We start from the raw sequence: 57,671 nt of genomic DNA, 5'->3' as shown, positions 1-57,671 counted from the left end.
TGGCCGATTTAATATCGGAAACAATCGATAAACCAAATGTTATATTTTTAGATTTAAAAATGCCTATGATGGACGGATTTGAATGTCTTTCTGATATTAGAGACCTTGCCAAATATACCAATACACCAGTAATCATATATTCTACTTCATATCACCCTAAAGAAATTCATAGATTAAAAGAAATGGGTGCTTCATTATACTTACAGAAACCATCCTCGTACAATCAACTTAAGACACTACTGCATAAATGTCTTCGTTATGTCAACAGTTCTGAAGGAATAAAAGTAGAACCTGAATTTGTTATCTCTATCTAAATAACTAAAACTAATTACTAACCATCTATTACTATTAGCTATAGAAAACCACCAATTCGTTTTTCTTATATTTTTTTAATTGAAGCTTCCTTGATTAAAGATACCATCAATTCCTTTTTGCAACTAAATTAACTGTTTGATCAAAGCATATAAAACCACGGTCCTTATCAGAAAGGATAGGCAATTATGTGTATTTTGAAAGAACGACACCCCTTTTAAGTTATTATACTAAACTTTTATAAATAAGAAAAGCCAGCTATCGCTGGCTTTTTCTCTATCTTATATGTGCTATTATGCAGAAAGTGATACTTTTCTAATATTCATTAAATATGTTTTTGGAGTACACTTATATCTATTTCTAAAAATCTTTGAGAAATAACTTCTACTCGTAAAACCGATAGAATAAACTATCTCAGAAATATTCATGTCTGACGTTTGAATTAATTCTTCTGCTAAAATAAGACGCTCATTTCTAATAAAATTGGTTACTGTAGTACCTTCCATAACTTTAAACCCTTCTTGAAGTTTTGTTGGCGAAAGACCATATTCTTTACTTAAATCTGTAACCGTGTAAGAGTCTTCAGGCTTTCTTTTAATTGCATTTACAGCCTCTTCTATTCTTAATAGCTCTTTCTTGGTTAACAATGTGCTTACTTGCCCATCGCTTTCAATATCTTGCTTACAGTGAAGAATTTCAAGAGCTAAAGTGAAATTTACTATACCTTCAATTAACAATTTTCTAACCAATCCTTTTTGAGTTATGGCACGAATTTGTAATAACTGCTCCTTAATTTTTAGGTTGAAAGTTCCAATATGAGCACTATCATCTTCATTTAAGAACGATGCAAACAGTTGATTATACAATTCAGAACCATCATTATTTTTCATTGAATGCTCACCGTCTTGTGTTACCCTAATTACGGACAAGTTAGATTTTGTTCCCTGTCTTAATTTAATGTTGATAATCTCATTAGAACCACCAACTACCACTGTTTGTAAAGCCTCTACTTTAGAAGTTTCTGTACCCTTGGTAAAATTGAAATTACCTTCTAAACAATAAATAAAGTACAAACTACGGTTTTCATCTAATTTCAAATCGAAATTTAAATCTTCAACCAGGTCCAAATCATATTCAGAATAAGATATCCCAGAATTTAAAGAAACTGTTTGAATTCTACCTGTTCCATTTTCATTATCATATTGTAATATACGGTCACCTTCAAAACTTGATATACTACCGCCTAAAATAGTATTAAAATAGCTTAATTGATTATGAACTACTTGCATGATATATTGTTTAGTGTGTTATCGAATAATTTATTTGCCGAGCTTTTGAAGCTGTCAACAAAACCAATTGCACCTTGATGATTATTTGTAGAATTACTGTTATAAGCTTTCGCTCTTACAGCACCAACTCTAGCGTATTGAAGATTTTTCATAAAGATTGATTTATTGTTGATACAAATATCTACCCTATGACCTATTAATATGTTACATCATTTTTAAAACGTGTTACACAATTTTAAGAACTACCAGCAATTATAACTCTAAACGATAAGTCGGTTATTGTAATACTGGCAAGTATATCGTAAACTCGGCGCCTTTATCTAATTCGCCTTTTGCCTGTATTATTCCATTATGTGACTGTACAATCTTTTTACAAATTGATAATCCTAAGCCTGTACCTGAGAATTCATTTTTTCCATGTAGCCTTTGAAAGATTTCAAATATTTTCTCCTCATACTTTTTCTCGAACCCTATACCATTATCTATAAATTGTAATTTAACGAAATTACCTCCAAAAGATAAAAGTTCAGTTGGTATTTCATTACGAGAAATAATTTTGCTTTTGATTTGAATTTTAGCCCTCGTTTCCTTCTTTACATATTTTAAGGAATTACCTATAAGATTGGCAAATAATTGTTCGAGCTGAAATTGTACGCCATTTACAACCGGCAAAGCATCTGAAGCAACCTCAGCACCGATATCGTCTATACGTTCACCTAAATCATCTAATGCACTAATTAAAACGTCATTTAAATCTATTCTTTTTGGTTGCTCTTCAACCTCATCTACTTTTGAATAGGATAATAGGTTATTAATAAGATTACGCATTCTATTTGAAGACGATTTTACTTTCTCTAAATACCCTTGAGACCTTAAACTCATAGAGTCTTTTTCTTCTTCAAACAAGCGACTGACAAACATTTGAATTTTACGCAAAGGTTCTTGCAAGTCATGACTAGCAACCCGATTGAAGGCTTCTAGATCTGAATTTGTTCTTTTTAATTCGGCATTTTTCGCTTGTAGTTTCGACTCTGCTTCTATTTGCTTTGTAACATCGCGTATTACACCTACCATATACCTATTTCCTTCTTTTTGGTAACACTCCCCTATAGTATTCATATACTTCAAATCGTTAGATTTTGTGTATATGCGAAAAACCAAGTCTGTTTTAGTTTTGCTAATTCGAGCCTGATGAAAACTATCCTTTACTTTGTCAATATCATTGGGATGTACAAAAGCCAATAAACGGTCATATTTGCTATCGAGTTCCTTAGGCTCAAAGCCGAACATGCGATACACGTTTTCAGAATATTTGATTTCTTCTTTACCTAAATTCCAGCGAAAACTTCCAATATTCGCCACATGCTCAGCCTCTAAAAGCAATCTATTCTGTATAAATAATTGTTCTTCGTTTTTCTTTTCTCGGGTTATATCTTTTGAAAAAAGGATAATACCATCATTCATCTTTACGGCTCTATTACTCAACCAATATGACTGCTCGTTAAAGAAAAACTCCTTAATGTAATCTTGATTCTGTCCACTATAGAAACATTCTTTTAATTTTTCAAATACTCCATTTTCAAAGTTTTGAGGATAATACTCGCAGAAGGTTTTACCGATAATAAATTCTGATTCTTCCTGGGTAATATCGTCCATTCGATTATTGATATAATCTATTCGAAAATCGGATATAACATAATGATCATCAAAAATTGGCCTTAGATAAGAAACCATACTATCATAACTATCTAAAACTCCATAACTAAATAAATTGGAAATTTCAAGTTCATTTATTCTAGCTTTTAAATCGTCTTCCTGCAAGTTCGATTCTTTATGGACTACGTAAGATACCTTAGCCTCTGTGATACCTATCAAAAGCCCCGAATCGTGACTTTCAATTTTAAAATGCATGTTCAAATTCTTGTGACCGACCTTTTGAACAAAATTGAAAGCCTCATGTTTTTTTGACTTTATTACTGAATTTAAATGATTTAGCAACTCACCAAATTCGAGAAATTTCGGCAACTCTTTAATTTCCCTATTCTGAATACTTTCTTGTGTATTTGCAAAAAGTGATTCAGCCTTTTTATTTGCATAAACAATTACATATTGATTAATTTCATTTGAAATTTCAGCATTAGGACTCACAAAAACTAAAGCCTCATTAGAGCCGTCGACAATATTCTTAAAAAAATTATTTGTGGAAATATTTGTCATCGGTGTGCTTGAAATTTAAACCTCTAAAATAGATTACTGCTAAATACGTGGTATTATTTGGGTTTGACTAGTGCTAAAACTTAAAAAGTTGCTCCTAACGGAACAACTTTTTAAAATTCAATTTGAAATGAAGAATTATATTTTCAATAAAAAATTCTCTTTTTTGAAATCATTTAAATGATAGGCCCAATTTATTTTAACCACTTGTTTCAATGATTTTTTCAATTCACTAAAACTTGAAGGCTTTTTAATATAAATATTTGCGCCTTTTTCAAAAGTTTCTTCAATATCTCTTTCTGCAGATGATGTTGAATAAATAGCCACTAATATATCTTTTAAATGTGGTGTACGTCGAATTGCTTCTAAGCACTCGAAACCATTCATTATAGGCATGTTCAAATCTAGAAAAACCAAATCTGGCGGATTCTCAGTTTCTTGAATCAAATACTCCATACAGCTTTTACCATTCTCTAATTGGCGTAATTCTGTATTTAGCTCAATACCCTCCAATGCATCTGCAAAAAATTGCCTGTCATCTTCATCATCGTCTACAAGAAGTATTCTTAATTTATCCATTTTTCAAATTTCGTATTTATTGAAGAATTGTTCTTCTTATTTTTTTCTAAACTTCAAGTATTGAGTTATCGTTAACCCGGTTACTTTTTTAAATTGATTAGATAAATGGGGAACGCTGCTAAAACTTAGATCATGTGCTATTTCACTTAAGCTAGCATTGTCTAAGAGTACTAATTCCTTCACCTTTTCTATTCGCACTAATATATAAAAATTCTCTATTGACGTATATGTCTTACTAGAAAATAGATTTGAAAGATATGGATAACTGAAACCTAATTGATTCGACAGTAGCTCTGAAATTTTCAGATTTCGTATATCACCATCATGCACCATTTTCTTAACACAAATCTTGATTTCCTCAACAACATCACGATTCTCTTTCGTTTGAATTTTAATGCCAAAACTATCAAGTTCATTAGAAATTGATTTAAGCTGCTCCTCACTTAAATCATCTATAACCGTAATAGTTCCGCCTTGCAAAATTTCAAAATCAACCCCAGCCGCGACCATTGTTCTATGAATTAATTCATTAACCATCTTTTCAGAATCATATATGAAACTATACTCCATTCACTACATTACAATTAATACGCTGCTAAAAAGTTTGTAAAATTATTATTATCAAAAAACAATCTATAACAAAATACGGTAAATTATCACCACTTTTGAACCCAGACTTAAAATACCACTGCTTTATTTCCTAAGCTTTCGTGAATATTAAGGTCGCATTTGAAGGCATGTTTATTTTATCTATCCACTCTTTATTATCCGTTTATTTTTCAACCACCTCAATACTATCTACCGATACATCTGAAAAGGCAGCATCATACTCTTTACTGGCCTCATTTATTCTTAAGTAATACCGTTGATTATCGTCGAACCCTATACCATAATTTTAATATTCTTGATTACTGAAATTTAAGACCACCAAGACTGTTTCGTCAGTATTATTTACTCTAAAAAGAGAAAAAAACAAATTTCATTTTATTGTTATGTATGAGAAATACTCTTTAAACTAAACCATATAGTACTCCTCACAAAAAGTTAAAAACAGTTTCTCTAAGATGTGCCTAACTGACTACTTGGAATAATGATTTGAAATACAGCACCTTTACCCGATTCGCCATTTGCACTAATAAAACCATTGTGGTTCTGAACTATCTTCTTAACAATAGCCAATCCAATACCAGTACCTACATATTCTTGCTTTGAATGCAACCTTTGAAAAACTTCAAAAATTTTCTCAGAGAATTGTTTATCAAAACCTATACCATTATCAGTAATCGTAATTTTAGTATAGCTTTTACCCGCTATTAAAAGTTTGTCATTACTTTCTAAACCATCTATAACCTCACCCATAATTTTAATGACTGGGGGTACATCTAACTTAGAATATTTTATCGAATTTGATAATAGATTATAAATTAATTGACGAAATTGAAATGGTACTACCTCAATTTTACAACTACTTAATACTTCGACTTTGCCTTGTTTTTTTGCCAACTCTTCACCTAAATCATTCTCAACCTCATCAATAACATTTTTTAAATCGATAACTTCGAAAACTCTTTTCTCGGTATCAGCTCTTGAATAGGCCAATAGGTCATTAATCAACGATTGCATTCTATTTGCCGCAGATTGTATTTTCTCAAACTTTACTTTACCTGTTTTAGATAAGTTATCATACTCACGCTCCATTAAAACTTCTGCAAACATTTGAATCTTTCTTAGCGGTTCTTGAAGGTCATGACTAGAAATGTAGGCGAATGCCTGAAGTTCTTTGTTCATTGATTCTAGTTTTATGTTGCTATCTGCAAGCTCCCTAGTTCTAATTTCAACTTCACTCTTTAAATGCTCTGCAAATGATTTTTGCTGTTCAATGTTCATTCCTGTTCCTATGAAACCAACCAGCCTACCTTCTTCAAACTTGGGGGCTGCCATAACCTTAAACCATTCATAGTTACTAGTTGACGCATTCTTTATTCGAAATTCTAAAGCGATTTCTGATAGATTTTGTACTGCATCAGCGAAACCAGAAAATACTAACTCAATGTCGTTTGGATGTACCACATCCTTCCAAACTTGTCCTGTAAAATCAGATGAATTCTCTATTCCAATATAGTTTAGAAGTTCTTTATTTGCGTATTGAACATTCACCTCAGCATCGGTTATCCATATCCATATCGGTGATTGGTCGGCCATTTCACGAAAACGGCGCTCACTTTCGCGCAAACTATTCACAGCCTTAACGGCTTCTGTATTATCAGTACACACCGTTAAAACACCAGCAATATTACCAGATTCATCCTTAACCGGACTATAACTAAAGGTCCAGTAGACATCTTCAATTTGTCCATTTCGAAAAATAGGAATCAGCTGATTTTCTCTCCAAATAGATTCCCCTTTTTCAATAACAACTCCTAATAAAGGTGAGATATCATCCCATATTTCTGGCCATGCCTCTTTACCGCTCATTCCTAAAATGAATGGATGTTTTCCATTCATTCCAAGACTTGGCCTGTAAGCATCATTGTAAAAACATTTTAGTTTCTCACCCCAAAAAAGAAACATTGGAAAAGGGGAATTCAACATTATACTCATTGTCGTTCTAAGCGATTGCGGCCAAGTTTCGGGTAATCCAATTAGTGTTTTTGACCAATCCTTTTTACGCATCAATTCGCCCATTTCACCACCGTCTTCAAGAAAATAAAACTTCTCACTTTTATTGCTCATGGGATGAAAATATCTATTATAAGGCTTTTTGTTTAAAACGAAATTAACTACAAACAGTAATAAATATGCTATTCCATTGATAGATTTTTGAGAAAAAATTAGGATTCAATTTACAAATAAAGCAATTCACAATTAAAAAATTAGCTCAATAAAAATTGAGAGTAATCTTTTATGCTACAGCCTAATTCTTCGATTTGTAAATTGATTCTTTTCAAACAAGACCAAAACATAAATTCCTTTTCCTACTTTTTTATAATCAATACAAAAATTACGACGTTTTATTATCTCATTATTTTTATATAACATTTAAAAAATATATGGTTCATTGGGTCACTATTCTTATTTTGCATTGATATACCAATTCCATCATTAAAATGACCAATTCTACCTATTCAAAACCAATACTATATTTATTAATCATTCTTTTAGCTCATCTCCCAAATCGTGTCAATTCTCAAGAAATGAATACGCATGAAGATTTGGTTAAAATTTTTAAGGAGTGGAGGTCTTTTGAAAAGCCACCTTTGCAAAATGGTGCACCTGATTATACTGAAACAACTTTTTTACAAAGAGACCCTCAATTTAAAACGCTTCAACAAAAACTTCAAGCTATTGACACCGCAGGTTGGTCAATAGCCAACAAAGTAGATTATCACATTGTCAATGCAGAAATGAATGGTTACGATTTTAACCAAAGAGTTCTTAAGCCTTGGCTTAGAGATCCAGCATTTTATACTACTATATGGACAGACCGTAGTGATGTACCTGCACATGAAGGCCCTACTCACCATGCAATCATAGATGTATGGAAATACACCTTTCCGCTCGATAAAGAAAATGAATCAAAATTACTTGCAGCTTTAAAGGTAATTCCGGTTTTAAACGAACAGGCTAAAATAAACTTAACGGGTAATGCTAAAGACCTATGGGTGGCCGGTATACGTGATATTGAAACTCAAAGTAAAAACTTGGAAGACATGAAAAGTCTTTCAGGAATATCAAAAAATAAAAAAATAGTATCCGCTATTGATGATGTTATAAAATCTACAAACAGTTTGGTCGATTGGCTTAAGGCAGAGGCTCCTTCTAAAAATGGACCTTCTGGTATTGGCAAAGAAAACTACACTTGGTATTTACAAAATGTGCATTTGGTTCCTTTAACATGGGAAGATGAAGTAATGCTCTTGAAAAGAGAACTTACTAGAGCATGGTCTGCCTTAAAATTAGAAGAACATAGAAATCGAAAGTTACCACCATTGGAAGATGCCAGTACTCCAGAAGAATATGACACTAGAGCTAAAGCTTCCGCTAAAAGTCTTCTTAATTTTCTCGACAAAAATGACATGGTTACGGTGAAAGATTATTTTGAACCTGCCCTTAATGAACATTTAGGCGCCTTTGTTCCTAAAGAGAAAAGAAATTTTTTTTGGATAACCGCTCATTACGACCAACGCCCTTTATACTCTCATTTTTACCATTGGTTCGAATTAGCTAGAATGGATAATGAACCAAATTCTAGAGAAATTAGAAAAGAAGCTTTGCTATATAATATATTCGATTCTAGAAATGAAGGTACCGCAACAGCCGTTGAAGAAATGTTTATGGATGCCGGACTTTATGATGACCAACCCCGTTCAAGAGAAATCGTCTATATTATGATTGCACAACGTGCGGCAAGAGGTTTGGGTTCTTTATATGCACAAGCCAACGAAATGACATCTGAAGAAGCCGGCATTATACATTCGAACTACACACCGAGGGGTTGGATGAAAACAGAGAAAGATTTATTGCTTTTTGAGCAACACCTATATCTTAGACAACCTGGCTACGGCACCAGTTATATTACGGGAAAATATCTTTTAGAAAATACACTAGCAGAGTATGCCCGAATGAAAGAGTCTAAAAACGAGCCATTCGAGATGCGTGCATTTTTTGACCAACTAAATGCTGTGGGTAGCATTCCTATTTCCTTAGGCCGTTGGGAAATGACAGGGGTACAATCTTATCTTGGTCAAGAATAGCAACTAAATTGCAATTCAAATCATCATGGTCAATATAGTATCTTAAAAACTAGTCTGTAGTCTCAATGCTAATTCTATGTTTGGTTTTAGTAGTTTCTAAGTTTTTTAACCATTAGCACTCATAACAACAAAAAACAACTTCTTAAATAAGCCACATTCCTTTTTAAAATTGCATAAATCTTAAAACACTATTAAATTAATAGACAAAATTCGCAAAACCAATTAACCCTACTGGATATTCCTGATTTTTAGAAAAAACAAAAAATATAAAAAACACTCGTTTTTATCCAAAAATGAAGTAAAAACCTTTTAAAATAGTCAAATAAATCATAAAAAAGTCGATAAACTTGCGTTTTAACTAAATTTTGCTATGTTATATATATACTAATTCAAAAACTATATATGCGACAACTAAAGATCACCAAACAAATTACTAACCGGGACGCCAAATCATTAGAAAAGTATTTTCAAGAAATCAGTAAAATAAATTTGATTACTGCTAACGAGGAAGTAGAACTGGCTAGAAAAATTCGTGAGGGAGATCAAAAGGCGCTAGATACATTAGTAAATGCTAATTTAAGATTCGTGGTCTCTGCCGCTAAACAATATCAAAATAGAGGCTTACGACTTACCGATTTAATTAATGAAGGCAACTTAGGTTTAGTAAAAGCTGCCAAACGTTTTGATGAAACTAGAGGGTTTAAATTTATTTCCTATGCAGTTTGGTGGATTAGACAATCTATTCTTCAAGCACTTTCAAACAAATCGCGTGTAATTCGTTTACCTCAGAATAAAATCGCTACCAATACTAAAATTTATCAGGTATATTCAACTTTAGAACAAACCTACCAAAGAGCACCGAGCCCGTCAGAAATTGCGTCGGAACTTGATATTAGCGTTTCAAAGGTAAAAAGTTCTATTAAGTCTTCTGTTAAGCATATATCCTTAGATGCTCCTTTTAAAGAAGGTGAATCATCAAATCTTTACAATGTTATAGAATCTAAAAAACTCGACAGTCCAGATAAAGAAATGATTAATGAATCTTTAGAAACGGATATCGACCACGCATTGAACAAAATTCCGGCAAGAGAGGGAGATGTTCTACGTCTTTACTTTGGTCTTGGCAACCAACCCGCAATGAGTCTTATAGAAATCGGTGAAGTTTTCGATGTTACTAGAGAACGAGTCAGACAAATAAAAGACAAAGGTCTTAGAGCACTACGTCGCAAAACCAATACAGAAGTTTTACGCGCTTATTTATAGATTGAATCCTATTTAAATGGTGGATATCTCCCGTAAATCACCATAAACACCCTTTATTAACCATTATAACATAAGCTTAACACGTCATATTAGGACTTGGCTAGGTATATGTTAAGTTACCATAGATAATAGTACAACATGAAATTTATATATATAAAAAGACAGAGTATTACCAAAGAATTGTATCGAACACAAACAGGATTAAGAAATTCAAAGGTTACTTCGATTACAAAATACTTTATGGGTATTCCCATAAAACAAATTCATAATTACAAGCAAATCTATTATGGCCGAAAAAATAACGCTATAGAAAAAATGCTATTCATATAAATACGAACACAAACAAATACTATCAATATAATAATTTGAATTCATGAAGATATTAGTAATAGGAGCTGGAAATATGGGGTTGACTTATGCAGAAGGCATGTCTAAATCAAAATTACTCAAGAAAAGAAATATTATGGTGTTAGACACCTCAGAAGAAAAATTGGAAGAGCTGAGGGAGAATCCGCAATTTGATGCGTTCGACGATTTAAAAAAATGCGCCCCACAGGCAGATATCATTTTCATCGCAGTGAAACCGTATCATGCAGAGAGTGTATTTTTAAAGTTAAATCCGTTGGTGAAACCTGGGCAGATTATAATTTCTATTATGGCAGGTGTCACTATGGAGACTATTAAAAATCTTACCGGTCTTACCAAAATTGTAAGGGCTATGCCCAACTTACCTGCCTCTATAGGTAAAGGTTTAACTTCATTTGTAGCTTCAGACGAAGTAACAAGAATAGAGCTGCTTACCATAGAGAGTCTTTTAGACACTACAGGTAAATCAGTATTGGTGAGCGATGAAAACTTTATCGACGCCTCAACAGGTATTTCTGGCAGTGGACCGGCGTATGTTTTCTACTTTATGCAAAGTATGATGGAGGCTGCCCTTAAAATGGGCTTTTCACCAAATGTTTCAAAAGTATTAGTAGCGCAGACATTTACCGGTGCCATCGAACTTTTTAACCAAAATGAATTATCACCAAATTCATGGATGGATATGGTTGCAAGTAAAGGCGGTACTACCCGTGCAGCTTTAGATTCAATGGAAAACAATAATGTTGGAGAATTAATTAAAGAAGCGGCATTCGCGGCCTTTGAGCGTGCCGTTGAACTTGGAAAAGAAAAGGCACATGTATAAACAAAAAATTGTAGTTAAAGTAGGTACAAATGTAATGACCAATAAAGACAACCGGATCGTAAGACCGGTATTACGAAATTTGGTACAACAGATAGCTGAACTTTATGAACGAGATATTTTGACCGTACTTGTGTCCTCTGGATCCGTAATTGCAGGTAAAGAGGTTTTAGGTACATCTAGTATTGAAAACGAAACACAGCGCAGACAGGTTTACTCTGCAATCGGGCAACCTCGTATGATGCGTCACTACTATAATATTTTTAATGATTATGGTATGAAATGCGCCCAGGTACTGCCTACCAAAAGAGATTTTACTCCGGGTATTCACAGGCAGAACATGATTAATTGTGTTGAAGGACTTTTATCCGAAGGTGTTATTCCTATAGCCAATGAAGATGATGCGGTTTCGGTGACCATGAGTATGTTTTCTGATAATGATGAGTTGGCAAGTTTAATCGCGCAACTTATCGATGCTGATAAACTTATTATTCTAACGGATATCGACGGTCTTTATAATGGGCACCCAAATGCCGAAAGTAGTGACCTTATAGAACACGTGAATCCTGAAGAAAATCTTGATGAATTCATCAAAGACAGCAATAAGAAAGCTGGTGAAGGCCGTGGCGGTATGGGTTCTAAATTAGATTATGCGCAACAAGCAGCAGCTAATAACATCCCTACTTACATAGCTAACGGTAAAAAAGCACGTACGCTTATTGATATTATAGACGGAAAAAATGTGGGCACAAAAGTGACCCTTGAAGAAAAAATAGAAGTATAATGAAATTACTATCTACAGAAATAAAGAACAACGTATTACAAAGTATGGAGCGCACTTTAGATGAAAATCGAAAGGCCATTCTTGACGCCAATAAAAAAGATTTAGAGCTCTTTAATTTGGAAGATCAAGCCATGTACGACCGTTTGATTGTTACCGAAAGTAAAATTGATGGAATGATTGCTTCAATTAAAGAAGTGAGATCACAAGAAGATCCGGTAAGCAAAACCATTTCTACAAAATCATTGGAAAATGGACTGGAAATAAATAACAGAACCGCACCTTTTGGCACCATCATGATTATTTATGAATCAAGGCCAGATGTAACTATTGAAGCTGCTGTTTTAGCGTTTAAGGCGAATAACAAGATATTTTTAAAGGGAGGTAAAGAAGCGTTGCACAGTAATACCATCCTTACTGAACTATGGCATAAGGCTTTGGAAGAAAACGGATTGTCAAAAAACTATATTCAACAATTAGTTTTGAACCGTGAAGAAACCCAAATGTTTTTGAAAAATCCGCCAGAAAAATTAGATTTAATTGTGCCAAGAGGCGGTGAGCGCTTAATTAACTTTGTAAAGCAAAATGCCACTGGCGCTGTGCTTGTAAGTGGACGTGGCAATAATTTTCTATATGTAGATGAAAATGCAGACTGGGAGAAAAGCGTAAAAGTTATTCTCAATGCAAAAACAGCTAAAATATCGGCTTGTAATGCGTTGGATAAAATCTTGATTAGTTCTAAAATTGAAAATTATACCGAAAAACTTGAAGACCTCTATAAGCTGTTACAAGTGAACGGGGTAGAAACATTAGTGGATAACGATGTTAATATTTTAATTGAAGGATCCAATCTCATTAAAGATGCATCTGTTTGGAAAGAAGAATTTCTTGCAATGAAATGTTGTTTGGGCGCTGTTGATTCTCTCGAGGAGGCCATTGAAAAAATCAATATCAATTCTGGCGGTCATTCGGCAACCATTATGACGGCAAACAAAGTCAATGCAATGCAATTTATGGAAGAAGTGGATTGCGCTGCAGTGTATCAAAATGCTTCTACGCGTTTTACCGATGGTGGACAAATGGGTGTTGGTGCAGAATTAGCAATCAGTACCGATAAATTGCACCATAGAGGTCCGTTAGGTCTAAAGCAATTGGTTACCAATAAATATTACATATTTGGTGATGGCCAAATTCGTGAATAAAAATTTCATTATCGTAAAGACAACTCTAAATCGTAATTCATGTTCGAAAAAATAGAAACCATAAATGGTGCATTGGTATACCATGGTAATATGCACAATCGCATTTATTTCACTGAAGCAGATAATGTTGATTTAGGAATTCTAGTTCCAAAAATGAAGGCCCTTGCGAAGCAAAAGAAATATGAAAAGATTCTTAGTAGGGCATCCGAAAGTTCTATGGGAGTTTTACAATCTAACGGCTTCATGGTAGAAGCTAAAATTCCTGGGTTGTACAACGGTACAATAGACGGTTATTTTCTAGCTGATTATGTCAAGAAAGAGCGATATATAAATGATGAGAAAAGTCGTAAAACAATTGAGTCAGTAAAATCGATTGCACTTGCGGCCAATAAACCGCAGACAGATTCTCATTTTGATGTGCCTGTAAATACTGAAATCAAACGACTGACTTCAGCAGATTTTCTATTGTTGGAAGATTTGCATAAAAAGGCTTATAAATACCATCCGAATCAGATTAAGGATGTTAGCCACTTTTCAATGTTGCATGAATTGAATCATCAGTTCTACGGACTTTTCGAAAATGGAGAATTGTTAGTTTCGGCCATTTTAGATGTGCACGAAACGGAATCAAATATGGAAATTGTTGATTTTGTTACACACCCCGATTATCGCGGTCAAAATCTATCTTATTTTCTAGTGCAGGATATTAAAGAAAAGATGAAAACCTCTGGATGTAAAACCGTATACTCCATGGTTCGTGCCACCTCATATGGTCTCAATATCACCTATAGTAAACACGGTTTTATTTTAGCAGGAACATTAACGAACAACTGTGTAGTTCGTGATACAATGGAGAGTATGAATATTTGGTATTTTAAAGGAGACGAAAAAGTTTAATCTTTAATATTAATATGATTAAAATTTGAGTATTACCTCTCTAGTTAAATGAATTCAAGAATCAACTTTTCTAGATATCCCTCTTTAAATGAATGTACTGATTCTGAATAGTTAGCTATTCAGAATCAGTACATTTTTATTATTGTCTCTTTTTATGACAATAATCCTTTGTTTGCATTGTATTTTGTCCTTAATTTGAAAAACGCATTCAAATTTTATCAAAATAATCAATGAAAGGTTTAGAAAACAAGAATTTCATACCCAACCTTTCCTTTGACTGTGTCATTTTTGGTTTTAACGGCAAACTTCTTAAAATACTTATTTTAGAATACCAAAACACGGGCCTTTATGCGCTGCCTGGCGGCTTTGTTGAAACAAACCAAAGTTTAGACGATGCCGTAAAACAAGGTGTAAAGGATCGTACTGGATTAGATAATGTATTCTTAGACCAATTTTACATATTCGGTGAAGTAGACCGAGCAGACCCTGCGTACATGAAACGTTTGTTGGTTGCCAATAATGATGATACCGAGGAAAATAGTTGGATGTTAGAACGGTTTCTCACCGTTGGTTATTATGCCTTAATCAACTACGAAGAAGTAACTCCAGAACCTGACCATTATTCAGACAGTATAGGCTGGTATTCGGTAGATGAACTACCCCAACTAATGATGGATCATAATAAAATTGTAGAAAAAGCCTTGCAGGTTCTTCGTAATAATTTAAGCGAAAAGCTCATAGGCATGAACCTACTGCCCCAAAAATTTACCATGAAGCAATTACAAATGGTTTTTGAGGCTGTTCTAGATCAGAAATTAAGGCGCACCACCTTTCAAAGAAAAATGTTATCACTTGACATTTTAGAACGACATGAGAAATTATTTCAGGGTAAAGCACACAAAGCCCCTTATCTATATAGCTTTAAATAAATAGTAAAAACTAAATTATAACTCTTAAAACAACAACAATGAAAAAATCAATTATGAGCAACATTTTTAAATGTTTAGCCCTAACCGTATTTATGTTCGGTTCACTTGCAACGTATGCACAATCTAAAATGGGAGGTCTTGCACTATATACTGTACGAGATGATATGGGTACAGATGCTAAAGCCACGCTACAAGCTGTTGCCGATGCAGGATTCAAAAATATCGAAGCTGCAGGATATGCAGACGGTAAATTTTACAACATGACTCCTGTAGAGTTTAAAAAGTTGCTTAAATCTTTGAAACTTAAGCCAATTAGCACACACCAAGGCTCGGTTACCTTAGAGAATGCAGACCAAATGATGGCAGATGTTAAAGCTGCCGGATTCAAGTATTTTGTAATACCTGTTCCACCAATGGGCATGTTCGAATTCAATAGAGAGAAAATGAGTATGGGCATGAACGGTACTATCGAAGATTTGGCCAAGATTCTAACCACGCTAGGTGAAAAAGCAAACAAAGCAGGTCTTAAGCTTTTGTACCACAATCACGATTTTGAATTCAAGAAGAATGAAGATGGTATTGTTCCGATAGATTATTTGTTAGAAAATGTAGATCCTAAATTATTGAATTTTCAGATGGATCTGTATTGGGTAACTAAAGCAGAAGCAAACCCTATTGCCTATTTCAACAAATACCCAGGGCGTTTCAAAATCTGGCATGTAAAGGATATGGACGATCAAGGCAGATTTGCTCCTGTAGGTCAAGGTTCAATTAACTTCAAGAACATCTTAGATAACAAAAAACTATCGGGTATGAAATATTACATGGTAGAACAAGACATGACTTTTGATGGGTTAAAACCATTAGAAGCTATTAAGATTAGCCATAAAGGACTTAAAGAAATAGGCTTTAAATAGTCGATTGCCAACTTAGAACTATCAAAATGAAAAACTATATTCAACTAATGGCCTTAATGGTCGTTATCACTTTGAGTGCAACAATTTCTGCGCAAGACGTGGTAATTACAGGCTCACAAGTTCCAGTAACTGAAACAGAAAACGGTACAATTCGTGGATACATCCATAACGACATCCACACCTTTAAAGGCATTCCTTATGCGCAAGCGAAACGTTTTGAGGCTGCAGAAAAACCAGCAAAATGGAATGGCGTAAAAAGCACCACCATGTATGGGGCTGTTTCTCCATTAATTACGCCTACAACTTCTATTCAAGATGAATCAGAATTTGTATTTGACCATGATTGGGGCTTTCCAAATGAAGATTGTTTGAGCTTAAATGTTTGGACACCTAATGCATCCACCGATAAAAAAAGACCTGTACTTTTCTGGATTCACGGTGGCGGCTTCACTGCTGGCTCTAGTCATGAACTTCCTTCGTATGACGGTGAAAATATGGCTAAAAACGGTGATGTAGTGGTTGTTTCTATCAACCACCGTTTAAATGTTTTAGGCTTCTTAGACTTATCGGCTTACGGTGATAAATATAAAAACTCGGCGAACAATAGTATTATGGATATGGTTGCTGCTCTAGAATGGGTAAAGAACAATATTTCTAATTTTGGTGGTGACCCGAACAATGTGACCATTTTTGGTCAGTCTGGTGGTGGCGCAAAAGTAACTACGCTTATGGCTATGCCAAAGGCAAAAGGTTTGTTCCATAAAGCAATCAACCAAAGTGGTTCTTTTAGAACTGCCATGTTAGAGAAAGAAGACACACAAGCGATTGCTACAGAAACCTTGAACATACTTGGGTTAGAGGGTAGTTCAGTAGATAGTATTCAAAATATTCCATTTGAAGTTTTAGCCGATGCAAGTAGCAAAGCTTTAAAGGTGGTAGCCGAAAAAATGAAAGCTGCAGGCAAACCTGTAATCGGCTTCGGACTTAGTTGGGGTCCAAGTAAAGATGGCAACGTACTTCCATATCAATTAAGTTCAAAAGAGGCGTTGGCCGTATCAAAAGATATCCCTTTTATGATTGGTACCGCAAAGAATGAATTTGCGCCATTTGCTAATATGCGTTTTTTAGGAGCATCTGAAGAAACCATCATGAAACATATTAAAGACACTTACAAAGACAAAGCAGATGCTTACGTAAAAGCAGTTAAGAAAGCGTATCCGAACGACACTGATGTCAAAGACCTTTTAGATGTAGATACCATGTTCAGACCTGGTGCCGTATTAGAGGCGAATGACAAGTCGGGCCTAGAAGGGGCACCTGTTTATATGTATCTGTTTACATGGCAATCACCAGTGTTCGATGGCAAGTACAAGGCATTACACTGCATGGAGCTTCCTTTTGTTTTTGACAATATCAACCTGGCGAATCATATGACTGGTGGCGGACAAGAAGCACACGAGCTTGCAGATAAAATGAGCGGTGCCTGGATTAATTTTGCAAGAACAGGCAATCCTAATCATGAAAATCTTCCTGAATGGCCTGCCTATAATAGTAGTAATACGGCCACTATGCATTTCGACGTTACGTGTGAAGTTAAACCTCAGCTCGACAAAGAATTATTTAGTATTGTTCAGGGTCAATAAATTATACTAAGATTACCCCTTAATAAATAAAAAAATCTGTCGTTCAGAGATAAAAAACTGTCGATTACAGGTTTGGGGCAAATCAAAATTATAATAGTGATTAAATTCACCCATTATCATTTCAACGTACATATCAATGAAAAAACCAACTATTAAATTTACAGCGACAACGCTTATTCTACTGTCTATATTGACTAGTTGTTCTGAAAAGTTCACGATAGACCAGAAAGAAAATTATACCAAAGTCATTAATTCTGACGGTGCTACCTTAGGTTATTCTCCTGAGTCTGGTATTAAAATTATATCGCAAGATCGATATGCTTTTAAGGATCTCAACAAAAACGGAACACTAGATAGTTATGAAGATTGGCGTTTACCTGTAGCCGAGCGTGCGAAAGATTTGGCTAGCCAAATGAGCCTAGAAGATATCTCGGGCCTAATGCTCTACAGCTCACACCAATCTATTCCTGGTAGTAGCCGTGGTTTTGGCGCTTCACAATATGGGGGTAAGCCATTTCCAGAAAGTGGTGCTTTGGCGAGCGACCTTTCAGATGATCAAAAGAAATTTTTGACCGATGACCATTTGCGTCATGTACTGATTACTTCGGTCGAAAGTCCGGTAATAGCAGCACAATGGAACAATAATGCCCAAGCCTTTGCAGAAGGTTTGTATTTGGGCATACCGGTCAATACAAGTTCGGATCCCCGTCATGGCAGTGATTCTTATGCAGAATTTAATGCCGGTGCAGGTGGTTCAATTTCTATGTGGCCAGGAACTTTAGGTATCGCCGCTACGTTTGACCCGTCTATAATGAAACAATTCGGGGAAATAGGCTCAAAAGAATATAGAGCCTTAGGAATTGCTACGGCACTTTCACCACAAATTGATTTAGCAACAGAACCACGTTGGAGCAGGTTTGATGGCACTATGGGTGAAGACCCAGATTTAGCTACAGATTTGGCCCGTGCCTATGTTGATGGTTTTCAATCGACCGATGGTGGCGATTGGGGCATGCAAAGTGTCAATGCCATGGTAAAACACTGGCCTGGTGGCGGACCAGAAGAAGGAGGCCGTGATGCTCACTTCGGGTATGGCGCCTATGCCGTATATCCTGGTAAGAACATTGCAGACCATATTAAACCATTTACCGAAGGTGCCTTTAAATTAGACGGCCCTACTAAAATGGCATCGGCCGTAATGCCGTACTACACCATTTCTTCTGGCGAAGGCGAAAATGTAGCCAATGGTTACAATAAGTATTTGATTACAGATGTCTTACGTGGCAAGTATGGTTATGAAGGTGTACTATGTACCGATTGGGGTATTACCAGAGATATGAGCGCTATACACAAATTTGAAGGGAAACCTTTTGGCGTAGAAAACTTATCCGTTGCAGAGCGTCACTATAAGGCTATTGCTGCAGGAATGGATCAATTTGGAGGCAACAATGATATGGGTCCGGTTTTAGAAGCTTTTAAATTAGGTGTGGCCGAACTTGGTGAAGAAGCGATGCGAGCACGTTTTGAAGCTTCTGCGGTACGTTTATTGACTAATATTTTTAGGGTGGGGCTTTTCGAAAATCCATATTTAGAGGTAGCCGAAACTGAAAAGATAGTGGGTAACAGTGAGTTTATGAAAGCTGGTTTTGATGCACAATTGAAATCGATTGTAATGCTTAAGAATCAAAATAAAACTTTGCCAGTTGAAGCCAAAAAGAAAGTATATGTACCACAACGTTATGTAGCACCCACTACGAATTGGTGGGGTATCACCACACCCGAAAAAACCGTAGATGCTTTCAATATGCAAGTGGTCGCCAAATATTTTGATGTAGTCGATTCTCCAGAAGAGGCAGATTTTGCTCTTGTGGGCATCTACAGTCCAAATGGTGGGGTGGGTTACGATTATGCAGATTTGGAAAATGGAAGCAACGGTTATGTGCCCATTAGTCTTCAATATGACACGTATACCGCAGATACTGCTCGTGAAGTAAGTTTAGCAGGTGGTAGCCCGTTAGAAGACTTTACTAACAGAACCTATAAAGGCAAAACGGTGAACACCATTAATACGACCGATATGCAATTGGTAAACGATACGAAAACAAAAATGGGTAATAAACCTGTAGTCGTATCGGTAAAAGTCGGCAAACCAATGATTTTCTCTGAAATAGAAGGTAGTGCTGCGGCCATAGTGGTTCACATGGGTGTACAGGATCAAGCGTTGATGGAAATCATTACAGGAGCGGTAGAACCATCTGCCCTACTCCCTTTTCAAATGCCAGCAGATATGTTGACCGTAGAAGCTCAATTTGAAGACGTACCAAGAGACATGAAGCCTTATACAGATGCCGATGGCAACACCTATGATTTCGCGTATGGCTTAAACTGGAGCGGCGTTATAGACGATGCACGTGTAAAGAAATACAAATAAGAAGTTGAATTGTTTTTTAAAAGCCCTATTAAGGTATTTCCTTACAGGGCTTTTTTTTATTTTTTCGCTGAAATAAAAAGAACCTGGTCATTAAACCATAACAACTAAATTTCGTCTAAAGACCTATAGAACAATAACCCAATACAAGCATAGCTTAGAAAAAAAATAAACACAAAACCATTAATTATTTTAAGATGAGAATGACAACCGGATTACGCATGAGAATTATACACCGATATTTAGGCTTCTTTTTGGCAGGCATTATGGCCATGTATTCTATTAGCGGAATCCTTATGATTTTCAGGAATACCGATTTTTTAAAGAGTGAAAAAATAATGGAGCAACAATTGAACCCTAACTTAAAGGCCGGTGAGCTAAGTGCAGCTTTACGGATTAAAGGAGGTGTAAAACCCGAGAAAACCGAAGGGGACGTCGTTTATTTTGCACAAGGCGAGTACAATGCCAAAACCGGTATGGCGACCGTAAAAAAAATGGAGCTCCCTGTTATTTTAGGTAAGATGGAGCATTTGCACAAGGCAACTACCGACAGCCCTGTATATTGGTTGAATATTTTCTTCGGCCTTTCATTATTGTTCTTTGTCGTTTCTTCTTTCTGGATGTTTATGCCACAGACCTCTGTATTTAAGAAAGGGTTATATTTCTCGTTGGCAGGTATTGTCTTAACGATTATACTACTATTCGTATAGCTATAGACTTTCCACTCATATAATAAAAACCTCCATTTGGGCTTCCCTAGATGGAGGTTTTTTTATTTTTAAAGTATTCCCCATAAAAAATGTGCCTCAATTTTAGTATCTTGTAGTTCATTAATCGAAGTATACTCCCCCTCTCGCTTTTTGCGTAAGTAATTTAAAACGAACTATATACACAACCCAATACCCTATATATCTCCGTATTAGTTGATTTAGGTATTGGTTCCTATTTCTATACGTTCTACGCAAGTTGAACGAAATACATGTACATAACTCTTAAACTTTAAATTATGAAAGTCAGCAAAAAAAACATTCCAGTAACAATGGAAGGACCTGGCACAATAATGCGAACTAAAGACAATTTTGGAGGAATGACCGTTGGCTTTAACGAACTACCAAAAGGAACAGATTTTACACCGCTACTAAAAGGTCTTGAAAATGACAGCTGCCATTGCCCTCATTGGGGATATATATTAAGCGGCAAACTACTAGTTAAGTATACTGATGGAACTGAAGAAATACTGACAGATGACGATGTTTATTTTCTTCCAAAGGGTCATACTGCCATAGTGCAAGAAGACATAAAAATGATTGAATTTAGTCCTTCAAAAGAATTAAGTGAAGTGATGGCCCACGTTGGTAAAAAAATGGCCGAACTAGGCGGATAAACCCAAAACTTGCATAGAACAATTGGTATAGCAAACCAATTACCAATGATACGGTTTTTAGAAGGCTGAACGGTTAGCGAAGGTCTAGTAGACCTTTGCTAGTGAAGAGTCAGCTATGGCGTAGGCATTAAAATACTACTATGATAAAATTATTTCGAAAAATACGTCAACGATTAGTATCTGAAAATACTCCTGACGCACCAAAAGGCAGTCTAGGCAAATATCTGCTGTATGCTGTAGGAGAAGTCGTGCTGGTGGTTATCGGTATTTTAATCGCTTTGGGTATTAATAACTACAATGAAAATCAAAAAAGTATAGCACAAGAACAGGTTATTCTGAAACAGCTTGCGACGGAATATAAAGCGAACTTACTTCAGTTAGAGAATAAGATTCAAATGAGACGCAAACTTATTGCCGAAAGCCTGAACGTGCTAGAGATTACTTCAAATGACACACTCATCAGTGAAGATTCCCTTTCCATGATTTTCGCCACTTTTTTTATGGACCCTACCTTTGACCCCATTGAAAATGATGTGATAAATTCAGGAAATATCAAATTGATACAAAATGATAGCTTAAAACAAGCCCTGTCCCATTGGACATCGGATATTAAAGCATATACCGAGTCTGAAGATATACAACATAACCATTATATTTCTGAAATTATTCCTTTTATGAAAGAGGTGGGCATCATGCGCAACGCAAACCATGTATTTTGGAGAGCTAAAGAGCTTAGAATGGGCTTTTTGGACAAAGGCAAAAATGACAAAATATTGACTATTGGCAAAAGCCCTAAAGAGATTGATGTTCAATCCATTTTAAAAGACCCACGTCTCGAAGGTTTGGTCACCTTCATATTTACCTTTTCTCAAGTTTGTAATTTAGAAGGGCAAACACTGAAAGAGAAAATGCAAAAGATTATTAAAATTCTTGAGGACGAAATTGAATAAGCAATGGGGTTATAATAAGCCTCCCGAAAAAACCTTTTCAAAACTAACCCAATGGCTCTATAAATAAGCGAACTTAGCATAAGCTCATAACAACTAAAAAATTAAACCATGCCTTTAAAATCGAATGAAGTATCGGTTGTAATACTCGGAGGAAGTGGTGCTGTCGGTAAAGCAGCCTTAAAAACATTATTGCAACTCAATAACATACAGCAAATTACATTGTTAGGTAGAAACCCTATTTCAACTGTAAAAACCAATTGTGTTCAACAACACAAAATAGATGTAAGTGACCCTAGATCATACCAGAACTATGTGCAAGGACACACAACGGCTATTTGTACCTTAGGCGTTGGCCAACCAACGAAAGTAAGTAAAGAAGAATTTATAAAAATCGATAAAATTGCGGTACTAAATTTTGCAACGGAATGTAAAAAAGTTGGAGTCAAACATTTTGAATTATTAGCCTCTGTGGGTATCAATGCAAAGTCATCTTCCTATTATCTACGCACAAAAGGTGAATTGGTAGAAGCGCTTAAAGCATTGGATTTTGACCGTCTTAGTATTTTTCAACCTTCTATGATATTAACACCAACGAACCGATACGGTATAGGGCAAGCCATTACTTTAAAAATTTGGCCACTTCTAAAACCATTTTTCATAGGTAGTTTACGAAAATACAAAGGTATTCCTGTGAATGTTCTAGGGCAGGCCATGGCAAAGAATATCCTTAAAGAAGGCGAAGCATATGAAGTACTTCAATGGGACCAATTTTATACCGTTAGCAAATAGCCACTTGTTGGCCGTCAGTTGAAAAAATAAACTCTGAATTTAAAAAGGTACTTAAACGCTAATTTGGATATATAAAATGAAGAAACCTAAAAAGTTGTTTTACACGATTGTAATGATGGTATTTATTTTTACCAGTTCTTGCAATCAGAAAAAGGATAGTGAATGGATACCCATTTTTAATGGTAAAGACCTAACTGGATGGTCACCAAAATTCACGGGTGAAGCATATCGAATAAACTACCTGAACACCTTTCAAGCTAAAGATGGGAAGTTAATTGTCTCTTACGATGACTACGACAATTTTGATAATAATTTTGGACATATTTTCTATAAAGAAAAGCTTTCGCATTATAAGTTGCGGTTAGCGTATCGCTTTTTAGGAGAGTCGGTTCCTGGTTCGCCAGATTGGGCCTATAAAAACAGTGGTATCAAATACCATTCTCCGCATCCTTCTGAACTACCAATAGACCAAACATTGTTAGTTGCCGTTGAAGCCCAAATACTTGGAGGTGATGGTAAAACAGAACGGTTTACAGGCAATGTATGCACCGCAGGTACTCATATCGTAATGAATGACAGTTTAATTACACAGCACTGTACAAATTCAAACTATCCTGCTATAAATGATAGCAGTTGGGTAAAGATGGAAATTGAAGTTTATGGCAGCGAAAAAATAATTCACAAGATCAATGGTCAAGTAGTTATGCAATACTCTAAACCCCAATATGATAGCACTGATAAATTTGCGCGAGAACTCATGAAAAATGGTTATCCAAAAATCATAAGCGAGGGTTACATCGCGCTTCAAGCAGAAGGTCATCCCATAGAATTCAAGAACATCGAGTTGATGAAAATCAATAAATAATCGTTCAACCTTTCATACCTGATAAACCTGAGATAGGTGCCAAAGAACTGTTACCAGTAAAGTGGCATACAGATAGTTTTGTAGAAATACCTATTTGAAAGGAATAAGGCATAGACTCACCGAGATACTACTATTGTAAAAACACCCATGTATACATTTAACCCGAATTGGCACATTGAGCGCAGTCGAAATGCACAGGTTTTAAAAATCTAAAAACACCATTCTCATTTTCTTATTAAAAACAAATGTTCTTATCTGAATATCAATGGCATAAGAAAAAATATCACAAACTTCTGTATATTGCAGTAGACCAAGCAAAGTACACTCCCCCAACATTTTAGTGTTTGCATTTGTAAAACACAAAAAAAAATATTAGTAACTATATTTCTTGATAAAAGGAAATATCTGTAGCAGTAAGCCTAAACATACGTTGGCAGCAAATAAACATAAATCATAAAAACATAAATATGTCAATTAAAAACACTTTAAAATACCTAACATCTTCTTTTTTTAGTTTGTTAATCGTTTCAGCTGCCGCACAAACTGTTCTACCTCCAGTGATGGAATGGCATGGAACAAGTGAATCTTTAATCGCTAAAACTAATGATCCATGGGTAACACCTTCAGAAAAAGCAAATTTTAAAACGACTCCTAGTTATAATGAAACCGTGAATTGGTTTAAAAAACTTACGGCCGCTTCCCCATTATTATCTATGGTGAGTATCGGAAAAAGTGTAGAAGGACGGGATATTTATATGATTATTGCTTCTACCGATACCGATAAAAGTCCACAATCATTAAAAAACTCCGAAAAACCACTGATGCTTGCTCAGGCAGGTATTCATTCTGGAGAAATAGATGGAAAAGATGCCGGAATGATGCTTCTTCGAGACATTGCTTTTGGAAAAAAGAAAGAGTTGTTGATGGAAGTAAATTTTCTATTCATTCCGATTTTAAGTGTAGATGCACACGAAAATTTATCAGCCTTTAATAGACCGAACCAAAGAGGCCCAGAAAACATGGGTTGGAGAACCAATTCACAGAACTTAAATTTAAATCGTGATTATGCGAAGCTTGACACTGATGAGGTAAGAGCAGTGGTAACCGTAATTAATGAATATAATCCTTCATTGTATATGGATATACACGTCACTGATGGTGCAGATTATCAATATGATATTACGTATACAGGTGCGGGAGTAGAAGGGAATTCCCCTGCTATTTCCAATTGGTTAGAAACCAAATTTAAGCCAACAGTAGACGAGGATTTGAAAGCCAACGGACATATCCCAGGGCCTTTATTGTTTGCGTTGAATGATAGAGACTTTTCGAAAGGAAGAATCACGCTCACTGGCGGTGCTAGGTTTTCAGATAGTTATGGCAATCTCCGTCATTTAACAACCATCCTTGTAGAAAACCACTCTTTAAAGCCTTACAAGCAGAGAGTTTTGGGTACATATGTATTGTTAGAAAGCACCTTGAGGTTATTAGAGAAGGAAGGCCAGTCACTTCAAGAAATCACAGAAGCCGATAAATCCATAAGGGATAAAAAAATTCCAACAGCTTATAAAGTTCCTCAAATGAAGAACAAAGTTGATTTTGAATCATTGGCTCTTCTAAAAGCTTCCGATGAATCAACACCTCCTGATACATTCCTCTTGCTTGGAATAGAATCAAAAATTCATAAATCCACTATTACAAATGCAGATTATATCGAATGGTTGGGTAGGCCAAAAACAATGAAAGTTGCCCACTATAAAGAAAGTGACCCCATTGATTGGATCACACGGCCAAAAGGCTATTGGGTTCCGGCTTCTTGTAATGTAGTAATTGAAAGATTGAAAATACATGGAATTGAGATGGAAGTACTTACTGTAGCCCGTGAGGTGGCAGTAGAGATGTATCGGATTGAAGACGCAAAATTTGAAAATGAAAATCATCAATCATTACCTTATGAAGGACATATGCAAGTAAGTGGGACAACAAAAACAGAATTTCGCAAAGAGATATTTTCACCCGGTTCTGTTTATATATCCACTAACCAACCTTTGGGAGATTTAGCTATGACTTTATTAGAACCTAAATCAAAAGATTCTTTTTTCAGCTGGGGTTTTTTTCTTAACATTTTCCAGAGGACCGAATACATAGAAGCTTATGTCATGGAACCAATGGCAAAAATAATGTTGGAAGACTCTCCCGAATTAAAAAAAGAATTTGAACAAAAGATAGCACAAGATAAAGATTTTGCAAATGACCCTAATGCTATTTTTAGTTGGTTTTACAGCAAAACAAAATATTATGACGACCGGTACTTATTATATCCGGTTGCAAGAGAATTGTAAGTCAATTTAGATTAAATCACTAATACCTACCGCTAACATTGTCCTTAATCCCGATAGCTATCGGGGCCAACCCGTAAACCAATGACAAAATTCTTTCGAAAAATTAGACAAAATTTACTTTCAGAAGGAAAAGCTGGAAAGTATCTGAAATACGCTATAGGGGAGATTATTCTTGTTGTTATTGGAATTTTAATTGCATTAAGCATTAATAATTGGAACGAAACCAGAAAACAATCTGAATCAGAAAAGGAATTTATTACGAGCGTAAAAAATGACCTCAAACAAGATAAAGCTTTTATTCAACTGATAGTAGAAATTATAAAACCAAGAATAGAAGCTTATGAAACCTTAAATAGTGACTTACCAAATTTATATGCTAATGACAAAAAATCATTAGATTCCATTTTTGATAATTATTTTAAATCTCAACGCACATTCTATCCGATATCTGGTTCTTATGAATCAGCGGTATCAGGAAATCAAATTACTGTTTTTAGAAATAAAAAATTAATTCAAAAGATTATTAAATTGTATAATTCAACTTATGATAGGTTGATTGATAACGGCCAAATTTTGGATGAAAGATGGGCTTTTTTAAGTAAAAAGTATAGTTATGAAAGAAGAACTGGACACTTTCGCGAAATGACACCTGAGCAACTTTCTGAATTTCTTGATGATTTGCATCATCATTATGTTCAAATGGAATGGTACCTAAATCAGTTAAAATTAGCCATATCTGAAATTGATAGCATAACTACAGAAAATTAATTGAATAAATCTGGAAACAGAATAAAGAAAGCACAACAAAGAACTGCGATAAAAAACCAGCGTCTTTTTACACGCTACGTTTCATACATAAAACCGTTGCAACCAATTTGACAAAACCATCAATAATAAAGTACTTATAGCAAAATATGGAACATGAATTGAAACCATTTTGGAATAAGATTTTCAAGTTTGATTGGAAATTTGGACTCTTTTTGATTCTAATAATCTGTATTCCTCGCTTTATTTTGGTTTTGCACGCTAATGAAACCGCAAGCTATGGCTACATCGGCCTTATTATGGTCATTTCAACGATTGCACCATTCTTATTTTTAAGCAAGTTTGGTAGAAACAAAATCGGAATTAAAAAACCTACGAATTATCGGTGGCTAATTATTGCATTCATAATTGGAATAGTATGTAGCATATTGCTTTACTTCTTGGGAGAAACCTTATATGGTAACTCTTACGAAAATTGGTATTACTACATTGGAAAATCCTATAACATTCCAACTGAAATTGACCAACAGAGTAAGCTCGCTATGTTTGGGGTTATGGCATTGACCGGAATGACATTTAGCCCAATTGGAGAAGAACTATTTTTTCGAGGAATTGTACATTCAAGTTTTGCTAATTCAGTGGGCAATAAAAGAGCATCGATTATTGATAGTTCTGCATTTGCCATTGTCCACATTTCGCATTTCGGATTAATTTTTACGAATCAGCAATGGCAATTCTTGACCGTACCGACTTTAATTTGGGTTTTAAGTATGTTTTGTGTCAGCATTTTATTTTACCGATGTAGAAAAAATTCAGGTTCGATTTTAGGAGCAATACTATGCCATTCAGCATTTAATTTAGGAATGATTTATTGCATCTTTTATCCAATTATTGGGAGTTAGTACTGCGCACAACAACTTATATAAAACATTTTTAACTATGAAAAATATACTATTCGCTATTTCATTACTCTTGAGTTCTTCCGTTTTCGCACAAGAAATTGAAGATAAATATGCTGAAGACGTAAAGTCAATAGATGCAATCATAACCGCCTACTATGATGTTGTTTCGGGTTCGAGCAGTGATCCTTGGAATTTTGAAAGAGACAACTATATTCATTCAAAAGATGCCGTCATAACAAGACTAGACGAAAATGGAAAAGCAGAATCTCATACGTTGGAAGCAGAATATATTCCCGTAGGCCTTTCACCGAAAGAGGATTTTTATGAAAAGGAAATTAAAAGAATAGTTAACCAATATGGGAATATTGCACAAGTTTGGAGCGCTTTTGAAATACGAACCGACCCTAAAATTGAATCTAATACTAGAGGACTAAATAGTGTTCAACTTCATTTTGAAAATGGTAGATGGTATATAGATAGCTGGACGTGCGAAATGGAAACGGAGAAAAACCTATTAGTAACCGACTTTTTAAAAAATGAATAAAAATTGCTAAAAGAAACTGCTTGTTCTGGCCTATAGTGAATAAGACGTTTTAATATGAAATGGTTTTTCAGGTTTAAAAGCCCAAACACACTCACCAATTTTCCAACCAATAGAAACGCTCTTCTTTGAATTTCAAGGACATAAGAAATTATACAATAAACTTCTGTATATTGCAGTAGACCAAGCAAAGTCCATTCCCCCTGCCACTTTAGCGTAAATAGTTCTATTTGAAAAATACTGGTTCTAGCAACTATATTTCTTCAGATTAGAGAATATAGGTACTTGTCACTGTACGCTTTTTACATATTCGATTTGGTTAAACCAACCCGAAAGACATCGTGCTTTAGAACAACAAAATTGACCAATAAAAGAACCTCATGAATTCACCAAAACCATCTTTTCTCAAAACAATCATTTTTGGCATTTTAACGGTATTGATTTCCACTACCCTTTGTTTCGGACAAACTAAAACCGAACAGCTAGACGAACTGCTCAATCAATATCTTGATTATGGCAAATTTAACGGCTCTGTACTGGTTGCCGACCAAGGCAAGGTGATGTATAAAAAAGGATTCGGAATGGCGAATATGGAATGGGATATACCAAACAAACCAAATACCAAACATCGATTAGGTTCTGTCACAAAGCAATTTACGGCCATGCTCATATTACAGCTAGTAGCTGAAGGCAAAATAGATTTACAGACACCTATAACCACATATCTACCTGATTACCCTAAAGAGAACGGAGATAAAATAACGACACACCATTTATTGACCCATAGCTCGGGCATACCTAATTATACCGCATTTCCTGATTTTTTTGCAGCGGAAAGTCGTAACCCTTATACACCCGATCAATTTGTAAAAAAGTTTGAGGACAAAGAATTAGAATTCACTCCGGGTGAAAAATTCAATTATAGTAATTCTGGCTATTTTCTTTTAGGAGTACTAATAGAAAAACTGTCTGGTAAGACCTATGAAGAAATGCTACATGAAAAAATATTTACACCTTTAGGCATGCATGATACAGGGTATGATAATCATAAAGATATTTTAAAAAACAGAGCTACAGGCTACGAAAAAAACGGAACCAGCTTTATCAACTCTGCTTACTTAGATATGTCTATTCCTTATGCTGCGGGCTCTTTATATTCTACTGTAGAAGATTTATACCTATGGGACCAAGCATTGTATACCACAACCCTATTGCCTCAAAAATATATGGATTTGTTCTTTACACCCTACATAGCTGCCTTTGGTAATTCTCAATACGCTTATGGTTGGGGAGTAGGAAAAGAGGTCATAGGAAATACGACCGATAGCATAACAGTAATTTCCCATGGCGGAGGAATCAATGGTTTTAATACCAACATTTCGCGTTCACCATCAAACAAATCTTTGGTGGTACTCTTAAACAATACCGGTGGCGCACCGCTTGGTGAAATGACAAGGTCTATCATAGGCATTATGCATGGTAAAACGTACGACATCCCTAAAAAATCTCTTGCTTATGATTTTTTAAACGTGATTAAGTCTAAAGGTATTAAAGCAGGTTTAGCTTATTATAATACTAACAAAGAAGGTGATAATTTCGAATTAAACGAAAATGAGATGAACCAAATTGGTTACCAATTAATGGGAAATGGTACTGTTGAAGAAGCTGCTCAGGTTTTTAAACTAAATATAGACGCTTTTCCGAAATCACCTAATGCATACGACAGTTATGGCGAAGCGCTAATGAAGTTAGATGATACAAAAGGTGCTATAACAAACTACAAAAAATCGATAGAAATAAATCCAGCAAATCAAAACGGAATCGATATGCTGAAAAAATTAGGTGTGAACACTAACGACTTAGTAAAAGAGGTGGTCGTACCAGAAGCTATTTTAAAAACCTATATCGGTGTCTATGAGCTTACGCCAGATTTTAAAATCACCATTTCTAAAGAAGGAAATCAAATAAAAGCTCAGGCAACAGGGCAACCCATGGCCGACATTTATCCTAAATCGAATGAAGAATTTTACCTAAAAGTTGTGACCGCTCAAGTTATTTTCAACAAGGGTGAAAATGGGGAAATTGAAAGTTTAACGCTTTTTCAAGGAGGACAAGAAATGATGGGCAAAAAAATGGAATAATATAAATTACCCACCCCTAACCTCTCCTAAGAGGAGATAAGTAAGTTATTACGATAAAATATTTTTTTATAATATTGACGAAATAATACTTTTGGCATTAGCGATACTCAACACCTATCTCTTCACAACGAAAAACAAAAATCTCGCCTCTTGGGAGGGGATAAAAGGTGAGTACTATGATTAAATTCTTTCGGAAAAATCTACTTTCCGACCCGCCCGAACGTTCCTTTTCATGCATGGTTAAAAAGAAATAAAGTATATATAATATGGATAAGTTTTATATAGATGCAGATATAAGAAAAGCAGAAACATTACCTGCACAATTTTACAAAAGTCAAGAGGTGTTTGACAAATTGAAAGAAAATGTTTTTGTAAAATCATGGCAATGGATAGGCGATGAAAACACCTTAGTTCCTTTAACCGAAAGTGTGTATCCATTTGTATTGCTAGATAATTATTTAACAGAACCGCTATTGGTTGTTCGTGATAAGGAAAATAAAACCAAATGTTTAACCAATGTATGTACACATCGTGGAAACTTGGTAATTCATAACCCAGGTAAAGCTAAAAACTTGACGTGTATGTACCACGGAAGAAGATTTGGGCTTGATGGTACATTTAAATCAATGCCCGAATTTAATGAGGCCGAAAACTTTCCCAGGCCATGCGATAATCTCCATGAATTCTCCCTTAAAAAATTAGGCGCTCATTTGTTTGTTGGACTAGACCCTGCTTTTGATTTTTCTGAAGTAATTGATGTGATGAATGAACGAATTGGCTTTTTGCCTCTAAACGAATTTAAATTAAATGAAACTTTAAACAAAGATTATATTGTCAATTGCCACTGGGCACTGTATTGCGATAATTATTTAGAAGGCTTTCATATTCCATTTGTTCATGAAGACTTAAATGCTGTTTTAGATTATGGGAGTTATACCACCGAAATATATGATCATGTAAATCTTCAAATTGGGTATTCTGAAGGTGGTGAGGAAGTTTTCGATTTACCAGAAGGGCATGTAGATTATGGTAAAAATGTGGCTGCATATTACTATTGGATATTTCCGAATATGATGTTCAATTTCTATCCATGGGGTTTATCTATAAACATTATTAAACCCCTGAGTATCAATAAAACTAAAGTTTCTTTTATCACCTATGTGTATGATGAAACAAAAATGAATGCAGGCGCAGGTGCCCTTTTAGATAAAGTAGAACGTGAAGATGAGTTTGTGGTAGAAGGTGTGCAAAAAGGCTTGCAGTCACGATTTTATAAGGCGGGTAGATTCTCGCCAAATATGGAAAAAGGAGTACATCATTTCCACAGGCTTCTGGCAAAATATATGAATACCGAAAATTAATTTTTTTTTACTCGCTTATTGTAGACAACTATACGCAATCAACTACGGATAAATCAACTATGAACAAATCAAACAAGGATAAAGGATTAAAACGTGTAGTTGATGTATTTGGCTTGTCACTTAACATTGTAAATATAACCGTTGGCGCAGGTATTTTTGCACTGCCTGCAATTGTTGGTATTGAACTGGGTGCATTTAGTGTGTATGCATATCTATTTTGTGGTATTATGATGGCTGCCATAATGCTTTGTTATGCCGAAATTGGCTCACGCATTACCAATACAGGAGGCAGTTATGCTTATGTATCGGCAGCATTTGGAGATTTCGCGGGGTTTATCGTAAGCTGGCTAGCTATTTTTGGATGGAGTATTTTAGGCAGTGCTGCATTAATGAATATTATTGCCGATTCCCTTGCAGTAATTTCACCAGCTTTCTCAAATCCGTGGATACGGGGTATTTTCTTTTTTGTACTACTCAGCTTTTTGGTCATCACCAATATTCGTGGTGCAAAGCAGGGTGTTACTTTTATAAAGTGGATAACCATCATAAAATTATTGCCCTTATTTGGTATTATCATTTTCGGATTCACGCTGATTAATACCGAAAACCTCCATTGGGAACATTTACCCTCAATTAAAACTTTTGGCAATACTGCCCTAATATTATTTTTTGCTTTTGCCGGCTTTGAAACGGCACTAGGTGCAAGCGGGGAAATTAAAAACCCTCAACGAACGATTCCGTGGGGTATATTAATTGGAGGTGGTTCGGTGATTATCATTTACTTGCTCCTACAAATAGTAACTCAAGGTGTTTTAGGACCACGAATGCTATCGGTTAAAGATGCACCATTAGCAGCGGTTGCACAAAGCATTGTTGGTATAGTAGGAAGTACAATACTATTAGTTGCTGCCGCAATTTCTAGTTTTGGCACAGTTAGCACCGACGTCTTAAATACACCGCGTGTATTATTTGCTGGTGCTAATGATGGTTTGTTTCCGAAATTTCTGGGTGAAATACATTCAAAATATGCCACACCCTATTGGTCTATAATCTGCTTTTCCGGACTAATTTTTATTTTTTCTATTTCTGGTGGTTTTCGACAGTTGGCCATATTAGCAAGTGCCGCCATATTACTTATTTACCTGTTGGTTATTATTGCCACTATTAAACTGAGAAGTAAAAAACAAGAAACAACTAAAAAGACATTTAAAGTGCCAGGTGGCTTGATTATTCCTAGTATTGGCATTGTTTCTATTCTCTGGTTGCTTACCAGTTTAAGTACATGGGAAATAGTATCAACTATTATCTTTATTGCGGTTATATGTGTTGTCTATTTTACTATGAAGTGGTTGAAGAAACGAACTAAAACCTTGAAAAAATTAGAATAAAATACCCATACAACCATAGCTATTAAAACCAACCAATACCCAAATGATAAAATTATTTCGGAAAATTAGACTAAAGATGTGGGTCGAGAATAAACCTGCTTCCCTGGCAGGCAGGTTGAGTCTTTATTTTCTAAATTAGGCTCCTTAAAAACCTATTTTCTTTACAGGATTAGATAAAAAAGTACAGTACGAATGAATTTTAGCATTAGGGAGGCAACACAAGCAGATTTAATTCAAATCGCGAACTATTTTACAAGCAAACCCAATGAATATTGGTTAAACATGGGCGTTGACCCAAATAAATTACCAGATAAAATTAAATTGCTACATATACTTCAAGAGGAATTTGATAAGCCTATTGAGGATAAACAACTTTTTTATATTATTTGGATCGTTGACGGTACCGCTGTGGGCCATTCAAATATAAACAAGATTAAGTACGGCCAAGAAGCAGAAATACATTTACATTTATGGGATCACGAAAACACGAAAAAAGGTGTGGGTATACCCATGTTAAAACTTTCCATAAAAAGATACTTTGAGCTTTTCAAGTTGTCCAAATTGTTTTGTGAGCCATATGCCAAAAATATTGCGCCAAATGTAATTATTCCCAAGCTCGGCTTTGAATTTATGCATGCTGTAAGACCAAATCCTGTAGGTTGGATTCATTTAGATGTTGAGCTGAATAGCTATGTACTGACTAAAGAAAAATTCAATTCATTAAAAGAATTTTATAGTAGTTCGAATTAAACCAAAATTCAATAATTATAAAGTGAAATATATAACAAAGACGGTTTGGATTTTATCATTGGTTAGTTTGTTTACAGACACCGCCAGCGAAATGTTATATCCAATCATGCCGATTTACTTAAAATCAATTGGTTTTTCTATTGTACTAATTGGCATACTTGAAGGAGTGGCAGAAGCTACAGCAGGTTTAAGCAAAGGGTATTTCGGTAAACGCTCAGACCATTCAGGAAAAAGAGTTCCATTCGTGCAAATTGGCTATGCTTTTAGTGCAATTTCAAAACCAATGATGGCAATTTTTATTTATCCACTTTGGATTTTCTTTGCTCGAACTATTGACCGTTTCGGAAAAGGAATTAGAACAGGAGCAAGAGACGCCATACTTTCAGACGAAGCAACCACAGCAACAAAAGGTAAAGTTTTTGGCTTTCATCGTTCCATGGATACGTTGGGTGCAGTAATAGGGCCTTCTTTAGCGTTGCTCTATTTATATTATAATCCAGAGAACTACAAAACACTTTTTTTTATTGCCTTTATACCTGGCATGCTTGCCGTATTGGCCTCTTTTTTATTGAAAGAGAAAAGCGGTGATGACCATAAACCAAAAGTTGCTACTCCGTTTTTTTCGTTTCTTACCTATTGGAAAACAAGTCCAATAGCATACAAAAAATTAGTCATAGGGCTTCTTGCTTTTACACTTTTCAATAGTTCTGACGTTTTTCTACTTTTAAAAGCAAAACAATCGGGCCTTGATGACACTATGGTCATCGGAGTTTATATTTTTTACAATCTCATTTATGCTTTGTTTGCTTTTCCAATTGGCATCATTGCCGACAAAATCGGATTGAAAAAGGTATTTGTAATTGGCCTTGTCTTATTTTCAGTGGTCTATTTTGGTATGTCAGCGAACACAAATCTGTTTATGTTTTTCGTGCTGTTCTTTCTTTACGGCATCTATGCGTCGGCAACAGAAGGTATTTCAAAAGCGTGGATTTCAAATATAACAGACAAAAAAGATACTGCAACAGCAATTGGAACATTTTCAGGATTTCAGAGCATTTGCACCATGTTAGCTAGCTCATTAGCTGGCCTAATATGGTTTCAGTTTGGTGCGACAATGACTTTTTTAGTTTCTGCATTAGCAACACTACTTGTTATTTTATACATCTTAACAATTCCTAAACCTGAAACTGTGAGAAATGAAGCATAATGTTCGTTATCTTACAGTGGTTCATGTAAAACACACTCCCCCTACACTTTAGCGTATTTAGCTAAAAAATATACATACTACTAACTATATTCCTTGATATTGGGGGCTATACGTATGTATTACTTTACACTATTGTTGTAGTGAATTAAAAACCGAATTATGAAGTACAATTATTTTAAAGTTGACATCGATAATAAAATCGCACAGGTTGCATTCAATAGACCAGAAAAATCAAATGCGCTTCACATGGAAGCATGGATAGAAATGCAAAATATTTTTGATACGCTTTCTACTACTAATGAAGTTAGGGTTATTGTGCTTAAAGGTGAAGGAAAGCATTTTTGCGCTGGAATTGATTTGGAGTTATTAATGTCTGTTGCCAAACTTCAAGAAATTTCCTGTTCTGGAAGGCGAAGTGAAAAGATTAGAGGTTTGGTAAAAACATTGCAAAAGGCAATCAGTGCCATCGAAAATTGTTCTAAACCAGTACTTGCTGCCATTCATCAAGGATGTATTGGTGGCGGTGTAGATATTGTTTCTGCTTGCGATATGCGTTACTGTAGCGAAGATGCCTATTTTACTATTAAGGAAATTGACTTAGGAATGGTAGCTGATATCGGAACCTTGCAACGTCTTCCAAAAATAATATCACCAGGTATGGCAGCCGAAATGGCATATACTGGAAGGCAAGTATTTGGAAATGAAGCGAAAATTATTGGACTTGTAAATCAATGTTATGCTTCGAGAGAGGCATTAATGGAAGGCATTATGGAAAAAGCCACAACCATTGCTTCTAAATCTCCATTGTCTATTCGAGGAACTAAGGAAGTATTGCTATATACGAGAGACCATTCTGTTGATGATGCGCTTAACTATATGTCTACTTGGAATGCCGCCATGCTCATTTCAGAAGATCTTACAGAAGCATTCAAAGCCACAATGGAAAAGCGTGCACCTCGGTATAAAGATTAATAGAACGTCATTTCTTGATTTAGTTAATTTATTGATCTCTATAAAAACTCGCCACAACAACGTTGGGCAACATTTTAAAAAATTAAAAATATGGAAAAATTAAATTTAGCAGATGCGAAACAAATCGGTACAGACCTTGGCATTGACTGGAATGAAATCAACCTTGAAGAATTCACAATGGGTTTAAATGTTGAATTTGAGCATGGAACAAGATATCCTGAAACCAATGTTACAAACAATGACAAAAGCTTGACAGGAAAGATTGCTTGGGCGCATCTTAAAGAATTCCCAGACTACTATACAAGATTAGAAAAGATGGAGAAGGAAGCTGATGCGTATTGGAAATCTAAAAAATAAGACAAAAACGATTGCCCAAAACCGTATATACTCTATCGCTAGTTCTAACATATAATCACTACGAGTGAATTTACGAGGTACAAGTAAATTAGTATCGAGAACTTGTTTATCACCATCTCCCACAACACCTAAAAATACCCTCACCAATTTCGTGATAAAAAAATAGGCGCTGAACTTAACCTCAACGGTGTCGTTAATAGTGAAGCCATTTTAGTATAAGTTATTGATTTTAAGATAGTATTGGTAAAGTTCAAGTATTAAAGCTGTATACTATGAATGAACAATTAAAACAACAAACATGGGAATAATTAATGATAGAAAGAAATTCAAAAGAACAAAAGAACAAACTAATCCAACAAATCCGACTGGCAATATCAACCAACTAAACAAAGAGTATAACATTGATAAGCCAACCATAAAAAAACAACAAAACGAAAAATAATAATTGCTAAAAAAAGAGAAATAACAATCTCTTTGACAAAACATAAAAGGGATTAAAAATCATAGAAAATGGAATCTCAAAATGACCTTAATGAAAATATCCGATTGACAACCCTAAAAATTCAAGAGGAACATCCAGAACTGGTCAAATACATAAATGAAATACCAAGAAACTTCCCGTTAAAAACGGAAAAAGAAGTAAATAACAAAGCACTAAAAGCGTATTTAGATTCTCTAAATAATATTTTAGAAACCTATTCAAATAAGCATTAAAAAACGACACATATGACAATACAAATAAATACAGATAAAAACCTAAACGGCGAACAAAGAAGTGCCGATTTTTTTTCTTCCCAAATTGCAGAGGCATTACAAAGGTTCGACGCTCATATTACTAGAGTAGAGGTTCATTTGAAAGATGAGAATGGAAGCAAAGACGGCTTTAATGATATCTCGTGTCTTCTAGAAGCTAGATTAGAGGGCCGAAATCCCATTGCTATTACTAATCAAGCAGACACTATGGAAAGTGCTGTAAAAGGTGCTATTGATAAAATAAAAACCGCTATAGAAAGTATTCTTGGGAAAATTCAAAACCACTAAAACTTAACACCCTATAAAATGAAGTGCTAGTGCAAGCTTACGTATGAAAATCTTTTAAGATTTTCATTTTACCGCCTACCTGCAAAACCTAAATGCCCGCCGTGGAAGAGCGTATCGAGAAGCATACGTGTACCAAAGGTTCTCGATACGCTTTTTTCTTTCGTTTCACTTCAAGAAAAAAATACGCTAACAGACAATGCGTTTTACATTCAGCTCTTGTTAACCTTTTCAATTTAAGTACTATTGTCACTTCGAGAAAATTTACGAAGTACAAGAAAATTTGTATCGAGAAGCTAACGTGTTCCAAACCTGTTCTCGATACATTTTCTTGCAGAAAACACTCGAACTGGCCATACGTTCTTTGTTCAACTCTTGTTAGCCTTTTGTTTAAAGTCAGGTTGTCAATTCGAATGTTTTTTAGATAAGCGAAGCGGTTCTAAAAAATGTATCGAGAACTCGTATGTCACCATCTCCCACAACACCTGAACACCCTCTCCAATTTCTTAACTTAAGAATTAGTTTTTTCTAACAACTTTATTGTAAGCCATAATACACTGAACCTCAAACTTCTTTATCTTGCAGTAGACTAAGAAAAGTATACTCCCCCTACCACTTTAGCCTTGTTAATTTTAAAATAGATATAAGTACGATTACCTATACTCCTTGCTATTGGGTAAAATACGTACTTGTTACTATATACAATTGTTAGCGGCAATAAATCGAACAAATTATGAGTAAAAATTCAAGATTTCTCATTTTATCAATGTTTTTAATGTCTATCCTAATTGTGAGTTGTCAATTCAATCAAGATAAAACACAAATAAGTGATAAAACTACATCCAAAACAATACATCCCGAATCAAATGAAGACGAAGATATCACAGCTGTACTAGAGAAAATATTGATAGCTGTTGGAAACAAAAACGCACGAGAACTAGGTGATTTGGCCACAAATAACGCTACCATAGGATTGACCTATTTACAAGATGGCGCTTGGATGAATAAAGAGCTAACTATTAAAGAGTATTTGCGCAAAATAGTAGAAAATAAGAATCCAAAACCTATTGCAGAAATAGCCGAAGGATTTGATATCTATGTTTCTGAAGACCGCTTGGCGATGGTAAAAGCAGAGACCTTTGTTTCTCAATTTGGCGTCCCAAAAAGTAGAGAAGTAAACAACCTGTTAATGATCAAAGAAAAAGACGATTGGAAACTTCAGAGCATAGCATGGACGGTTCATCCATTGCCGGAAGAAGAAAGAAAATTTAATCTGAATCTATTTGCACACACCTATGCCCAGGTCTGGGGCAGTAAGCGACCAGAGTTTGTTGCTATGTTTTTTGAAGAAGGTGGAGCGTTACAAGTAAATGACGGAGATCCTGCTCTAGGGAGAAATGCTATTTCGGATGTCGCCCAAAGTTTTATGACACAATTCCCTGACATGAATGTGAGTTTTGATAGCTTGGTACATAAGACCAATGGAGTAGAATTTCACTGGACTTTGACGGGAACAGATGCAGACCCTAACGGAAAAGGTCATAAAGTGAATATCAATGGATATGAAACTTGGACCATGAGTGAAGGAAATTTGATCAAAGATTCAAAGGGTCACTTCTCATCCGATGAATACAAAAGACAACTTGAATTTGGATCTACCAATTAAAAACTGCCGCTAACAATGTATGAAAATAATAGCCGATACAGTAGTAAATTCAGAGGTTGTAGCCCGATTCAACTTTATCAAAATTTAAAGATTTGAGTTCCACAGTTGGCTACTATTCTTATACTAACCGTTTTGGGTAATTCAAAAATGATATACTTAAAAATAGTAAAAAGAGCATTATATATTCAGAAACCATTAAAAAAATGGAGTGTTACTGAAATACCAAATGAGTAAATAAATTTAAAACAAACTATTATGGAAAAAGGTATGATTAAAGTAAGCGTTTTGTATCCTAACGGAGAAGGCAAAAATTTTGATATGGATTATTATTGTAACCAACATGTACGAATGGTTGGTGAATTATTAGGGGATTCTGTAAAGGCTGCAACCGTTGAAAAAGGACTTGGTGGAGGTGAACCTGGGTCAACCGCGGCTTATGCAGCAATGGGAAATTTATATTTTGCTTCCATGGATTCATTTCAGAGTTCATTTGGTCCGAATGCGGAAAAAATCATGGGAGATCTTCCTAATTTCACAAATATTGAACCTGTTGTTCAAATCAGTGAAGTAATGATTTGAAAAAGTTAGAAAAAAACAACCCACAACAATGTATAAGTGGCATTAAAACGACCACTTATATAAACCGTTGTGATTCACCCGATAGCTATTGGGACTAACCGCTAACCAATGATAAAATTCTTTAGAAAAATTAGACAAAGATTACTAACTGAAAACAAGTTCAGTAAATATTTCCTATATGCCATAGGAGAGATTGTACTTGTTGTTATTGGGATTTTGATAGCGCTTCAGATTAATAATTGGAACGAAAACCAAAAAGAAATAAAACTAGAGCAGGGCGTTCTAAAAAATCTAGCACAAGAAAACAAAGCAAATCAAGCTAGTATAAAACAGCTTATCCATACGGTTTCTAATTGTTATGAGGCCAATTATTCATTAATGGAACTATTTGCTAAAGACGACTTATTTTTGAGTACACAAAATATCGATAGCCTAATTTTTAATAGTTTAGAATTTGATAGATATAGCCCATCAGAGAATGTATTGCAAGAACTCTTATCATCTGGCAAACTAGATATTATTCAAAGTGATTCTTTAAAGAATACCCTATTTGACTGGACCCGTGTATTAAACGTAGCCGAAGAACGCTACTTAGACTGTAATCGAAAACTGGTCAGCGACCTTACACCATACTTGACCCAAAACTATGTTTTCAAAGATTTAGACCAATATGGAAATTTAAATTGGAAAGAACCCAGTAAATTCAAAAAGAACAAACAAGCTATTTTTGATGATTTGGTTTACGAAAATTTAATCGATGATTTTATGTATCGAATAGATAGATACTTAATAGAGCTAAAGAAACTCGAAACCATTATTAAACAAGTTGAATCACATACCAATGATTAAATTGTTTAGAAAAATTAGACAAAGATTACTAACTGAAAACAAGTTCAGTAAATATTTCCTATATGCCATAGGAGAGATTGTACTTGTTGTAATCGGAATTTTAATTGCTTTGCAGATTAATAATTGGAATGAGTGGAGCAAGGATCGAGTGAAAGAAAAGGAGGTTTTGGTAAACCTCGCGGAAAACTTTGAACTCAATATAGAAGCCCTTGAATCTGATATAGAAAGCCTTTTTAAGTTTAACACGTCATCTCGAATTGTTCTTAATGTTTTGGATCATCAACAACCCTTTGCTGATAGTCTGGCTAAACACTTTCACATGGCGCGAGTACCAAAAACGATTTTGAGCCTGTCCCAATCCGGGTATGAGCAATACAAGAACATGGGTTACGGCATCATTATAGACAAACCCACAAGTAGGGAGGTCGTTGATTTTTTTGAATCCACATTGCCGATATGGTTTACCGAATATACCCAGGTAAATGCTCCGTATGTGCCGTTTATTGATCATCATGTACCGTTATTCATCTATAAACGTGAGAGCTTGGTGCCTATTAACATGGATCAACTTTATAAGGACGATTACTACTTGGGTTGGATGAGGGCGTATATGGAAGGAAGGAATACCCTGATTGAGATAGAGAGCGAATTTATCAAGGAGAACCAAAGAGTTCTTCAACTCATTAAAGATGAATTAGATGATTAACGAAAGGCTCACAAAGTATTTTTTTATACCAATTAAAGACTATTGCAACTGACCCTCAATTAGTCTCACTGAATATCTAACCAACCAATCATTCCTATATGCTCTCATTACTCAAATGCTTAAATGCAACCGCTGAAAAAAGATATACATCAGCCTTATTAAAGACAATAGCTATACTGGCTATTCTTGTTTCAACATCTTGTGCTAATAATGAAACTGAAGCTATAGAAAAGAATTATTCTCTATTGGGTATAGGGCATGGCCTTCATGCGGCAACGCTTATGGTTAACGATTTAAATCGCACGCGAGATTTTTATGCTGATACCCTCGGGTTTAAAATGGCTGAAACCGCGAAGTTTGAAAAAGGTTTTTTTGATGGAACTTTAGTTACTAGCATCAACTTTCCAGATGCTTCAAAATTAGATTTTCTTTCTGTTGAAGATTCTTTAATTACAGATGCCCCGCCTGCTTTTATCACGTCATTCTTGGCTAATCATGAAGGTATACAGAAGTATTACTTATCCAGCTCTTCTGTCGACACTACCGCTTTATGGCTGAATGAGAAAGGATTTAAAATGGATTCTATTCAAGCGTACCGTACGTCAACCGAGCCGGTTAAAGGATGGTCAAGAGATGATGGCGGATTACAAGAACGTAGTTTAGATTTTCAAAATGCAAATGCTACCTACCTACCCCAGTTTTTAGAAGACGCCACTATCGATTATGAAAGAATGCATAAGGACTGGAAGACCTATTATGCCTATTTCAGAAGTTATACTAACCACCCAAATGGTGTTGTAGGCATCAATGCTATTCAGGTAGCCGTAAAGGATCTCGATACTGCCCGCAAGGATATTGAAAACATGGGGCTTATGGCCTCAAACCCTAATACATCAGAAAAAACAGCCCGTTTCAAAATAAAAGGACATCAAGAATTGGTGCTAAGCACCCCTCAAGCCAGTAATGATGATATGTCAAAGTTTATAGCAGAACGTGAATCTGGAGTATATGCCATACGTTTCGATGTGAAAAATATTGATTCTACCTACCATTATCTAAATCAGCGTTTACCCGCAGAGGCGCTTTTACGCGATACCCTAGTACATACAATCACAGTACCTCGTCAATTTGCTTATGGCGTTCAAATAGAGTTTATAAATGAACCAAAAGAACAGGCGCTACTGGCAGATCAATATAAAATAGGCGCTAAACTAGATAGTACCGCTAGCAGTAATGCTGCGGGAATGTATCAAAAATATTGCGCCTTATGTCATGGTAAAAATAGAGAAGGCTACGCGGCAGATAATGCACCATCGCTTCGCTCTCATTCATTAATGGCAACTTCGTGGACCACTAATTTTCAAAGATATACAGTGCATTACGGTAGAGAGGGCACAGCCATGGGAGGGTATTTAAATACACAAGGTGGCCCCTTAGAATACATTGAAATTGAACTATTATTGCAATGGCTATATGACCAAAGCGGCGTAGAAGAACCTATTGAACTCTCAAGAGAACCTGTTACCGGCGATGTTGCTGTGGGCGCTGAGATCTATGCAAATACGTGTGCTGTCTGTCATGGTGCAGATGGCGAAGGTGTCTCGGCACCTGCCCTAGGCAATTCTATGTTTTTAGCCACAGCAACAGATGAATTCTTAAAATATGCCATTAAAGAGGGGCGAGATGGTACACCAATGATAGCCTTCAAAGACTCTCTTATTGATGATGAAATTAATGGGCTGACAGCCTTTTTAAGAACGCGTGCCTCAGGTTGGAATATACCAAGTACGGACACCATTAGTGTACCAACGCCCGATAAATACATATTGAATCCTACCAAAAAAGCACCAAAATTTAATTTACGAAAAGGACTTTATGTTCCTGCAAAAGAAGTGTATCAGGCGCTGCAAGACAGTGCTCGAATGATAATTTTAGATGCACGATCAGAAGTGGCCTGGCGACAAACCCACATTCCAGGATCAGTACCTGTACCATATTACGAAGAGCCAGAAGCATTTGTAGACGACCTGCCTAATGATGGCACTTGGATCGTTGCGTATTGCGCTTGTCCGCATGCAGCTTCGGGCCGTGTGGTGAGTACGTTGAGAAGATTAGGATATAAAAACACCGCCATCATAGATGAAGGCATATTGGTTTGGGGGCAATTAGGCTATCCGGTTAATTATGGGCAGTAAGGGTTCGCAAGTAACGAGCAACAAACAACACAAAGCTAATTTTAAAGAAAACCCATGGCTATTACCCATCAAGCAGACACTATAGATCGTGCTGTAAAAGGAGCCATTGATACAATAAAAACCGCTATCTAAAACCACTCGAACTGACCATACGTTTTTGTTAGCCCATTTCTTATTGCTATGCTGTCACTTCGAGTGAATTTACGAAGTATGAGAAAATTTGTATCGAGAAGCATGCGTGTACCAAACGGTTCTCGATACAATTTTAGATCTTCGTTGCTCTCAGCCTAAAACCACTCGAACTGACCATACGGTTTTGTTAGCCCATTTCTTATTGCTATGCTGTCACTTCGAGTGAATTTACGAAGTATGAGAAAATTTGTATCGAGAACTCGTGTGTCACCAACTCCCACTGCACCTAAAACCCCCTCTCCATTTTCCTAACTAAAAGAGTGTTCGTTCAATTTTAGAACATCCGTAAGTCGCTGTACAACAAACTTATGTATATTGCAGTAGACCAAGCAAAGAATACTCCCCCTACCACTTTAGCCTTGTTAATTTTAACAATTGATTTAAGTACGATTACCTATACTCCTTACTATTGGGGAATATACGTACTTGTTACTATACACAATTGTTACCAGCAAGCAAGACAATCCTTATATAGAAATGAAAAAAATAATTATAACATTAATCTTAAATATTCTTGTTAGCACAATTTATTGTCAGACAAATGACTCTACCTCAATAAAATTGACTCAAGAACTTGAAAAAATATACGCAAGAGAATATATTAATGGATTCTCTGTGGCTATTGTAAATCAAGATGGTGTTCTATATGAAAAAGGGTTTGGGTACTCTAATATTAAAGCAAACAAGAAATACACTAATAATACAATTCAAAACATTGCTTCCATTTCCAAAACTTTTATTGGCATTGCATTACTTAAAGCTCAGGAACTTGGAAAACTTAACTTAGAAGACCCTATAAACAAATACTTACCATTCGATGTAAGTAATCCACATTTCCCTAATGAACAAATTACAATACGACAATTGGCAACTCACACATCTAGTATTAAAGATCCTTCTAGATATGAGAAGAATGGATATATTTTAAAAGAAGCAGAGAATAAGGAAGCTAAAGTAAATAGAAATTTTCGTTCACCTAGTGAAAAAATGGTTCTGGATGAATTTTTAAAGAATATTCTAAGTCAAGATGAAAAATGGTACAAGAAAAATAATTTTTTAAAGATAAAACCCGGAGCAATATTTGAGTATTCAAATGTTGCCGCAGGATTAGCCGCCTTAATAATAGAAAAAGCTACAAATCAATCATTCAACAAATTCACCAATGAATATATTCTTAAACCTTTAGAAATGTTTGATACTGGTTGGTCTTTTACTGAAGTAGATTTTTCAAAACATTCTAAACTATATCTAAACAATGAAACTGAATTAGCTTTTTATCAATTGGCTAATTATCCTGATGGCGGTTTAATTACATCATCTACTGATTTAGGGAAATACTTAATTGAACTAATTGCTGGCTATAGTAGTAATGGAAAAATCCTAACTAACGAAAGCTATAAAAAGTTGTTTAAACCGTATTTGACAGATAAAAATTTTAAAGAAAGAAATGAAAGTGTCTATAATGATGAATATAATATGGGTGTTTTTATGGGAATCTCTGCCAAAGGACAAATAGGCCATACAGGAGGAGACCCAGGAGTTGCAACACATATGTTTTTCAATTCTGAAACTAAAATCGGAAAACTTTTGATTGTGAATACCGACCTTAAAAAAGAAGGAATAAAGGAATTTATAGACATTTGGAAAAAATTAGAAGAATATGAAACTAAATTATAAGCCAGCTGGTAACAATGGCTATAATTAATACGGGTTTTGTGCTTAACCCAAAGTTTAGTGCTTTTAACCAAGTTCGCCAAATTTTTTAATTTGACAAATTCCAAAAAACAAAATAATTAGTAAATTTAAAAATTCGGCTTGTGTATCATCCGAAAAGTTAACGCATATTTTCAGCGCTAATTTTCTTATACATAAACGTTGTGCGTCCTATGAGAAAAACTCAAAATGAATAAAATAATAAACTTGATTTACCTGATATTCATATTAACTCTGAACTTTTCTTGCGTTGAAAATAAATCAACCGAAAAAGAGATTAACAAACCTGAATTTATACGTAATTCAAACACCGACACCCTAAAATTTACTTCAGGAATTCGCTCTATCATTCAAGATAGCAAAGGAAATTATTGGTTTGGAAGTCTTCAAGAAGGAGTTGCAGTTTATAACGGCAAGTCATTCATTTACTTTACTAATAATGACGGGCTGACTGACAACCAAATCCACACCATACAAGAAGACAAAGAAGACGTTATTTGGTTTAATACTCAAAAGGGAGTGAGCAGTTACGATGGAACAAGTATAAAGAATCACACCAAAACAAACATAGAAACTTCACAAAATATTTTCCCAATTCAGAGTAATGAACCTTTGCAAGGTGAATGGATGAAATCGGAGAATGACCTTTGGTTTGAGGCTGGAATTAAAGAAGGGGTCTTTAGATATGATGGTCAAAAATTAAATTATTTAGCCTTCCCTTCCCATAAAGTCCTTAACCTTTATGATAATTTATTTGCTGTGACCAGTATTTCAAAAGGAAAAAACAATATGATTTGGTTTGGAACTTATGCAGGTATTTTTGGCTATAATGGAAGTGATTTTACAATCATCAATGATGAAACCTTACGATTAGATAGAAATACCGAACCTCTACATATAAGAAGCCTTCTCGAAGACTCTAATGGCAGACTTTGGATTGGTAATAATGGAATTGGCGTATTACTAAAAGAAGGTGATTCAATAATCAATTTTTCTAAAAAGAATAACTTAATACATCCTGCAAGTTCAGGAAAGGGAGATAAATCGCAACCAGGTACACTTGAACACGTTTTCACAATCGCAGAAGATAGTCAAGGAAATATTTGGTTTGGAGATAGAGATGCTGGAGTTTGGAAATATGATGGTAAAACCATGTTTAATTATACAGAGAAAGATGGACTAACAAATGATTTCGCTCAATCAATTTATGAAGATAAAAATGGCGAATTGTGGTTTGGAATGGCAGATGGAAATATATTCAAGTTTAATGGCAAATCATTTGACAAACAATTTTAAAAACAACAATACGAACGCACAACAATATATATAAAAAATAGATGAAATATTAGTAAAATCAAGGCTTTGGGCTCGTTTCAGAATTTGTGTTTAACCGCAAGTTTAGTCCTTGAAAATCGCCTACTTTTCATATACTAAACGGTAGTAGTAATGCAAAAAAAATAACAGATAGTTAATAACCAGTCACAAAATAAAAAACCAACTAAATCATGAAAAAATACACTTTATTGCTCTTAGCATTATTCGGAATAGTCCTAAGTACTCAAGCTCAGGAAGACAAATATCTATGGCTAGAAGAAGTTGATGGACAAAAAGCATTGGAGTTTGTAAATGCTCAAAACAAAACTACTATTGCAGAATTGAGTGCCGAAAAAGAGTATCAAAATATTTATGATAAAAGTTTAGCCATATATAATTCCGACGAGAGAATTGCATATCCATCTATTCGAGGAAACTATGTATACAATTTCTGGAAAGATAAAGACCATGTAAGAGGTATTTGGAGAAGAAGTACTGTAGATGACTACAGAAAGGGAAATCCAAATTGGGAAACACTACTTGATATAGATAAACTTTCAGAAGAAGATGACATTAAATGGGTGTACAAAGGAAGCAGCGGGCTATATCCAAATTACAATCGTTTTTTAATTGATCTATCCAAAGGTGGCGGTGATGCAGTAGTTGTTAAAGAGTTCGATGTAACTACAAAGCAATTTATAGAAAATGGATTTTTAATAGAAGAATCAAAGGGGTCTGCCAGTTATATAGATGAAAATACGCTGATTGTTACTTCCGATTTTGGAGAGGGCACCATGACTACTTCGGGGTATCCTAGACAAGTAAAATTATGGAAACGAGGAACTTCTTTAAACGATGCACAGCTAATTTACGAAGGGGAAACTTCCGATGTGGGTGCTTGGGGTGGTGTTTTACTTGATGGTTCAGAAACATTTACATTAATTTCAAGAGCTTTAACGACATTTTCTAGCGAAAACTTGGTTTGGATGAATAATGAAATCATCAAATTAGACATTCCTGATGATGCTAGTTTAACGGGAGTTTTGAATAATCAACTGATTGTTCAATTGAAATCAGATTGGACTGTACAAACCAACACCTACAATACCGGTACACTTTTAAGCCTCAATTTTAGAGAGTTATTAAAAGGAAATAAGGAAATTCAAGTCATCATAGAACCCGATGAATTTTCTAGTATTTCTCAAGTTTCCACAACCAAAAATAAACTACTTATTGGTCTCTTGACCAATGTAATTAGTGAATTACATACGTATTCGTTTAGCAAGGGAACATGGAGCAGTGAAAAAGTGAATGCACCAGATTTTGGAAGAATTTCCATTGTTGGCACCGACGACTTATCAGATCAGTATTTTTTTGATTTTCAAAACTTTATTACGCCATCTACCTTGTATTCAGCTGATGCAGGTGACAACACGTTCAAAGCCCACAAATCATTACCAGCATTTTTTGATGCGAGTAGATATGAAGTAACCCAATACAAAGCGAAATCAAAAGATGGCACCATGGTACCGTATTTTATGGTAGCTGCAAAAGACATAAAAAATGATGGAACCAACCCAACCTTAGTATATGCGTATGGAGGCTTTGAAATTTCCTCACAGCCATTTTACGCGGCAACATTTGGGGTGTCTTGGCTAGATAAAGGCGGCGTTTTTGTATTGGCAAATATCCGTGGTGGTGGTGAGTATGGCCCTAAATGGCATCAAGATGGAATAAAGGAAAAACGACAAAATGTTTTTGACGATTTATATGCCGTATCTGAAGATCTAATTACCAAAAAAGTAACCACACCAAGGCATTTAGGTATTATGGGAGGAAGTAATGGCGGTTTGTTGGTAGGGGTGGCTTTTACACAACGACCAGATTTATACAATGCGGTAGTTTCTCAAGTGCCATTGTTAGACATGCAACGCTATAACAAACTTTTGGCGGGTGCTAGCTGGATGGGCGAATTCGGTGATCCTGATATCCCTGAAGAATGGGAATACATTAAAAAATATTCACCCTATCATAATCTTAAAAAAGGAATGGACTATCCAGAAGTATACTTTGGCACTTCTACTCTTGATGATAGAGTTCATCCTGGCCATGCGCGAAAAATGGTTGCTAAAATGAATGACATGGGTTATAAAACTTATTATTATGAAAATACCGAAGGAGGTCATGCAGGCTCTTCTACAAATGAGCAAAGTGCAAAATCGGGCGCTTTGACGTTTTCTTATTTGTTGATGAAGTTGAAGTAATATAAATAGTACTGACTGTATTAATCCAATCTATAAACTACTGCTAACAATGTGTAAAAAATAATAGCAGTTTAATCCCTTAAATGAACTTAAGGAAATATAAAAAAGGTTGGTTTTTAACTGAAAAGTTTGTGGGTAAAATTCTGATGCTATGCTTACACTAAACGTTAGCCTTCATTAAAAACAAAATAAATCATATGATTCCATTCTTTAGAAAAATACGTAAGAAAATGGCAGATGATAACAGACCATTAAAATACATGAGATATGCCATTGGAGAAATTATTCTTGTGGTTATTGGAATTTTAATTGCACTGCAAATCAATAATTGGAATCAGGAGCGTATTCAGGCAACAGAACTCGATGGGCTTAAGAAAAGTATTTCCAGTGCTATTCAATCTGATATCAGATATTTAAAATTAATCCGAACGGGAAGAGAAAATATTGGCATTCGGGCAGATTCTATTTTCAAGACCTATTTTGATTCTCAAAAAGAAGTATTAGTTTTTAATGATTACGCTTTTATAGCCAATACCTTTGGTGAGTTAAATAATATCATTTATTACCAACCCAACCTTAGTGCTTTCGACGCGTTAAAAAATTCAATTTATCTAAGTAAACTTCAAGGTACAGATATTGAATTGTTACTTAATTCGTTTTATTCGTCAGCCGAACGTTTACACCAACAGGAGGAAGATTATAATCAGACATTGAAAACTGATTTTCAAACATGGTCCTATAAATTCAGAAATGAAGACGGTACACTTTTTAAGAGACCCTGGGAATATATGGAATCAGGTGATATTAAAGAGCAGTTTTTAGATGTTTTAAACGATGACTATACGATAGCACTATTTGCTAAAAGCTTTGAAGAATTAGATATGGTTGATTTATACGATCAGCAAATTATTCTTGGAGAAAAATACATTGAAATGGTCGAAAAAGGAGAGGTGAATTTTGATGAACAGACCAAAATAGATTTTAGTGGTACTTTCTATTCCTATGCAGAAGTTGATGTCTTAAATCTTTTAGTCAATGGCAAAATACCTTCAGATTTTGGAGTAATATATGCACAATCAAGTAGCAAGTTTTTTGATAGTATAACATTCGAGAATGACGCTATGATTTTGACCTATCCTGAAAATACGTTTGACTGGGGCTCCCCTTATTTTACTATTAACGCATTGAATAATCGCGTAACTGAAATGGATTTTACAAAATACAAAAAGGTAATCCTTGAAATGAAGGGGGCCATTGGTGGTGAGCAGTTCGCTTTAGCGATAAAAGATAAGTATGATCTTCCTGATGGCACAGAATCAAGAGTTGATATTACATTAAGCAATGTCTGGGAAAACTATGAAGTGCCTTTGGAGAAATTTGAAACGGCAGATAAGAAAATCATAAAAACACCGCTCGCCTTTGTTTTTTTAGGCGGTGAAGGAAAAACTATTTATGTCAGATCAATTCAATTTAATTAAGAAAAAAGGAATTGAAAAAATAAATAAATAACGAAAGGCTAGCACCGTGTAAAAATAATTGCTTGGTTCTTGCCTACTCAAAAAATCCTGCAGATTTTCCTCTGGTTCGTTCCATTTTTAGTAAGTTAGTTGCTTTCACACGCGAGTATTCTTACACATAAACGTTAGCCTTCATTATGCCTAAAAAGAATGAATGATTTGCATTTGAAATAAATTTTAAAAAACAATAATAATCCATAAGTATCAACAGATGAAAAACGTAAAAAAGTCCTTAAACATCTTTAAAATTCTCGTGTTTATTTGTTTTTTCTTTTTTAATTTTAATGGAGAAGCACAAGTAAATTGGACCAACGATGGGCGTTCTTATTATAAATTAGAAAAAAACCAATTGCTCACCTATACCCTACCCAACCACGATACAAAAACAGTCATAACCAAAGAGCAACTTACTCCAGCAGATACATCAGAACCTTTAAATGTTGACCATTTTTCATTTTCTTCAGACCAACAAAAAGTGCTATTATTTACCAATACTAAAAAAGTTTGGAGACTCAATACCAAAGGAGATTATTGGGTATTTAACTTTAAAACAAATACGCTAAGGCAAATTGGTAAAAGCCTTCCTCCATCATCTCTCATGTTTGCAAAGTTTTCTCCTGACGGAAATACCATAGCGTATGTTTCTAATAACAATATATATGCGGAAGAGGATGCAAGTGGCAACATTAAGCCCTTAACGACCAATGGTACCGTTTCCTTAATAAATGGAACTTTTGATTGGGCTTACGAGGAGGAATTTGCTTGTAGAGATGGATTTCGTTGGAGCCCAGATAGCAAGTCTATTGCCTATTGGCAAATCGATGCAAGCGATATCAAGAAGTTTTATATGATCAACAATACTGACTCTATTTATTCTCAATTAGTACCCTTAGAATACCCAAAAGTAGGTGAAACTCCATCTGCTTGTAAAGTGGGCGTTGTAACTATTTCCGATGCCAAAACAACTTGGATGGATGTTCCTGGAGATGTTTCACAAAATTATTTGGTAAGAATGGAATTTATTCCAAGTACCAACAACCTTTTAATACAACAATTAAACAGAAAACAAAACCAAAGCAAATTATACATTGCAGAGGCGTTAAAAGGAACCACAAAAAGTATTTATGAAGAATCAGATGAAGCTTGGGTAGATTTATTTCAACTAGGTAATTCTTATGCAATTGATTATACCAATAATTTTAATTTTTTAAATGAAAACAAAAGCATTCTTTGGGCTTCTGAAAAAGATGGATGGAGGCACTTATACCAAGTTTCCTTAGAAGGAAAGCCAGAGGTACTCATTACCAAAGGTGAATACGATGTGATCGATTTGAAGCACATTAATTCTAAAGAAGGTTTTGTGTATTATCTAGCTTCTCCAGATAATGCCACGCAAAAATATTTATATAAAACGAAATTAAATGGAAAAGGGAAAAACGAGTTGCTAAGTCCAGAAAGTTTAAAAGGAAGCCATGATTATTCTTTTTCTTCAAACGGTACGTATGCAGAACATACCTTTTCAAATCATTTTACCCCCTATTCTAAAGAGTTTATTAGCGTTGCCAATCACAAAGCTTTAACCGAAGAAGAAAGTATTCTTAAAAACATTAAAAGGCTAGAAGAAAAACCAACAACAGAGTTCTTTACCATCACCACTTCAGACAATATTGAAATGGACGGATGGATGGTAAAACCAACAAATTTTGATCCAAATAAAAAATACCCAGTAGTGTTTTATGTGTATTCTGAACCTGCCGGTACCACAGTAAAAGACACCTATAATGTGAGTAGAAATAGGAATTATAATGGGAATATGGCTGAAGATGGATATATATACATTTCGTTAGATAACAGAGGCACTCCTGCTCCAAAAGGACGCGCATGGAGAAAGTCAATTTACAGAAAAATTGGAGTGATTAATATTAACGATCAGGCTATGGCAGCCAAAGAAATATTGAAGTGGAATTTCGTGGATTCTGAACGGGTAGCAGTTTGGGGACATAGCGGAGGAGGATCTGCAACATTGAATTTGATGTTTCGATATCCTAATATCTACAAAACAGGAATTTCACTCGCTGCAGTTGCAAATCAACTAACCTACGATAACATTTATCAAGAGCGCTATATGGGCTTACCTCAAGAAAATATGGAAGACTTTATTGAAGGTTCTCCCGTTACCTATGCAAAAAATCTAGAAGGAAATTTACTTTATATACATGGAACTGGAGATGATAATGTCCATTATCAAAATGCAGAAATATTAGTTAATGAATTCATAAAATATAATAAGCAATTTCAATTTATGCCTTATCCTAACAGAACTCATGGAATTAGAGAAGGAGAAGGAACATATAAACATTTGTCAACCTTATACACAAATTACTTAAAACTGCATTGCCCTCCAGGAGGAAGATAAATTTTGGTTTTAAAAGTTATGCGCTTAGTTAAGAAAAAAAACTTTTGACAAATGACAGCTAAAAAATAGAAATTGAATTTTTAGACCATGTAGCAATTCGAGATGTAGTATGCCTATAATTAATACGGGTTTTGGTGTTTAACCCAAAGTTTAGAGCTTTAAACTAAGTCCGCCATCCCGATAATTATCGGGATGGGATTTGGCTTTAATAATGAAAAAATAAAACAAGACACTAAGATTTAACTTCGTGAGCAGACGTTAGCGACAAGCGGCCAAAAAACATCGTAACTATATGAAAATAATTGAACGATTACTATTCTTGATGTCTTGGACAATAATTATAGGCTTATCAGCTTATTTTTTTCTGGAAAATGTAGGTGTTTATTTTACTGGATATAGAAGTGATAGTTACATTAACAACCCGATTTGGGTAAGCGCCCACTTAATAGGCGGAACATTAGCGTTACTGACCGGACCAATACAATTCTCTAAATGGATTAGAAACAAATATTTGAACTTTCACAGACTAACAGGGAAAGTTTACATCATTGGAGCATTTATCGCAGGTTTATCGGCGATTAGGCTATCACTAATAAGTTCTTGCTTGCCGTGTAGAGTTTCACTCTTTATTTTAGCTGTTTTGGTCCTTTTTACTACTTTTTCAGCTTGGTGGTGCGTGAAAAATGGAAATATAAAAGCACATCAACAATTTATGGTTCGAAGTTATATCTGCATACTTTCATTTGTAGCTGTAAGAATTGGAGGGATTATTCCTTTGGACTTTTTATTTGGACAAATTGAAGACCCAACATTTGGCAGAACTGTAAATGAGTATTTCTTTTCATTTGTACCAATAATTTGTGGTGAAATATTTATGATTTGGATTCCAACATTAAAAAATATTAAAAGAAAAACAAATCGAAATAAAGCCGGTCGCTAACACCTTATAAAATGTATTTCACGTGCAAGCCAATTTTCGAAAATTCTAGCGGCCTCGATAGCTATCGCGATTCTATTTACTAAATTAGGAGCTTAAAAAGCGCAACAAACCTTATAAAAACACGCTATAGCTACTAGTAACTATATTCTTAAATATTTACAGATATAATTAACAGTTGCTATATCCTTTTGTTAGCCTTCATTAAAACAAAAAAACCAAGGATAAAATTCTTTAGAGGGCCGAACGTAAGCAAGGGTCTAGCAGACCTTTGATAGTGAGGAGCCAGCTGTTGCGAATGAATTAAAATATAAGAGCATGATTAAATTTTTTAGACGAATAAGGCAACGCTTGTTATCTGAAAACAAATTCACCAAATACCTACTTTATGTAATTGGAGAAATTGTTTTAGTTGTAATAGGAATTTTGATTGCTTTACAGATAAATAATGCAAATGAGATTCAAAAAACAGAACTAAGAAATACAAAGAACTTAAACTCATTGGTCGAGGAACTCAAGGCCAATAAATTGACCATCACTAAGAACCTGAATACGATTAGAAATCAAATTAGTAATTCACTTCACCATATCGATTCATTGAGCAATCCAGATTACGAAATAGCTGATTTAGAGACTTATTTTCTGCACTCGCAAAATGATCTTGGCCCAATATCTATTAATTCAGTTGCTACAACTTCATTAAGCGAATTGGTTTCATCTGGCGGGTACAGTGAAATCGCATCTGATTCGATAAAAGGAAGCGTTTCGGAATATCAAAGCCAAATAAATGATTTAGATAAAAGCATTTCTGCATTTCAAATCTATTGGAACAATATAGAGCTTCCTTATACAATAGACCATCATAGTCTTTTAGATATGTGGCTCAAAGAACAACATGTAGACTTAAAGAAAACAGAAAAGCAAATAGACCGTAAACTACCTGATTTCAAGAGAAACATCCGCTATTTCCCTGTTCAAATGGGTGCCTATAAAAATAATCGTGCCTATGCAAATATGTATGTTCTTCGGTTTTTTGAACTGAGTCGTATATTGGGGAGTATAGAAAACCTCGATAATTCGGTCGATAAGTTAACTGAAAAGATTAATGAAGTTCTTGAAGAATAATTACATAAAAAAACGAAAGGCTAACAAGGTATAAAATGTATAGCTTCCTACCGCCAGCTACGAAATCATACACAAACACGTTACCTTCAATTAAAAAAAACACTAAGTATACCTTATGAATGACATCACCGTAAACGTAGCACTAATTAGTATCTTGATTTGTCATTTAGTATTCATATCCATCGGGTATAAAATGGAAAAGACCACTCTTTTTATTTCTTATTTAAATGCGATTGTTGTGATGGGTATACTTATTTTTTGGGTCAACAAAAATCTGAATATACAACAGCATAACTTCGAATTTAGAGAATCATTTGCATTATGTCTAGAAGCAATTCTTTTGATATTCGCACTTTACTCCATCATAGGTTTTCATAATAATACCTATGTAAAAGTCATAAATTATATTGGCTTTGGCCTTCATTTATTGGCTACAATAGCCATGCTCATTTTTATGTTGGTATTCAAAATGAATAAGCTTTTTTAACAACAAAACTTACGCTGGTAGGCAAGTAAAAATAAAACAAGAAGAAATGGCTGCGGTAACAGATGAACGTTTAACCCAGCAAGTAACACCTTATAAAATGTATTGCAAGTGCAAGCCTACTTGCGAAAATTCTAGCGCTCTCGATAGTTAATGAGATTCTATTTCTTAAATTTAAGTGCTTAAAACAAGCAAAAAACCATATAAACACGCTATAGCTACTAGTAACTATATTCTTAAATATTTACAGATATAATTAACAGTTGCTATATTCTTTTGTTGCCACCAATTTGAGAAAACCGAAGTCTATGATAAAAAAAGTAATAGTTGGAATCATAGCAATCGGAATATTTGGTTGCAATTCTGACCAAAAGAAAAACAACTCGAATGAAACCTATACAGACATTAATATTGTAGGCGCAATGAAAAATGTTATGTGGAAAGGAGAATTAAGTGGAAGTATAAACCTTGATACTATTTCTAATAAAAAAGGACTTTATGGACTTGGACCAGAAAGTTATCTGACAGGAGAACTACTTATCAATAATGGACAAAGTTATGTTTCAAAAGTCACGTCTGACTCAACTATGACGGTTGAAAAAAGATTTGATGTCTCAGCACCTTTTTTAGTGTATGCCAACGTAACTGAATGGAATGAAATAGAATTAGCCTCAAGCATTAAGTATATTAAAGACATTGAAAGATTGGTAGATGAAAAGACGACTGATTTCAAAAGACCTTTTGCCTTCAAACTGACAGGGAAAATATCAAAAGCAATTATTCATATTCAAAATTTACCTCAAGGAAAAAAGGTTTCATCACCAAAAGAGGCTCACAAAGGACAAACCAATTACGAACTGAAAGATGAAGAAGCAACGATTATTGGTTTCTTCTCAACGGAACACAAAGGAGTTTTTACACATCACGACTCAAATATTCATTTACACTTAATAACTAAAGACGAAAGTAAAATGGGACACTTGGACGAGCTGGAAATTGAGAATATGAAATTGTATTTACCGAAAAAGTAAAAACTGCTGGCAACAATGGCTATAACAAATAGGGCATAAAGTGCTAAATTTAAATGCTTGGGCATATTTGCTAAGTCCGCCAAATCTTTTGGATTTGGCAATTAAAAAAATGAAAATAATCACAAAACAAAAAGCTTTGGCTACTAGCGCAGACGGAAACAAAAGGTTTCCTTGCCCGCCCTACTTGCCATAGCCGCAACGTTATCTGCAAGCTTGACCCGTCCTGAAATATGTATACAAAACACTTCAAGTATATGTATAAAAATGATGGATATGTAAGACGTTATAGCGAGAGCTTTAAACTAAAGGTCTTAGCAGAACTTACCAAAGGAAACCATTCCAAAAGACAAATTGCATTAACTTACGGGATACAATCCAGTACTATAAACGTATGGATCAAAAAGTATGATCGTAAAGATTTAATGAACACCCGTGTAACAGTGCAAACAGACGACGAACTTTCCCGTATCAAAGCCCTGCAAAAAGAGCTTAAACAACTTAAGGACCTTCTTATCAAAAAGGACTTGGACAAACTGG

The 57,671-nt window shown here is 34.9% G+C and carries 50 protein-coding genes (1 of these 50 running past the window's edge); 45 read left to right on the top strand and 5 right to left on the bottom strand.

Annotation, left to right across the window (positions count from 1 at the left end):
- A protein-coding gene (locus tag B5X55_RS17580) for a response regulator (protein ID WP_079514349.1) crosses the window boundary here: on the top strand, positions 1 to 314 show its 3' portion. 130 nt of this gene lie to the left of the window's left edge; 314 of the gene's 444 nt are visible here — the last part of the coding sequence; its start codon lies off the left edge, out of view; its stop codon occupies positions 312 to 314.
- Between the two features lie 291 nt (positions 315 to 605).
- On the opposite strand, the gene B5X55_RS17575 is transcribed toward B5X55_RS17580, so the two are convergent.
- The 5 genes from B5X55_RS17575 to B5X55_RS17555 form a co-directional block, all read right to left on the bottom strand.
- The gene (locus B5X55_RS17575) at positions 606 to 1,601 is read right to left on the bottom strand and encodes a helix-turn-helix domain-containing protein (protein ID WP_079514347.1); all 996 of its coding nucleotides are present in this window, start codon (positions 1,599 to 1,601) and stop codon (positions 606 to 608) included.
- 276 nt (positions 1,602 to 1,877) lie between these two features.
- Positions 1,878 to 3,818, bottom strand: a complete 1,941-nt coding sequence (locus B5X55_RS17570) for a PAS domain-containing sensor histidine kinase (protein WP_079514345.1) — start codon at positions 3,816 to 3,818, stop codon at positions 1,878 to 1,880.
- 135 nt (positions 3,819 to 3,953) lie between these two features.
- A complete protein-coding gene (locus B5X55_RS17565; protein ID WP_079514343.1) occupies positions 3,954 to 4,394 on the bottom strand; it encodes a response regulator in 441 nt (146 codons plus the stop codon).
- 36 nt (positions 4,395 to 4,430) lie between these two features.
- Entirely contained in the window at positions 4,431 to 4,964 is a 534-nt protein-coding gene (locus B5X55_RS17560; protein ID WP_079514341.1) for a helix-turn-helix domain-containing protein, read from the bottom strand.
- 489 nt (positions 4,965 to 5,453) lie between these two features.
- A complete protein-coding gene (locus B5X55_RS17555; RefSeq protein WP_079514339.1) occupies positions 5,454 to 7,127 on the bottom strand; it encodes a sensor histidine kinase in 1,674 nt (557 codons plus the stop codon).
- Between the two features lie 374 nt (positions 7,128 to 7,501).
- Between B5X55_RS17555 and B5X55_RS17550 the strand changes: the two genes are divergently transcribed.
- From B5X55_RS17550 to B5X55_RS17335, 44 genes are all read left to right on the top strand, one after another.
- The gene (locus tag B5X55_RS17550) at positions 7,502 to 9,148 is read left to right on the top strand and encodes a hypothetical protein (RefSeq protein WP_079514337.1); all 1,647 of its coding nucleotides are present in this window, start codon (positions 7,502 to 7,504) and stop codon (positions 9,146 to 9,148) included.
- Between the two features lie 402 nt (positions 9,149 to 9,550).
- Positions 9,551 to 10,411 (top strand): sigma-70 family RNA polymerase sigma factor, encoded by an 861-nt coding sequence (locus tag B5X55_RS17545; protein WP_079514335.1) that lies wholly within the window; start codon positions 9,551 to 9,553, stop codon positions 10,409 to 10,411.
- Positions 10,412 to 10,784: 373 nt separating this feature from the next.
- The gene (gene proC, locus B5X55_RS17540) at positions 10,785 to 11,600 is read left to right on the top strand and encodes a pyrroline-5-carboxylate reductase (RefSeq protein WP_079514333.1); all 816 of its coding nucleotides are present in this window, start codon (positions 10,785 to 10,787) and stop codon (positions 11,598 to 11,600) included.
- Positions 11,593 to 12,381: a glutamate 5-kinase gene (proB, locus tag B5X55_RS17535; protein ID WP_079514331.1), complete on the top strand. Its 789-nt coding sequence runs from the start codon at positions 11,593 to 11,595 to the stop codon at positions 12,379 to 12,381. The genes proC and proB overlap by 8 nt, the downstream gene beginning before the upstream one ends.
- Positions 12,381 to 13,580: a glutamate-5-semialdehyde dehydrogenase gene (locus B5X55_RS17530; RefSeq protein WP_079514329.1), complete on the top strand. Its 1,200-nt coding sequence runs from the start codon at positions 12,381 to 12,383 to the stop codon at positions 13,578 to 13,580. Before proB ends, B5X55_RS17530 begins: the two co-directional genes overlap by 1 nt.
- A 39-nt stretch (positions 13,581 to 13,619) precedes the next feature.
- A complete protein-coding gene (locus B5X55_RS17525) occupies positions 13,620 to 14,477 on the top strand; it encodes a GNAT family N-acetyltransferase (RefSeq protein ID WP_079514327.1) in 858 nt (285 codons plus the stop codon).
- Positions 14,478 to 14,707: 230 nt separating this feature from the next.
- On the top strand, positions 14,708 to 15,406 hold the full coding sequence (locus tag B5X55_RS17520; protein ID WP_079514325.1) for an NUDIX hydrolase: 699 nt from the start codon (positions 14,708 to 14,710) through the stop codon (positions 15,404 to 15,406).
- 38 nt (positions 15,407 to 15,444) lie between these two features.
- Positions 15,445 to 16,323: a sugar phosphate isomerase/epimerase family protein gene (locus tag B5X55_RS17515; protein ID WP_394332857.1), complete on the top strand. Its 879-nt coding sequence runs from the start codon at positions 15,445 to 15,447 to the stop codon at positions 16,321 to 16,323.
- A gap of 26 nt (positions 16,324 to 16,349) precedes the next feature.
- The gene (locus B5X55_RS17510; RefSeq protein ID WP_079514323.1) at positions 16,350 to 17,966 is read left to right on the top strand and encodes a carboxylesterase/lipase family protein; all 1,617 of its coding nucleotides are present in this window, start codon (positions 16,350 to 16,352) and stop codon (positions 17,964 to 17,966) included.
- A 136-nt stretch (positions 17,967 to 18,102) separates the two neighbouring features.
- A complete protein-coding gene (locus B5X55_RS17505) occupies positions 18,103 to 20,397 on the top strand; it encodes a glycoside hydrolase family 3 protein (RefSeq protein WP_079514320.1) in 2,295 nt (764 codons plus the stop codon).
- A gap of 218 nt (positions 20,398 to 20,615) precedes the next feature.
- The gene (locus tag B5X55_RS17500) at positions 20,616 to 21,104 is read left to right on the top strand and encodes a PepSY domain-containing protein (RefSeq protein WP_234999788.1); all 489 of its coding nucleotides are present in this window, start codon (positions 20,616 to 20,618) and stop codon (positions 21,102 to 21,104) included.
- Positions 21,105 to 21,400: 296 nt separating this feature from the next.
- The gene (locus B5X55_RS17495; protein ID WP_079514318.1) at positions 21,401 to 21,778 is read left to right on the top strand and encodes a cupin domain-containing protein; all 378 of its coding nucleotides are present in this window, start codon (positions 21,401 to 21,403) and stop codon (positions 21,776 to 21,778) included.
- Between the two features lie 140 nt (positions 21,779 to 21,918).
- On the top strand, positions 21,919 to 22,728 hold the full coding sequence (locus tag B5X55_RS17490; protein WP_079514316.1) for a DUF6090 family protein: 810 nt from the start codon (positions 21,919 to 21,921) through the stop codon (positions 22,726 to 22,728).
- Between the two features lie 108 nt (positions 22,729 to 22,836).
- Positions 22,837 to 23,517: an NAD(P)H-binding protein gene (locus tag B5X55_RS17485; RefSeq protein ID WP_079514314.1), complete on the top strand. Its 681-nt coding sequence runs from the start codon at positions 22,837 to 22,839 to the stop codon at positions 23,515 to 23,517.
- Between the two features lie 76 nt (positions 23,518 to 23,593).
- On the top strand, positions 23,594 to 24,382 hold the full coding sequence (locus tag B5X55_RS17480) for a 3-keto-disaccharide hydrolase (RefSeq protein WP_079514312.1): 789 nt from the start codon (positions 23,594 to 23,596) through the stop codon (positions 24,380 to 24,382).
- A 467-nt stretch (positions 24,383 to 24,849) separates the two neighbouring features.
- Entirely contained in the window at positions 24,850 to 26,724 is a 1,875-nt protein-coding gene (locus B5X55_RS17475) for a M14 family metallopeptidase (RefSeq protein ID WP_079514310.1), read from the top strand.
- Between the two features lie 81 nt (positions 26,725 to 26,805).
- Positions 26,806 to 27,492 (top strand): DUF6090 family protein, encoded by a 687-nt coding sequence (locus B5X55_RS17470; RefSeq protein ID WP_079514308.1) that lies wholly within the window; start codon positions 26,806 to 26,808, stop codon positions 27,490 to 27,492.
- 146 nt (positions 27,493 to 27,638) lie between these two features.
- Complete coding sequence (locus tag B5X55_RS17465; protein WP_079514306.1) at positions 27,639 to 28,391, top strand: CPBP family intramembrane glutamic endopeptidase; 753 nt, start codon at positions 27,639 to 27,641, stop codon at positions 28,389 to 28,391.
- A 37-nt stretch (positions 28,392 to 28,428) separates the two neighbouring features.
- Positions 28,429 to 28,935 carry a hypothetical protein gene (locus B5X55_RS17460; RefSeq protein WP_079514304.1) on the top strand — a complete coding sequence of 169 codons (507 nt, stop codon included), beginning with the start codon at positions 28,429 to 28,431 and terminating at the stop codon, positions 28,933 to 28,935.
- Positions 28,936 to 29,312: 377 nt separating this feature from the next.
- On the top strand, positions 29,313 to 31,073 hold the full coding sequence (locus tag B5X55_RS17455; RefSeq protein WP_079514302.1) for a serine hydrolase: 1,761 nt from the start codon (positions 29,313 to 29,315) through the stop codon (positions 31,071 to 31,073).
- A 266-nt stretch (positions 31,074 to 31,339) separates the two neighbouring features.
- Positions 31,340 to 32,434 carry an aromatic ring-hydroxylating oxygenase subunit alpha gene (locus B5X55_RS17450; protein WP_079514300.1) on the top strand — a complete coding sequence of 365 codons (1,095 nt, stop codon included), beginning with the start codon at positions 31,340 to 31,342 and terminating at the stop codon, positions 32,432 to 32,434.
- A 59-nt stretch (positions 32,435 to 32,493) separates the two neighbouring features.
- Positions 32,494 to 33,822, top strand: a complete 1,329-nt coding sequence (locus B5X55_RS17445; protein ID WP_079514298.1) for an APC family permease — start codon at positions 32,494 to 32,496, stop codon at positions 33,820 to 33,822.
- Positions 33,823 to 34,014: 192 nt separating this feature from the next.
- Positions 34,015 to 34,572: a GNAT family N-acetyltransferase gene (locus B5X55_RS17440; RefSeq protein WP_079514296.1), complete on the top strand. Its 558-nt coding sequence runs from the start codon at positions 34,015 to 34,017 to the stop codon at positions 34,570 to 34,572.
- A 22-nt stretch (positions 34,573 to 34,594) separates the two neighbouring features.
- The gene (locus tag B5X55_RS17435) at positions 34,595 to 35,779 is read left to right on the top strand and encodes an MFS transporter (RefSeq protein ID WP_079514294.1); all 1,185 of its coding nucleotides are present in this window, start codon (positions 34,595 to 34,597) and stop codon (positions 35,777 to 35,779) included.
- 159 nt (positions 35,780 to 35,938) lie between these two features.
- Positions 35,939 to 36,751 carry a crotonase/enoyl-CoA hydratase family protein gene (locus B5X55_RS17430; protein WP_079514292.1) on the top strand — a complete coding sequence of 271 codons (813 nt, stop codon included), beginning with the start codon at positions 35,939 to 35,941 and terminating at the stop codon, positions 36,749 to 36,751.
- A gap of 90 nt (positions 36,752 to 36,841) precedes the next feature.
- Positions 36,842 to 37,108, top strand: a complete 267-nt coding sequence (locus B5X55_RS17425; RefSeq protein WP_079514290.1) for a DUF5661 family protein — start codon at positions 36,842 to 36,844, stop codon at positions 37,106 to 37,108.
- A gap of 298 nt (positions 37,109 to 37,406) precedes the next feature.
- Positions 37,407 to 37,550 (top strand): hypothetical protein, encoded by a 144-nt coding sequence (locus B5X55_RS18905; protein ID WP_200811634.1) that lies wholly within the window; start codon positions 37,407 to 37,409, stop codon positions 37,548 to 37,550.
- A gap of 68 nt (positions 37,551 to 37,618) precedes the next feature.
- Positions 37,619 to 37,822 carry a hypothetical protein gene (locus tag B5X55_RS17420; RefSeq protein WP_079514288.1) on the top strand — a complete coding sequence of 68 codons (204 nt, stop codon included), beginning with the start codon at positions 37,619 to 37,621 and terminating at the stop codon, positions 37,820 to 37,822.
- Positions 37,823 to 37,834: 12 nt separating this feature from the next.
- Positions 37,835 to 38,149 carry an HPF/RaiA family ribosome-associated protein gene (locus tag B5X55_RS17415; RefSeq protein ID WP_079514286.1) on the top strand — a complete coding sequence of 105 codons (315 nt, stop codon included), beginning with the start codon at positions 37,835 to 37,837 and terminating at the stop codon, positions 38,147 to 38,149.
- Positions 38,150 to 38,879: 730 nt separating this feature from the next.
- Positions 38,880 to 39,812, top strand: coding sequence for a nuclear transport factor 2 family protein (locus B5X55_RS17410; protein WP_079514284.1), 933 nt, complete (start codon positions 38,880 to 38,882; stop codon positions 39,810 to 39,812).
- Positions 39,813 to 40,067: 255 nt separating this feature from the next.
- Positions 40,068 to 40,391, top strand: coding sequence for an EthD family reductase (locus tag B5X55_RS17405; RefSeq protein WP_234999787.1), 324 nt, complete (start codon positions 40,068 to 40,070; stop codon positions 40,389 to 40,391).
- Between the two features lie 108 nt (positions 40,392 to 40,499).
- Positions 40,500 to 41,240, top strand: coding sequence for a DUF6090 family protein (locus B5X55_RS17400; RefSeq protein ID WP_079514282.1), 741 nt, complete (start codon positions 40,500 to 40,502; stop codon positions 41,238 to 41,240).
- Positions 41,233 to 41,946 carry a DUF6090 family protein gene (locus B5X55_RS17395; protein WP_079514280.1) on the top strand — a complete coding sequence of 238 codons (714 nt, stop codon included), beginning with the start codon at positions 41,233 to 41,235 and terminating at the stop codon, positions 41,944 to 41,946. Before B5X55_RS17400 ends, B5X55_RS17395 begins: the two co-directional genes overlap by 8 nt.
- A gap of 98 nt (positions 41,947 to 42,044) precedes the next feature.
- Positions 42,045 to 44,141: a c-type cytochrome gene (locus tag B5X55_RS17390; RefSeq protein WP_079514278.1), complete on the top strand. Its 2,097-nt coding sequence runs from the start codon at positions 42,045 to 42,047 to the stop codon at positions 44,139 to 44,141.
- Between the two features lie 669 nt (positions 44,142 to 44,810).
- Positions 44,811 to 46,010, top strand: coding sequence for a serine hydrolase domain-containing protein (locus tag B5X55_RS17380; RefSeq protein WP_079514274.1), 1,200 nt, complete (start codon positions 44,811 to 44,813; stop codon positions 46,008 to 46,010).
- Between the two features lie 225 nt (positions 46,011 to 46,235).
- On the top strand, positions 46,236 to 47,342 hold the full coding sequence (locus B5X55_RS17375; protein ID WP_079514272.1) for a ligand-binding sensor domain-containing protein: 1,107 nt from the start codon (positions 46,236 to 46,238) through the stop codon (positions 47,340 to 47,342).
- 209 nt (positions 47,343 to 47,551) lie between these two features.
- Positions 47,552 to 49,624, top strand: a complete 2,073-nt coding sequence (locus B5X55_RS17370) for a prolyl oligopeptidase family serine peptidase (protein WP_079514270.1) — start codon at positions 47,552 to 47,554, stop codon at positions 49,622 to 49,624.
- 197 nt (positions 49,625 to 49,821) lie between these two features.
- Positions 49,822 to 51,102, top strand: a complete 1,281-nt coding sequence (locus tag B5X55_RS17365; protein ID WP_143814536.1) for a hypothetical protein — start codon at positions 49,822 to 49,824, stop codon at positions 51,100 to 51,102.
- Positions 51,103 to 51,352: 250 nt separating this feature from the next.
- Positions 51,353 to 53,557, top strand: a complete 2,205-nt coding sequence (locus tag B5X55_RS17360) for a S9 family peptidase (RefSeq protein WP_079514266.1) — start codon at positions 51,353 to 51,355, stop codon at positions 53,555 to 53,557.
- A gap of 292 nt (positions 53,558 to 53,849) precedes the next feature.
- Positions 53,850 to 54,497, top strand: a complete 648-nt coding sequence (locus B5X55_RS17355) for a DUF2306 domain-containing protein (RefSeq protein ID WP_079514264.1) — start codon at positions 53,850 to 53,852, stop codon at positions 54,495 to 54,497.
- Positions 54,498 to 54,812: 315 nt separating this feature from the next.
- On the top strand, positions 54,813 to 55,619 hold the full coding sequence (locus B5X55_RS17350) for a DUF6090 family protein (RefSeq protein WP_143814535.1): 807 nt from the start codon (positions 54,813 to 54,815) through the stop codon (positions 55,617 to 55,619).
- Between the two features lie 193 nt (positions 55,620 to 55,812).
- Positions 55,813 to 56,106 carry a hypothetical protein gene (locus B5X55_RS17345; protein WP_079514260.1) on the top strand — a complete coding sequence of 98 codons (294 nt, stop codon included), beginning with the start codon at positions 55,813 to 55,815 and terminating at the stop codon, positions 56,104 to 56,106.
- Between the two features lie 305 nt (positions 56,107 to 56,411).
- A complete protein-coding gene (locus tag B5X55_RS17340; protein WP_234999786.1) occupies positions 56,412 to 57,134 on the top strand; it encodes an acetolactate decarboxylase in 723 nt (240 codons plus the stop codon).
- A 254-nt stretch (positions 57,135 to 57,388) separates the two neighbouring features.
- On the top strand, positions 57,389 to 57,671 hold a 283-nt coding region (locus tag B5X55_RS17335; RefSeq protein ID WP_079514258.1), incomplete at its 3' end, for a transposase.

It is taken from the genome of Maribacter arcticus, from assembly GCF_900167935.1.
GTDB lineage: Bacteria > Bacteroidota > Bacteroidia > Flavobacteriales > Flavobacteriaceae > Maribacter > Maribacter arcticus.
Note: the sequence above shows the minus strand (reverse complement) of the source record. Positions and strands in the feature narration are given on the sequence as shown.

Excerpts from the sequence above, each read along its gene's own strand:
- B5X55_RS17575 (WP_079514347.1), bottom strand. The coding sequence starts at position 1,601 with ATGCAAGTAGTTCATAATCAATTAAGCTATTTTAATACTATTTTAGGC.
- B5X55_RS17570 (WP_079514345.1), bottom strand. The coding sequence starts at position 3,818 with ATGACAAATATTTCCACAAATAATTTTTTTAAGAATATTGTCGACGGC.
- B5X55_RS17565 (WP_079514343.1), bottom strand. The coding sequence starts at position 4,394 with ATGGATAAATTAAGAATACTTCTTGTAGACGATGATGAAGATGACAGG.
- B5X55_RS17560 (WP_079514341.1), bottom strand. The coding sequence starts at position 4,964 with ATGGAGTATAGTTTCATATATGATTCTGAAAAGATGGTTAATGAATTA.
- B5X55_RS17555 (WP_079514339.1), bottom strand. The coding sequence starts at position 7,127 with ATGAGCAATAAAAGTGAGAAGTTTTATTTTCTTGAAGACGGTGGTGAA.
- B5X55_RS17550 (WP_079514337.1), top strand. The coding sequence starts at position 7,502 with ATGACCAATTCTACCTATTCAAAACCAATACTATATTTATTAATCATT.
- B5X55_RS17545 (WP_079514335.1), top strand. The coding sequence starts at position 9,551 with ATGCGACAACTAAAGATCACCAAACAAATTACTAACCGGGACGCCAAA.
- proC (WP_079514333.1), top strand. The coding sequence starts at position 10,785 with ATGAAGATATTAGTAATAGGAGCTGGAAATATGGGGTTGACTTATGCA.
- proB (WP_079514331.1), top strand. The coding sequence starts at position 11,593 with ATGTATAAACAAAAAATTGTAGTTAAAGTAGGTACAAATGTAATGACC.
- B5X55_RS17530 (WP_079514329.1), top strand. The coding sequence starts at position 12,381 with ATGAAATTACTATCTACAGAAATAAAGAACAACGTATTACAAAGTATG.
- B5X55_RS17525 (WP_079514327.1), top strand. The coding sequence starts at position 13,620 with ATGTTCGAAAAAATAGAAACCATAAATGGTGCATTGGTATACCATGGT.
- B5X55_RS17520 (WP_079514325.1), top strand. The coding sequence starts at position 14,708 with ATGAAAGGTTTAGAAAACAAGAATTTCATACCCAACCTTTCCTTTGAC.
- B5X55_RS17515 (WP_394332857.1), top strand. The coding sequence starts at position 15,445 with ATGAAAAAATCAATTATGAGCAACATTTTTAAATGTTTAGCCCTAACC.
- B5X55_RS17510 (WP_079514323.1), top strand. The coding sequence starts at position 16,350 with ATGAAAAACTATATTCAACTAATGGCCTTAATGGTCGTTATCACTTTG.
- B5X55_RS17505 (WP_079514320.1), top strand. The coding sequence starts at position 18,103 with ATGAAAAAACCAACTATTAAATTTACAGCGACAACGCTTATTCTACTG.
- B5X55_RS17500 (WP_234999788.1), top strand. The coding sequence starts at position 20,616 with ATGAGAATTATACACCGATATTTAGGCTTCTTTTTGGCAGGCATTATG.
- B5X55_RS17495 (WP_079514318.1), top strand. The coding sequence starts at position 21,401 with ATGAAAGTCAGCAAAAAAAACATTCCAGTAACAATGGAAGGACCTGGC.
- B5X55_RS17490 (WP_079514316.1), top strand. The coding sequence starts at position 21,919 with ATGATAAAATTATTTCGAAAAATACGTCAACGATTAGTATCTGAAAAT.
- B5X55_RS17485 (WP_079514314.1), top strand. The coding sequence starts at position 22,837 with ATGCCTTTAAAATCGAATGAAGTATCGGTTGTAATACTCGGAGGAAGT.
- B5X55_RS17480 (WP_079514312.1), top strand. The coding sequence starts at position 23,594 with ATGAAGAAACCTAAAAAGTTGTTTTACACGATTGTAATGATGGTATTT.
- B5X55_RS17475 (WP_079514310.1), top strand. The coding sequence starts at position 24,850 with ATGTCAATTAAAAACACTTTAAAATACCTAACATCTTCTTTTTTTAGT.
- B5X55_RS17470 (WP_079514308.1), top strand. The coding sequence starts at position 26,806 with ATGACAAAATTCTTTCGAAAAATTAGACAAAATTTACTTTCAGAAGGA.
- B5X55_RS17465 (WP_079514306.1), top strand. The coding sequence starts at position 27,639 with ATGGAACATGAATTGAAACCATTTTGGAATAAGATTTTCAAGTTTGAT.
- B5X55_RS17460 (WP_079514304.1), top strand. The coding sequence starts at position 28,429 with ATGAAAAATATACTATTCGCTATTTCATTACTCTTGAGTTCTTCCGTT.
- B5X55_RS17455 (WP_079514302.1), top strand. The coding sequence starts at position 29,313 with ATGAATTCACCAAAACCATCTTTTCTCAAAACAATCATTTTTGGCATT.
- B5X55_RS17450 (WP_079514300.1), top strand. The coding sequence starts at position 31,340 with ATGGATAAGTTTTATATAGATGCAGATATAAGAAAAGCAGAAACATTA.
- B5X55_RS17445 (WP_079514298.1), top strand. The coding sequence starts at position 32,494 with ATGAACAAATCAAACAAGGATAAAGGATTAAAACGTGTAGTTGATGTA.
- B5X55_RS17440 (WP_079514296.1), top strand. The coding sequence starts at position 34,015 with ATGAATTTTAGCATTAGGGAGGCAACACAAGCAGATTTAATTCAAATC.
- B5X55_RS17430 (WP_079514292.1), top strand. The coding sequence starts at position 35,939 with ATGAAGTACAATTATTTTAAAGTTGACATCGATAATAAAATCGCACAG.
- B5X55_RS17425 (WP_079514290.1), top strand. The coding sequence starts at position 36,842 with ATGGAAAAATTAAATTTAGCAGATGCGAAACAAATCGGTACAGACCTT.
- B5X55_RS18905 (WP_200811634.1), top strand. The coding sequence starts at position 37,407 with ATGGGAATAATTAATGATAGAAAGAAATTCAAAAGAACAAAAGAACAA.
- B5X55_RS17420 (WP_079514288.1), top strand. The coding sequence starts at position 37,619 with ATGGAATCTCAAAATGACCTTAATGAAAATATCCGATTGACAACCCTA.
- B5X55_RS17415 (WP_079514286.1), top strand. The coding sequence starts at position 37,835 with ATGACAATACAAATAAATACAGATAAAAACCTAAACGGCGAACAAAGA.
- B5X55_RS17410 (WP_079514284.1), top strand. The coding sequence starts at position 38,880 with ATGAGTAAAAATTCAAGATTTCTCATTTTATCAATGTTTTTAATGTCT.
- B5X55_RS17405 (WP_234999787.1), top strand. The coding sequence starts at position 40,068 with ATGGAAAAAGGTATGATTAAAGTAAGCGTTTTGTATCCTAACGGAGAA.
- B5X55_RS17400 (WP_079514282.1), top strand. The coding sequence starts at position 40,500 with ATGATAAAATTCTTTAGAAAAATTAGACAAAGATTACTAACTGAAAAC.
- B5X55_RS17395 (WP_079514280.1), top strand. The coding sequence starts at position 41,233 with ATGATTAAATTGTTTAGAAAAATTAGACAAAGATTACTAACTGAAAAC.
- B5X55_RS17390 (WP_079514278.1), top strand. The coding sequence starts at position 42,045 with ATGCTCTCATTACTCAAATGCTTAAATGCAACCGCTGAAAAAAGATAT.
- B5X55_RS17380 (WP_079514274.1), top strand. The coding sequence starts at position 44,811 with ATGAAAAAAATAATTATAACATTAATCTTAAATATTCTTGTTAGCACA.
- B5X55_RS17375 (WP_079514272.1), top strand. The coding sequence starts at position 46,236 with ATGAATAAAATAATAAACTTGATTTACCTGATATTCATATTAACTCTG.
- B5X55_RS17370 (WP_079514270.1), top strand. The coding sequence starts at position 47,552 with ATGAAAAAATACACTTTATTGCTCTTAGCATTATTCGGAATAGTCCTA.
- B5X55_RS17365 (WP_143814536.1), top strand. The coding sequence starts at position 49,822 with ATGATTCCATTCTTTAGAAAAATACGTAAGAAAATGGCAGATGATAAC.
- B5X55_RS17360 (WP_079514266.1), top strand. The coding sequence starts at position 51,353 with ATGAAAAACGTAAAAAAGTCCTTAAACATCTTTAAAATTCTCGTGTTT.
- B5X55_RS17355 (WP_079514264.1), top strand. The coding sequence starts at position 53,850 with ATGAAAATAATTGAACGATTACTATTCTTGATGTCTTGGACAATAATT.
- B5X55_RS17350 (WP_143814535.1), top strand. The coding sequence starts at position 54,813 with ATGATTAAATTTTTTAGACGAATAAGGCAACGCTTGTTATCTGAAAAC.
- B5X55_RS17345 (WP_079514260.1), top strand. The coding sequence starts at position 55,813 with ATGGAAAAGACCACTCTTTTTATTTCTTATTTAAATGCGATTGTTGTG.
- B5X55_RS17340 (WP_234999786.1), top strand. The coding sequence starts at position 56,412 with ATGATAAAAAAAGTAATAGTTGGAATCATAGCAATCGGAATATTTGGT.